Annotated in this window: 46 protein-coding genes, 2 tRNA genes and 2 riboswitches (1 of these 50 only partly in view); of the genes, 19 read left to right on the top strand and 29 right to left on the bottom strand. The window is 66.3% G+C overall.

Annotated elements, in window-relative coordinates:
• Nucleotides 1-745, bottom strand: the 5' portion of a protein-coding gene (locus ACEUEL_RS16835; protein ID WP_405707687.1) for a sarcosine oxidase subunit beta family protein. 506 nt of this gene lie to the left of the window's left edge; 745 of the gene's 1,251 nt are visible here — the first part of the coding sequence; it begins with the start codon at nt 743-745; its stop codon lies off the left edge, out of view.
• A 132-nt stretch (nt 746-877) separates the two neighbouring features.
• On the opposite strand from ACEUEL_RS16835, the gene ACEUEL_RS16830 reads away from it, so the two are divergent.
• On the top strand, nt 878-1,861 hold the full coding sequence (locus ACEUEL_RS16830; RefSeq protein WP_405707684.1) for a LysR family transcriptional regulator: 984 nt from the start codon (nt 878-880) through the stop codon (nt 1,859-1,861).
• Here the strand turns inward: ACEUEL_RS16830 and ACEUEL_RS16825 are convergent.
• From ACEUEL_RS16825 to ACEUEL_RS16815, 3 genes are all read right to left on the bottom strand, one after another.
• Nucleotides 1,849-3,063 carry a beta-ketoacyl-[acyl-carrier-protein] synthase family protein gene (locus tag ACEUEL_RS16825; RefSeq protein ID WP_405707682.1) on the bottom strand — a complete coding sequence of 405 codons (1,215 nt, stop codon included), beginning with the start codon at nt 3,061-3,063 and terminating at the stop codon, nt 1,849-1,851. The two genes, ACEUEL_RS16830 and ACEUEL_RS16825, sit on opposite strands and share 13 nt — an antisense overlap.
• Nucleotides 3,060-3,332 carry an acyl carrier protein gene (locus tag ACEUEL_RS16820; RefSeq protein WP_405707680.1) on the bottom strand — a complete coding sequence of 91 codons (273 nt, stop codon included), beginning with the start codon at nt 3,330-3,332 and terminating at the stop codon, nt 3,060-3,062. Before ACEUEL_RS16820 ends, ACEUEL_RS16825 begins: the two co-directional genes overlap by 4 nt.
• A 93-nt stretch (nt 3,333-3,425) precedes the next feature.
• Entirely contained in the window at nt 3,426-4,745 is a 1,320-nt protein-coding gene (locus ACEUEL_RS16815) for a GntT/GntP/DsdX family permease (RefSeq protein ID WP_405707679.1), read from the bottom strand.
• A 134-nt stretch (nt 4,746-4,879) separates the two neighbouring features.
• Here ACEUEL_RS16815 and ACEUEL_RS16810 point away from each other — a divergent pair, with 134 nt between their 5' ends.
• The gene (locus ACEUEL_RS16810) at nt 4,880-6,148 is read left to right on the top strand and encodes a glycoside hydrolase family 5 protein (protein ID WP_405707677.1); all 1,269 of its coding nucleotides are present in this window, start codon (nt 4,880-4,882) and stop codon (nt 6,146-6,148) included.
• A 142-nt stretch (nt 6,149-6,290) separates the two neighbouring features.
• Nucleotides 6,291-6,683, top strand: a complete 393-nt coding sequence (locus ACEUEL_RS16805) for a hypothetical protein (RefSeq protein WP_405707676.1) — start codon at nt 6,291-6,293, stop codon at nt 6,681-6,683.
• A gap of 7 nt (nt 6,684-6,690) precedes the next feature.
• On the opposite strand, the gene ACEUEL_RS16800 is transcribed toward ACEUEL_RS16805, so the two are convergent.
• Entirely contained in the window at nt 6,691-6,966 is a 276-nt protein-coding gene (locus ACEUEL_RS16800) for a metal-sensitive transcriptional regulator (protein WP_405708432.1), read from the bottom strand.
• Nucleotides 6,967-7,044: 78 nt separating this feature from the next.
• Here ACEUEL_RS16800 and ACEUEL_RS16795 point away from each other — a divergent pair, with 78 nt between their 5' ends.
• The gene (locus ACEUEL_RS16795) at nt 7,045-9,735 is read left to right on the top strand and encodes a heavy metal translocating P-type ATPase (protein WP_405707674.1); all 2,691 of its coding nucleotides are present in this window, start codon (nt 7,045-7,047) and stop codon (nt 9,733-9,735) included.
• A gap of 157 nt (nt 9,736-9,892) precedes the next feature.
• Nucleotides 9,893-11,137, top strand: a complete 1,245-nt coding sequence (locus ACEUEL_RS16790) for a multidrug effflux MFS transporter (RefSeq protein ID WP_405707672.1) — start codon at nt 9,893-9,895, stop codon at nt 11,135-11,137.
• Nucleotides 11,138-11,205: 68 nt separating this feature from the next.
• Here ACEUEL_RS16790 and ACEUEL_RS16785 read toward each other — a convergent pair whose 3' ends face one another.
• A complete protein-coding gene (locus ACEUEL_RS16785) occupies nt 11,206-12,504 on the bottom strand; it encodes a D-amino acid dehydrogenase (protein WP_405707671.1) in 1,299 nt (432 codons plus the stop codon).
• A 60-nt stretch (nt 12,505-12,564) separates the two neighbouring features.
• A riboswitch (glycine riboswitch) is annotated at nt 12,565-12,692 on the bottom strand.
• 1 nt (nt 12,693) lies between these two features.
• Nucleotides 12,694-12,797: riboswitch (glycine riboswitch) on the bottom strand.
• A gap of 352 nt (nt 12,798-13,149) precedes the next feature.
• Between ACEUEL_RS16785 and ACEUEL_RS16780 the strand changes: the two genes are divergently transcribed.
• Together ACEUEL_RS16780 and ACEUEL_RS16775 are read left to right on the top strand one after the other, a co-directional pair.
• On the top strand, nt 13,150-13,623 hold the full coding sequence (locus tag ACEUEL_RS16780; protein WP_405707669.1) for a hypothetical protein: 474 nt from the start codon (nt 13,150-13,152) through the stop codon (nt 13,621-13,623).
• A 9-nt stretch (nt 13,624-13,632) separates the two neighbouring features.
• Nucleotides 13,633-13,980 (top strand): hypothetical protein, encoded by a 348-nt coding sequence (locus ACEUEL_RS16775; RefSeq protein WP_405707668.1) that lies wholly within the window; start codon nt 13,633-13,635, stop codon nt 13,978-13,980.
• A gap of 81 nt (nt 13,981-14,061) precedes the next feature.
• On the opposite strand, the gene nadC is transcribed toward ACEUEL_RS16775, so the two are convergent.
• The 3 genes from nadC to nadA all read right to left on the bottom strand — a co-directional run bounded on the left by nadC (nt 14,062) and on the right by nadA (nt 17,739).
• The gene (gene nadC / locus ACEUEL_RS16770; protein ID WP_405707666.1) at nt 14,062-14,937 is read right to left on the bottom strand and encodes a carboxylating nicotinate-nucleotide diphosphorylase; all 876 of its coding nucleotides are present in this window, start codon (nt 14,935-14,937) and stop codon (nt 14,062-14,064) included.
• Between the two features lie 153 nt (nt 14,938-15,090).
• Nucleotides 15,091-16,692, bottom strand: a complete 1,602-nt coding sequence (locus tag ACEUEL_RS16765) for an L-aspartate oxidase (RefSeq protein WP_405707664.1) — start codon at nt 16,690-16,692, stop codon at nt 15,091-15,093.
• A 15-nt stretch (nt 16,693-16,707) separates the two neighbouring features.
• Nucleotides 16,708-17,739: a quinolinate synthase NadA gene (gene nadA, locus ACEUEL_RS16760; RefSeq protein ID WP_405708429.1), complete on the bottom strand. Its 1,032-nt coding sequence runs from the start codon at nt 17,737-17,739 to the stop codon at nt 16,708-16,710.
• A gap of 454 nt (nt 17,740-18,193) precedes the next feature.
• On the opposite strand from nadA, the gene ACEUEL_RS16755 reads away from it, so the two are divergent.
• Nucleotides 18,194-18,270 (top strand) — tRNA-Arg (locus ACEUEL_RS16755).
• 116 nt (nt 18,271-18,386) lie between these two features.
• Here the strand turns inward: ACEUEL_RS16755 and ACEUEL_RS16750 are convergent.
• The 4 genes from ACEUEL_RS16750 to ACEUEL_RS16735 all read right to left on the bottom strand — a co-directional run bounded on the left by ACEUEL_RS16750 (nt 18,387) and on the right by ACEUEL_RS16735 (nt 21,703).
• On the bottom strand, nt 18,387-19,487 hold the full coding sequence (locus ACEUEL_RS16750; protein ID WP_405707662.1) for a tyrosine-type recombinase/integrase: 1,101 nt from the start codon (nt 19,485-19,487) through the stop codon (nt 18,387-18,389).
• A complete protein-coding gene (locus ACEUEL_RS16745) occupies nt 19,484-19,942 on the bottom strand; it encodes a helix-turn-helix domain-containing protein (RefSeq protein WP_405707661.1) in 459 nt (152 codons plus the stop codon). The genes ACEUEL_RS16750 and ACEUEL_RS16745 overlap by 4 nt, the downstream gene beginning before the upstream one ends.
• Before the next feature lie 33 nt (nt 19,943-19,975).
• Nucleotides 19,976-20,242: a hypothetical protein gene (locus ACEUEL_RS16740; RefSeq protein ID WP_405707660.1), complete on the bottom strand. Its 267-nt coding sequence runs from the start codon at nt 20,240-20,242 to the stop codon at nt 19,976-19,978.
• Between the two features lie 105 nt (nt 20,243-20,347).
• On the bottom strand, nt 20,348-21,703 hold the full coding sequence (locus tag ACEUEL_RS16735) for a hypothetical protein (RefSeq protein WP_405707658.1): 1,356 nt from the start codon (nt 21,701-21,703) through the stop codon (nt 20,348-20,350).
• 131 nt (nt 21,704-21,834) lie between these two features.
• Between ACEUEL_RS16735 and ACEUEL_RS16730 the strand changes: the two genes are divergently transcribed.
• Nucleotides 21,835-25,404, top strand: coding sequence for a type ISP restriction/modification enzyme (locus tag ACEUEL_RS16730; RefSeq protein WP_405707656.1), 3,570 nt, complete (start codon nt 21,835-21,837; stop codon nt 25,402-25,404).
• Nucleotides 25,405-25,453: 49 nt separating this feature from the next.
• Here the strand turns inward: ACEUEL_RS16730 and ACEUEL_RS16725 are convergent, their stop codons facing one another.
• Nucleotides 25,454-26,827 (bottom strand): tyrosine-type recombinase/integrase, encoded by a 1,374-nt coding sequence (locus ACEUEL_RS16725; RefSeq protein ID WP_405707654.1) that lies wholly within the window; start codon nt 26,825-26,827, stop codon nt 25,454-25,456.
• A 143-nt stretch (nt 26,828-26,970) separates the two neighbouring features.
• Between ACEUEL_RS16725 and ACEUEL_RS16720 the strand changes: the two genes are divergently transcribed.
• Nucleotides 26,971-27,057, top strand: a tRNA-Arg gene (locus ACEUEL_RS16720).
• A gap of 418 nt (nt 27,058-27,475) precedes the next feature.
• Here ACEUEL_RS16720 and ACEUEL_RS16715 read toward each other — a convergent pair.
• Genes ACEUEL_RS16715 through ACEUEL_RS16705 form a run of 3 tightly spaced genes read right to left on the bottom strand, consistent with a single transcriptional unit; the run spans nt 27,476 to nt 30,616 of the window.
• Nucleotides 27,476-28,570 (bottom strand): ABC transporter substrate-binding protein, encoded by a 1,095-nt coding sequence (locus ACEUEL_RS16715; protein ID WP_405707652.1) that lies wholly within the window; start codon nt 28,568-28,570, stop codon nt 27,476-27,478.
• Entirely contained in the window at nt 28,567-29,955 is a 1,389-nt protein-coding gene (locus ACEUEL_RS16710) for a sensor histidine kinase (RefSeq protein ID WP_405707650.1), read from the bottom strand. The genes ACEUEL_RS16715 and ACEUEL_RS16710 overlap by 4 nt, the downstream gene beginning before the upstream one ends.
• On the bottom strand, nt 29,942-30,616 hold the full coding sequence (locus ACEUEL_RS16705; RefSeq protein ID WP_405708427.1) for a response regulator transcription factor: 675 nt from the start codon (nt 30,614-30,616) through the stop codon (nt 29,942-29,944). Before ACEUEL_RS16705 ends, ACEUEL_RS16710 begins: the two co-directional genes overlap by 14 nt.
• A gap of 228 nt (nt 30,617-30,844) precedes the next feature.
• On the opposite strand from ACEUEL_RS16705, the gene ACEUEL_RS16700 reads away from it, so the two are divergent.
• The 3 genes from ACEUEL_RS16700 (at nt 30,845) to ACEUEL_RS16690 (ending at nt 33,881) form a co-directional block, all read left to right on the top strand.
• Nucleotides 30,845-31,816, top strand: coding sequence for a Bug family tripartite tricarboxylate transporter substrate binding protein (locus ACEUEL_RS16700; protein WP_405707649.1), 972 nt, complete (start codon nt 30,845-30,847; stop codon nt 31,814-31,816).
• A 69-nt stretch (nt 31,817-31,885) separates the two neighbouring features.
• Nucleotides 31,886-32,365 (top strand): tripartite tricarboxylate transporter TctB family protein, encoded by a 480-nt coding sequence (locus ACEUEL_RS16695; RefSeq protein WP_405707647.1) that lies wholly within the window; start codon nt 31,886-31,888, stop codon nt 32,363-32,365.
• 7 nt (nt 32,366-32,372) lie between these two features.
• Nucleotides 32,373-33,881, top strand: a complete 1,509-nt coding sequence (locus ACEUEL_RS16690; protein ID WP_405707645.1) for a tripartite tricarboxylate transporter permease — start codon at nt 32,373-32,375, stop codon at nt 33,879-33,881.
• A gap of 537 nt (nt 33,882-34,418) precedes the next feature.
• Here ACEUEL_RS16690 and ACEUEL_RS16685 read toward each other — a convergent pair.
• From ACEUEL_RS16685 to ACEUEL_RS16665, 5 genes are all read right to left on the bottom strand, one after another.
• The gene (locus ACEUEL_RS16685) at nt 34,419-34,766 is read right to left on the bottom strand and encodes a hypothetical protein (protein WP_405707643.1); all 348 of its coding nucleotides are present in this window, start codon (nt 34,764-34,766) and stop codon (nt 34,419-34,421) included.
• A complete protein-coding gene (locus ACEUEL_RS16680; protein ID WP_405707642.1) occupies nt 34,763-36,385 on the bottom strand; it encodes a GMC family oxidoreductase in 1,623 nt (540 codons plus the stop codon). Before ACEUEL_RS16680 ends, ACEUEL_RS16685 begins: the two co-directional genes overlap by 4 nt.
• Nucleotides 36,382-37,974 (bottom strand): amino acid ABC transporter permease/ATP-binding protein, encoded by a 1,593-nt coding sequence (locus ACEUEL_RS16675; RefSeq protein WP_405707640.1) that lies wholly within the window; start codon nt 37,972-37,974, stop codon nt 36,382-36,384. The genes ACEUEL_RS16680 and ACEUEL_RS16675 overlap by 4 nt, the downstream gene beginning before the upstream one ends.
• Nucleotides 37,975-38,069: 95 nt before the next feature.
• Complete coding sequence (locus ACEUEL_RS16670; RefSeq protein ID WP_405707639.1) at nt 38,070-38,945, bottom strand: ABC transporter substrate-binding protein; 876 nt, start codon at nt 38,943-38,945, stop codon at nt 38,070-38,072.
• A gap of 75 nt (nt 38,946-39,020) precedes the next feature.
• Nucleotides 39,021-39,677: a helix-turn-helix domain-containing protein gene (locus tag ACEUEL_RS16665; protein ID WP_405707637.1), complete on the bottom strand. Its 657-nt coding sequence runs from the start codon at nt 39,675-39,677 to the stop codon at nt 39,021-39,023.
• 146 nt (nt 39,678-39,823) lie between these two features.
• Between ACEUEL_RS16665 and ACEUEL_RS16660 the strand changes: the two genes are divergently transcribed.
• From ACEUEL_RS16660 to ACEUEL_RS16640, 5 genes are read left to right on the top strand one after another with little or no spacing between them, the layout of a single operon-like run.
• Nucleotides 39,824-40,972, top strand: coding sequence for a mandelate racemase/muconate lactonizing enzyme family protein (locus ACEUEL_RS16660; protein WP_405707635.1), 1,149 nt, complete (start codon nt 39,824-39,826; stop codon nt 40,970-40,972).
• Nucleotides 40,969-43,077: a hydantoinase/oxoprolinase family protein gene (locus tag ACEUEL_RS16655; protein ID WP_405707634.1), complete on the top strand. Its 2,109-nt coding sequence runs from the start codon at nt 40,969-40,971 to the stop codon at nt 43,075-43,077. The genes ACEUEL_RS16660 and ACEUEL_RS16655 overlap by 4 nt, the downstream gene beginning before the upstream one ends.
• Nucleotides 43,074-44,831 (top strand): hydantoinase B/oxoprolinase family protein, encoded by a 1,758-nt coding sequence (locus ACEUEL_RS16650; RefSeq protein ID WP_405707632.1) that lies wholly within the window; start codon nt 43,074-43,076, stop codon nt 44,829-44,831. The genes ACEUEL_RS16655 and ACEUEL_RS16650 overlap by 4 nt, the downstream gene beginning before the upstream one ends.
• Nucleotides 44,828-45,571, top strand: coding sequence for an SDR family NAD(P)-dependent oxidoreductase (locus ACEUEL_RS16645; RefSeq protein WP_405708425.1), 744 nt, complete (start codon nt 44,828-44,830; stop codon nt 45,569-45,571). The genes ACEUEL_RS16650 and ACEUEL_RS16645 overlap by 4 nt, the downstream gene beginning before the upstream one ends.
• Nucleotides 45,572-45,588: 17 nt before the next feature.
• Complete coding sequence (locus ACEUEL_RS16640; RefSeq protein ID WP_405707630.1) at nt 45,589-47,064, top strand: gamma-glutamyltransferase; 1,476 nt, start codon at nt 45,589-45,591, stop codon at nt 47,062-47,064.
• A gap of 263 nt (nt 47,065-47,327) precedes the next feature.
• Here the strand turns inward: ACEUEL_RS16640 and ACEUEL_RS16635 are convergent, their stop codons facing one another.
• From ACEUEL_RS16635 to ACEUEL_RS16620, 4 genes are read right to left on the bottom strand one after another with little or no spacing between them, the layout of a single operon-like run.
• A complete protein-coding gene (locus ACEUEL_RS16635; RefSeq protein ID WP_405707628.1) occupies nt 47,328-48,068 on the bottom strand; it encodes a M48 family metallopeptidase in 741 nt (246 codons plus the stop codon).
• 2 nt (nt 48,069-48,070) lie between these two features.
• Nucleotides 48,071-51,085: a type I restriction endonuclease subunit R gene (locus ACEUEL_RS16630; protein WP_405707626.1), complete on the bottom strand. Its 3,015-nt coding sequence runs from the start codon at nt 51,083-51,085 to the stop codon at nt 48,071-48,073.
• Between the two features lie 9 nt (nt 51,086-51,094).
• Nucleotides 51,095-52,348 (bottom strand): restriction endonuclease subunit S, encoded by a 1,254-nt coding sequence (locus ACEUEL_RS16625; RefSeq protein WP_405707624.1) that lies wholly within the window; start codon nt 52,346-52,348, stop codon nt 51,095-51,097.
• A complete protein-coding gene (locus ACEUEL_RS16620) occupies nt 52,338-53,825 on the bottom strand; it encodes a type I restriction-modification system subunit M (protein WP_405707622.1) in 1,488 nt (495 codons plus the stop codon). Before ACEUEL_RS16620 ends, ACEUEL_RS16625 begins: the two co-directional genes overlap by 11 nt.
• A gap of 188 nt (nt 53,826-54,013) precedes the next feature.
• On the opposite strand from ACEUEL_RS16620, the gene ACEUEL_RS16615 reads away from it, so the two are divergent.
• On the top strand, nt 54,014-55,006 hold the full coding sequence (locus ACEUEL_RS16615) for a restriction endonuclease (protein WP_405707620.1): 993 nt from the start codon (nt 54,014-54,016) through the stop codon (nt 55,004-55,006).
• A gap of 96 nt (nt 55,007-55,102) precedes the next feature.
• On the opposite strand, the gene ACEUEL_RS16610 is transcribed toward ACEUEL_RS16615, so the two are convergent.
• The 3 genes from ACEUEL_RS16610 to ACEUEL_RS16600 form a co-directional block, all read right to left on the bottom strand.
• Complete coding sequence (locus ACEUEL_RS16610; RefSeq protein WP_405708422.1) at nt 55,103-55,342, bottom strand: HGGxSTG domain-containing protein; 240 nt, start codon at nt 55,340-55,342, stop codon at nt 55,103-55,105.
• 30 nt (nt 55,343-55,372) lie between these two features.
• Nucleotides 55,373-55,885 (bottom strand): hypothetical protein, encoded by a 513-nt coding sequence (locus tag ACEUEL_RS16605; RefSeq protein WP_405707619.1) that lies wholly within the window; start codon nt 55,883-55,885, stop codon nt 55,373-55,375.
• A gap of 414 nt (nt 55,886-56,299) precedes the next feature.
• A complete protein-coding gene (locus ACEUEL_RS16600) occupies nt 56,300-56,788 on the bottom strand; it encodes a hypothetical protein (RefSeq protein ID WP_405707617.1) in 489 nt (162 codons plus the stop codon).
• Nucleotides 56,789-56,952 lie beyond the last annotated feature (164 nt).

The following is a 56,952-nucleotide window of genomic DNA, read 5'->3' as shown; positions in this document are numbered from 1 at the left end:
GCAGTCCTGCCATGGCGGCGACGCGCGAGGAATTGCCGGCGACGGCCAGCCCGACCTTGCCGGCGCGGATCGCCCCGCGCGTCGTGGTGACGCCGGTGATGCGCTCGCCCTCGCGGATGAAGCCGGTGACCTCGCAGTTCTGCACGATGTCGACGCCGAGCGAATCCGCCCCGCGCGCATAGCCCCACACCACCGCATCGTGCCGGGCGGTGCCGCCGCGCCGCTGCAACAGGCCGCCCTGGATCGGGAAGCGGGCATTGTCGAAGTCGAGGAACGGGTACATCGCCCGCACGCCTTCGCGGTCGAGCAGTTCGGCGTCGACGCCGAGCAGCCGCATGGCGTTGCCGCGCCGGGCATAGGCGTCGCGCTGGGCGTCGGAATGATAGAGGTTCAGCACGCCGCGCTGGCTGACCATGGCGTTGTAGTTGAAATCCTGCTCCAGCCCTTCCCACAGCTTCATCGACCATTCGTAGAAGCGGTTGTTGCCGGGCAGCAGGTAGTTGGAGCGGATGATGGTGGTGTTCCGCCCGGCATTGCCGGAGCCGATATAGCCTTTCTCGATCACCGCGACGTTGCGGATGCCGTGCACCTTGGCGAGGTAATAGGCGGTGGCCAGCCCGTGCCCGCCGCCGCCGACGATGATCACGTCATAGGCGGGCTTCGGCGCCGCGTCGCGCCAGGCGGGCGTCCAGCCGCGCTGGCCGGTGAGGCCGTTCCGGAGAATGCTGAGCCATGAATAGCGCATGAGTCGCCCGCGAGCTGGTTGAGCGAGCTATAGAACGATCCATTTGCGTTGATAATATAAGTTTTAATTATAGTGCCGGTGAGATGCTGGGGCGCGGCGGCTCTTGGCAGGAAGGCAGGGGGGAGCGGCACGATGGCGGACACGCTTCCGTTCGACCTGCGCGGGCTTGAGATCTTCCTCGCGGTCTGCGATGCCGGCACCATGGCGCTGGCCGCGCGCCGCCTGGGGCTGACCCAGCCGGCGATCTCGCAGGCCGTCGCCGAGCTCGAACGGCGCACCGGCGTCGCCCTGTTCGACCGCCGCGCCCGGCCGATGGTGCTGACCACGGCGGGCGGCGCGCTGCGCCAGCGCGCGAGCGCGCTGTTGTCCGAGGCCCGGCAGATCGTGCCGCTTTTGCGCGAGACCGAAAGCAGCCGACTGCCGCTGCTGCGGGTAGGGCTGGTCGATTCCCTGTCGCGCGTGCTGATGGGCCCGCTTGCCGGGCGGCTCGGCGAGACGGCCGAGCAGGTCTCGATCCTCTCCGGCCTCACCGCCGCCCACGCCAGCGCGCTGCTGACCCGCCAGATCGATCTCCTCGTTGGCGCCGACGCGCTCGAAGAGCTCGAGGGGCTGGAGCGCTGGTCGCTGGTGGCCGAGCCCTATGTGCTGCTGATGCCCGCCGACCGGCCCGCACCGACGCGCCCGCAGGATCTCGCGGCACTCGCGCGCGAGCTCTCCTTCGTGCGCTTTTCCGCCCGCTCGCGCACGGGGATGGAGATCGACCGGCACCTGCGCCGGATTCGCCTCGACATCGGGCGGCGGCTGGAATTCGATACGCCGTTCGGGGTCGCGGCGGCGCTGGCGGGCGGCGGCGCATTCGCCATCACCACGCCGCTGTGCATTGTGGAATCGGCGCTCCCGCTCGAGGGTCTCGCCTGCCGACCGCTGCCCGGGCCGGGCTTCCGCCGCCAGCTGACACTCATCGCAAGGCGCAACGAACTGGGCAGGCTCCCCCGCGAGATCGCCGCGTTCTGCCGGAGCGAGCTTGAGCGACATCGCGCCGGCATCGCCGAACGCCTGGGCGGCTCGGTTGGCGACAGCCTGCAGTTCGGTGGCGAGGCCGCTCAGCTAGGATAACGCCGCAGCGCCAGCACGGCGTTGAGCCCGCCAAAGGCGAAACTTGAGGAGATCGCGACCTCGATCGGCGCCGCGCGCGAGGCGTTCGGCACGCAGTCGATGGCGCATTCCGGGTCCGGCTCGGTGAAGCCCATGGTCGGCGGCAGGAGGCCCTCGCGCAGCGCCAGCGTCGTCGTCACCATGTCGAGCGCGCCGGAGGCGTTCATGGTGTGCCCGTATTGCGATTTCGACGAGGACACCGGCAGCCGGTCGAGATGCGCCCCGAAGACGAGGCGCATCGCACCGGTCTCGGTCTTGTCGTTCAGCGGCGTCGAGGTGCCGTGCGCATTGACATAGCCGACCGCGTCCGGCGGCAGCTCGGCATCCTCCAGCGCCGCCGCGATCGCCCGCGCGCAGCTTCCCATGTCCGGGGCGGTGATGTCGCGTCCGTCGGCGCTCATGCCGAAGCCGACGATCTCGGCATGGATCCTCGCGCCGCGGGCGATGGCGCGGTCCATGTTCTCCAGCACCACGGCGCCCGCGCCCTCGCCAATGACGAGGCCGTTGCGATCCTTCGAGAAGGGACGGCAGCCGTCCGGCGAGAGCACGCGCAGCGCCTCCCAGCTCTTCAGCATGCCGTAGGTGAGCTGCGATTCACCCCCGCCCGCCACCGCGACATCCAGCATGCCGGAGCGGATCATGTGGAACGCCGTGCCGATGGCGTGCGAGGCGGACGAACACGCCGAGGCGATCGAGAAGGAGGGGCCGTGGATGCCGAGGTCCATGGTGACGTGGCTCACCTGGCCGCTCGGCATCGCGCGCGGCACCGTGAAGGGGTGTGGACGCGGTGCCTTCTCGAAATAGAGCTTGTGATAGCTGTCGTCGACGGCGTGGAACCCGACCGAGGCGGCGAAGATGGCGCCCGCGCGCTGCGGAGCCACGCCGTCGAGCGCCGTTCCGGCATCGGCCATCGCCTGCCGGGCCGCGACCACGGCGAATTGTGAGGTGCGGTCGATGAGGCCGAGCTGGCGCGGCTCGAAATGCGCTTCCGGCACGAAGTCCCGCACCTGCGCGGACATCCGTGCCTTCATGGTGGAGACGTCGATGCCCTGCGTCTCGCCGATGCCGACCCGGCCGGCCTTGAGCCCGTCGAGGTGAGTGGCGACGTCCTGGCCGAGCGCGGACAGCGCACCCAGGCCGGTGACCGCAACGCGCGCGCTCATGAAGCGGTCTTCGCGGCCTTGGCGTCGAGCAGCGCGATGACGTGCTCGGTGAGCGTACCCACGGTCACGCCATTGCCGTTCAACGGTCCGTCATTGGGGATTTCGATGTCGAAACGGCTTTCCAGCTTGAATATGGTCTCGATCAGATCGAGCGAGGAGATGCCGAGTTCGGCCACCGGCATGTCCGGCTGGAACAGCGCGCGATCGACGTTGGTTTCGCTGGCGATCACGTCGAGGATCTCGGAAATGCGGGGGTCTTCCGTCTGCATGCGTCTGCCTGAGTTTCGTGCCGGCGGGATTCGGCCAAGTACCCGACCTTTTTTACGGTCGTATCACAAAGCGGCGCCGGGGGCGCGCTTCCTTCACAGGGCAAGCTGGCGCATGAAAAGCAGCACGGCGAGGATGATGCCCGCCTGCACGCCCGTACCGAGGCTGAACCGCAGCAGAGTCCCGGCGGCGGTCCGGCCGGTCGCCGCCGCCACCAGCCAGAAAAGACCGTCATTGACATGGGATACGGCCATGGCGCCGGCACCGATCGCGAGCGCGGCGAGGGCGCGGCCGCTGGCGTCGTCGAGGCCAAGCGTGCCGAGGACCGGCGCAATCATACCCGCGGCGGTGATCGCGGCGACCAGCGACGACCCCTGGAGCGTCTTCACCATCGCGGCCACGGCAAAGGGAATGACCAGCGTGAGCGCCGGGACGGGAAGGAAGTCGAGCAGCCGTTCGGCGTTCATCTCCGGCATGCCGGTTTCCTGCACGATCCGCTGCAGCCCGCCCGCCGCGCCCAGGATGAGGATAAGGCTGGCGGCGTTCGGGATGGCGCGACCCGCCCAGCCGTGCTGCGACAGCCCACCGGTTTCCCAGCGCCAGCTCAGCAGCAGCAGCAGGCCGACCCCCACCGGCAGCAGCACGGCGGGCCGGCCGATACCCAGCAGGAATTCGCGGTTCGGTCCGCCGCCGAAGGGCTCGCTGGCGATGTCGCCGAGCGACTGGGTGACGAGCATCGCCAGCAGCACCGCCGTCGTGACCAGGAGGGCGAGAACGGCCCGCCGCGGCGCCACCGGCTTGTCGCCGATCGGATCAGGGGCGGGCTCGGGGAGCGCCGTCTCCCCGGCGCGGGCGATGAGTAGCGCCGCACCGACACCCGCCAGCGCCGCCACGGCGCCGTACTCCAGCACCATTCGCCAGTCGGCGCCGAGAATGGTCACGCTCGCGAGCATCACCGGCGCCGGCAGCAGCGCCCCATGCGCCGCCGAGAGCCCGAGGCCGAGGTCGAGCGCCGCCCGTTCGGTTCCACCGAGCGCGCGGCGAAGCGGGGCCAGAAGGGCGAACGCGGCGGCCGGCGTTGATCCGAGGCCGCCGATGAGGGACAATCCGCCGATCGGCAGCCAGGGGCGGCGGCACCCACGCGCCGCTGCCATCAAGCGCGCGGTCGCGCCGGTGCTGTCGGCGATCTCGCTCATCATCGCCGCCGCCAGCACGAGAAGGCCGAGCCCGTTGACGGCCTGGGCGAAGCCGGTTCCGAAGGCCTTGCCGAACTGGCTCATGGCCATGCCTGCCGCGACGGCGAAGCCGATGGCCACCACAATGAGGGCGACGAGCGGATGGACGCGCCGTCCGGCCGTCATGACGGCGAGCGCGAGCACGGCGGCGGCGAAATAGAGGGCGAGGATCAGGAACATCGGGAGCAGGGGGATCGGCGGCGGGGTCGTCTCGCTTAGCCCGGCCGGCGGCGGCTGTCACGTGGCGCGACGGTGGCCCGCGCCCCGATGATGCGTGATTGTCGGCGCGGCGCGGAAGCGGCTAGGGTGCGCCGATGATGCGATCCGCTCTCGTCGCCGCCTGCGGTGCGGCCTTCCTCGCCCTCGCCGGCGCCGCCCTGCACGCCGAGGCGCCGGCCGGAATCCCGGTCGCCGTCCCGGGCGAGGCCCGTCCCGTGCACGTGCCGGGCTTCGTGCGCGCCGAGGGCACGCGGTTCGTGAACCCGGACGGATCCACCTTTCATATCAGGGGCATGAGCTTCGGCAACTGGCTGGTGCCGGAAGGCTACATGTTCAAGTTCCACGAGGCGCTGGCGCCGCGGGAGATCGAGGGGGTTATTGAATACCTCGTGGGACCCGAGGACGCCGCGCGGTTCTGGCGGCGCTTCCGTGACAGCTATATCCGCGAGGAGGACATCCGCTTCCTCAAGGCCGCCGGCTTCACCACCGTCCGGCTTCCGCTGCACTGGAAGTTCTTCGTGGATTCCGATGGGGCGGAGGGCGAGGGCTGGGCGCTGCTGGACCGTGTGATCGGCTGGTGCCGGGAGGCGGGGATCAAGGCGATCATCGACCTTCACGCCGCGCCGGGCGGGCAGACCGGCGTCAACCACGACGACGGCATCGGCTACCCGCTGATGTTCTATGTTCCTGAATATCAACGGCAAACTGTCGACCTCTGGCGCCGCATCGCCGCCCGCTACAAGGACGAGACGGCGGTGCTGGGGTACGATCTTCTGAACGAGCCGATCTCGCCCTATCACGACAACGACTATCTCAATCCCCGGCTGGAGCCCTTTTATGCGCGGATCATCGAGGCCATCCGCGCCGAGGACCGCAACCACCCGGTGATCCTCGCCGCGGCGCAGTGGAGCACGAATTTCGACGTGTTCAGCCGCCCGCTCGACAGTAATTCGGGCTACACCTACCACAAGTTCTGGGCCAGCCCGGAGCGGCGCGAAGTCCAGTCCTACCTGAATTTCAGCAACCGCTGGGGCGTGCCGCTGTTTCTCGGCGAGACCGGCGAGTTGACCGACGAGTGGAACGAGAAGTTTCGTACCATGAACGAGAGTTTCGGCATCGGCTGGAGCTTCTGGACTTACAAGAATCTCGATTCCCGCTCCACCGTCGTCTCGATCGCGCGGCCGCCGGGCTGGGATGCGATTGCCCGGTTCGGCGACGTGCCGCCCGAACTCTGGCCCTCGCTGGAAAAACCCCCGCGCGATCAGGTGCTTGCGACGCTGGAGGCCTATCTCGAGGGCACCCGCCTCGCCCGGGCCCGCATCAACGCCTCCTACATCGCCTCGCTCGGGCTGACACCGCCCTGAGCGGCATCGAGGAGAATTTCTGGGGGTATATTGTCGTCGTGCGATACCGGTAACCGCAAGGCGGGGTACTCTTCGCCTTGCAGCTGACATCGCACCAGCAATCGAATCGCGCCGATTGGTGAGGAACCGTGGAACTAAGGCGATGAACCAGCGAATCTCGCCACCTCCGGCCCAGAAGGGCGGGCCGGTCAACTCGCGCTACCTCCACCCCTATGCCTGCTTCCGGTGCCGCAAGAGCTTCAAGCGCGCAGACCGGGAGGCGGCGGTGTTGCCCTGCCCGGAATGCGGCGGCCCGAGCATCGGCTTGACACGGAAGTTCAAGCCGCCGAAGCGTTCCGACGAGAAGCAATGGAGAAAGGTGGAAGCTCTGGTCCGGCATGGCTTCCTGTTCTGGAGTCTTGGCGAGCCCTATCCTGAGACGCTGCAGGGAGTGGCGGCTTTCGCCCAGCGCCACGCTGCTTCCATCGCTCGGGCGCGTGCCAACAACCCGGATGCCTTTCGCGAGATCGAGGTCGCCTTGTCGCGCGCCGATTGATCGCCGCTTAGCCGGTCACGCGTCCGAGCACATTCATCAGCTCGTCGATCTTCTGGCGCTGCTCGTCGGCGTCGCCGGCGCGCATGGCATGGGCGACGCAATGGCCGACATGGTCGCGCAGCACCTCTTCCTCGACGCGCTTGAGGGCGGCCCGCACGGCGGCGATTTGCGTCAGAATATCAATGCAATAGCGATCCTGATCGAGCATCCGGCCGATGCCGCGCACCTGCCCCTCGATGCGGTTGAGACGTTTGCGGCACTGGTCGCGCGTTTTGTCCTGCATCATGGACATATACCGTGGGTGGGTATATAACGCAAGTCAAAATACCCCATTAGGGTATCTCGCAACGGGAGAGAAGAGATGGCGGATCAAGAGCTTGACCGGCACGGGCCGGCGCCGGCCTGCGGCTGCGGCGGCTCCGGGCATCCGCCGGAAAACGCCCCGGATCGTGTGACCAGTCAGTGCAGTGAGGTGGACGATCAGGCCGATCGGACCGATCGCAACGACCCGTCCGGCGCGGGGGCTTCATGTTGCTCCGGTACCGCGGCGGCACCCGCGCGCGCGGCCACGACGCCCGCTCCCGCCGGTGGCTGCTGCGGCGGTCACGAGCATGCGGCCCACGATCATGCGGCCGACGAGCATGCGCACCACGATCATGCCGGTCATGCGCACCCCGGCCACGCGGGGCACGCTCACGACCCCGCCGCCCACGACCACGCCGCCCACTCGCACGCCCACCCCGCGTCGCCGTCTCCCGCGGCAAGCCACCTCGTCAAGGACCCGGTCTGCGGCATGGATGTCGATCCGCACACGACGACGCTGCGGGCCGAGCATCAGGGGCACAGCTATTATTTCTGCAATCCCGGCTGCCGCACCAAGTTCATCGCCGACCCCGCCCGCTATCTCGGCGAGCGCCCGCCGGCGCCGGTGATCGAGGGCGCCGAATACACCTGCCCGATGCACCCGGAAATCCGGCAGATCGGCCCCGGCTCCTGCCCGATCTGCGGCATGGCGCTGGAGCCGGTGGAATTCTCCGCCGAGCAAGGGCCGAACCCCGAACTCGACGACATGACGCGCCGGTTCTGGATCGGCCTCGCGCTGGCCGTGCCGGTGTTCGCGCTGGAGATGGGCGCCCATCTCGTGCCGGCGCTGCACCATCTCGTGCCGCCGGCGGTCTCGGGCTGGATCCAGCTGGCGCTGGCGACGCCCGTGGTGCTGTGGGCGGGATGGCCGTTCTTCGAGCGCGGCTGGGCCTCGCTGGTCTCGCGCCACTTCAACATGTTCACGCTGATCGCGCTCGGCACCGGCGTCGCGTACCTTTACAGCCTCATTGCGGTGCTGGCGCCCGGCCTGTTCCCCGCCGCCTTCCGCGCGGCCGACGGCACGGTCGCGGTCTATTTCGAATCGGCCGCCGTCATCACCGTGCTGGTGCTGCTCGGGCAGGTGCTGGAACTGCGCGCCCGCGAGGCGACCTCAGGCGCCATCCGCGCTTTGCTCGACCTCGCCCCCAAGACGGCGCGGCGGCTGAACGCCGACGGCAGCGAGGAGGAGGTGGCGCTCGATCAGGTCGCGGTCGGCGAGCGGCTGCGCGTGCGCCCCGGCGAGAAGGTGCCGGTCGACGGCACGGTGGAGGAGGGGCGCTCGGCGCTCGACGAATCCATGGTCACCGGCGAATCGCTGCCGGTGACGCGGCAGGCGGGCGACAGGGTGATCGGCGGCACGCTGAACCGCTCCGGCGCGCTGGTCATCCGCGCCGGCAAGGTCGGGCGCGACACCGTGCTCGCCCGCATCGTGCAGATGGTGAGCGAGGCGCAGCGCTCGCGCGCGCCGATCCAGCGCCTCGCCGACCAGGTGGCCGGCTGGTTCGTGCCGCTGGTGGTGGCGAGCGCGGCGCTCGCCTTCGCCGCCTGGGCGGCTTTCGGGCCGGAGCCCCGCCTCGCCCATGCGCTGATCGCGGCGGTGGCGGTGCTGATCATCGCCTGCCCCTGCGCGCTCGGCCTCGCCACGCCGATGTCGATCATGGTCGGGGTCGGGCGCGGCGCGCAGATGGGCGTGCTGATCCGGAACGCCGAGGCGCTGGAGCGGCTGGAGAAGGTCGACACGCTGGTCGTCGACAAGACCGGCACACTCACCGAAGGCAAGCCCTCGGTGGTGGCGATCGAGACCGCGGAAGGGATCGATGAAGCGGCGCTGCTGCGCCTCGCCGCGGCGGTGGAGCGCCCCTCCGAGCACCCGCTGGCGCAGGCCGTCGTGCAGGCGGCGCAGGCGCGCGGCCTCGATGTGCCGAAGGTGCGCGGCTTCGATTCCCCCGTCGGCAAGGGCGCCTACGGGATGGTCGAGGGCAAGCGGGTGATGCTCGGCAGCGCCGGCTTCCTGACCGAGCTCGGCATCGACCCTGGGCCGCTGGGGCCCCGCGCCGATGCGCTGCGCGCCGATGGGGCGAGCGCGATCTTCGCCGCGATCAACGGCAAGGTCGCCGGCGTCATCGCCATCGCCGACGCGGTGAAGGCGACCACGCCGCAGGCGCTGAAGGATCTCGCCGCCGAGGGCATCCGCGTCGTCATGCTCACCGGCGACAACCGGGTGACGGCGAACGCGGTGGCGCGCCGGCTCGGCATCGCCGAGGTGGAGGCCGAGGTGCCGCCCGAGGGCAAGGCGGCGGTGGTCGAACGGCTGAAGCGCGAGGGCCGCGTCGTCGCCATGGCCGGCGACGGCGTCAACGACGCGCCCGCGCTGGCGCTCGCCGATGTCGGCATCGCCATGGGCTCGGGCACGGATGTGGCGATGGAGAGCGCCGGCGTGACGCTGGTGAAGGGCGATCTCGGCGGCATCGTGCGGGCGCGCCACCTCTCGCGCGCGACCATGGCCAATATCCGCCAGAACCTGTTCTTCGCCTTCGTCTACAACGGCGCCGGCGTGCCGATCGCGGCGGGCGTGCTCTATCCGGCGCTGGGCCTCCTGCTCTCGCCGATGGTGGCGGCGCTCGCCATGTCGCTGTCCTCGGTCAGCGTCATCGGCAACGCGCTGCGGCTGCGGGCCGTAAAGCTGTGAGCGGCGGTCCGGCCGGTGCGCCATGCGCCGGCCGCGCATCACCTCTGCGCGACGCCGGGCGGAATCGGCGCCGTTGTGGCGGTGCCGCACTTGCCAGACGGCGCCGGCTCGGCACTGTGGCGGGCTCGTTTGTACGCCTGCATCGTCTGAAAGTCCCATGACCACCGCCTCAACCGCGCCCGGCCCGCATCGCGGCATGGGCTTCCGCCAGTTCGTGGCCTTCATCGCCGCGCTGATGGCGACCAATGCCATGGCGATCGACATCATGCTGCCGGCGCTGCCCGAGATCGGCGCCTCGCTCGGCATCCCCCACGGCAATTACGCGCAATGGGTGATCACCGCCTATCTGCTCGGCTTCGGCGGCGCGCAGATCGTCTATGGCACGCTGTCCGACCGCTTCGGCCGCCGGCCGGTGCTGCTGTTCGGCATCGTGCTCTACACGCTGGCCGGGGCGGCGGCGGCCTTCGCCTCGTCCTTCGAGGTGATGATGGTCGCCCGCGTGGTGCAGGGCATCGGCGCCGCCGCGACGCGCGTGCTGGCGACCTCGATCGTGCGCGACTGCTATTCCGGCCGGCAGATGGCGCGGGTGATGTCGCTGGTGTTCATCGTCTTCCTCGCCGTGCCGATCCTCGCCCCCTCGATCGGCCAGCTGATCATGCTGGCGGCGCCGTGGCGCGCCATCTTCGGCGGGCTCACCGTGTTCGGCGCGGTGCTGGTGGTGTGGATGCTGGCGCGGCTGCCGGAGACGCTGCACCCCGAGGACCGGGTGCCGATCACGCTTGCCGGCGTCACCCACGCCTTCGGCCGGGTGTTCGCGAGCCGCACCACCATGGGCTACATGCTGGCCATGACCATGGTGATGGGCGGGCTGTTCGGCTACATCAACTCGGCGCAGCAGATCTTCGCCGACGCCTTCGGCGCGCCGCACCTGCTCACCACCGTCTTCGCTGCCGTCGCCGCCTTCATGGCGCTGGCCTCGCTGCTCAACGCGCGCATCGTCGGCCGGCTCGGCATGCACCGGGTCTCGCACGCGGCGCTGATCGGCTTCATCGCCATCAGCCTCCTCCATGCCGGGCTGGTGCTGGCCGGGCATGAGAGCCTGCTGGCCTTCTCGATCGCGCAGGCCGGGCTGATGTTCTGCTTCGGGCTGGTCGCCTCGAACTTCAACGCCATCGCGATGGAGCCGGTCGGCCACATCGCCGGCACGGCGTCCTCGCTGCTGGGCTTCGTCTCGACGGTGGGCGGCGCGCTGCTGGGCTTCCTGATCGGCCAGAACTTCGACGGCACCACGCTGCCGCTCGCGCTCGGCTTCGCGCTGCTCGGCACCGCCGCGCTGGCGATCGTGCTGATCGTCGAGCGCGGCCGGCTGTTTCGCGGGGGTCGGGTCACCCCCGCCGAATAGCGGCGGGCGGCGGGTTCATCGGGGCGGGGTCCGCCAAAGGGGCGCGCCCGGCGGGATCGGGCTGCCGATCAGGCCGCCCGGCGCAGCTCCACCGCGGCCTCGAAGGGCAGGTCGGCGGCGACCTTCTCGGCCACCATCTGCGCGGTGGCGCAGGAGAGCGTCCAGCCCAGATGCCCGTGGCCGGTGTTGTAGAACACGCCCGGCCGCGCGCCCGCGCCCACCTTCGGCATCATCGAGGGCAGCATGGGCCTGAGGCCCGCCCAGGGCTGCACCTTGTCGGTGTCGACCTCCGGGAACAGGTGGCGCACCCAGTCCACCAGCGGGCGGATGCGGTCGGCGCGGATGTCGCGGTTCTCGCCGTTGAACTCGGCGGTGCCGGCGACGCGGAAGCGGTCGGCGCCGAGGCGCGAGGTGACGATCTTGGTCTTGTCGTCGAGCAGGCTGACCCAGGGCGCACCGTTGCGGCTGGCCTCGTCCTCGAGCGACACGGTGATCGAATAGCCCTTCACCGGATAGACGTTCACCCGGTCGCCGAGCTGGGCGGCAATGTCGCGCGAGCCGACGCCGGCGCAGACCACCACGCCATCGGCATGCAGGCTCTCGCGGGTGACGACGCCCGCCTCGCCCTCGCCCGGCACGGTCCAGCTGATGTCGACGCCCGTCGCCGCGTGGGTGAGGGTTTCGACGTTCGCCTCGTGCACGAAGCGCACGCCGCGCCGCACGCAGGCGGCCGCGAGGCCGCGGGTGAACTTGTGGATGTCGCCGGTGGAATCGGAGGGGGTGTAGTAGCCGCCGTAATAGCTGCCGTGCAGGGTCGGCTCGATCGCCGTCATCTCGGCCGGCGTGACGGCGCGGCGCTCGAGCCCGCCGGCGCGGTAGAGCTCGGATACGCGGCCGGCCGCCTCGAAGCTCGCCTTGTCGCGGTAGATGTGGAGGATGCCGCGGGTCTCGTGGTTGAAGTCGATGCCCTCGCGCTCGGCGACCTTGAACATGTAGTCGCGCGCCAGGATCGCGAGGCGGGTGGTCTCGATGGTGTTGGCCTTGTAGTTCGGGATGTTGGCGAGGAACTCGGCCATCCAGGAATATTTGTGCCAGGAGGGCTTGGGGTTCATCAGCAGCGGCGCGTCGGGGGTGAGCATCCACTTGATGCCCTTCAGCACCGTGGCCCAGGAGTTCCACACCTCGGCGTTGGAGGCGGAAAGCTGGCCGCCATTGGCGAAGGAGGTCTCCATCGCCGCATAGCGCTGGCGGTCGAGCACGGTGACCGTATAGCCCTTCTCGGCGAGGGCATAGGCGGTGGTCACGCCGGTGATGCCGGCGCCGATGACGGCGATATGGGGGACGGGGCTGCTGGCAATGGCGGACATGGGGCTCTCCCGCGCGCATGAGGACGTGTCAGGGCGGATATCGGCCGCCCCGGCTGTCCCCAATCTGTCGCGGTACCTGAGAGCGTGACCCGCGAAGACCGGCAGCACAGCCGCCGAACGCCTCGGGCTTCCCCTTCGGTGGAGGCCTTGCGGTGCTCCGAGCGCCGCCGACCCCTCTCTCCAGATTGTCCAAACCATGCGGTCCCTGGTGCCTGAGAGTTTCCTGGGGGGTTGCTCCGTCGGCGCCGGCAGGTTCCCGCGAGGAACCTTCCGGTCTCTCCCGCATGGTCTTGTGCAGACACGTATTGCTTCGCACAAAGGCGTGCTTGTTTCAAGAGCATTCGCCATGCGCGCCGCGCGTGGGTGGAACCCCCGGCGGTAACAGTCGCGGGAGAGCGGCTCTCCTATCGGGTGCAGGCTGACATGAACGCGACTATTGCGTGCATTACCGCGCAGTGCCATCATACCCTCGGCCGATGGGGCAGGAGGGCCGCCCGGCCGCAGTCGCGTGGGGGCGCGATGCCGATGGGTGGGATGGCGGCGCGGCTATCGGGGGCAGCCGGAGGCGTGACGGCGGGCTCGTTCGGGGGGACGCCGCCCACGACGCATCGGCTCCTGGCACGTCTGCTCGTGGTGCGCCTGCTCGTGGCGCACCTGCTTGTGGCACGTCTGCTGGTGGCGGTCGCGCTGCTCGCCGCGCTCGGCCTCGGCGGCTGCGCGGTCCGCCTCGCCCCCGATTACGACGCCGCCCTGGTGACCGGCATCCAGAAGGCCAACGAGGAGGCGATGGTGCTGTTCGCCGGCGTCGGGGCGGGGACCAAGCCGGCCACCTTCCCCAAACGGGCGGACGCCTACGCCAATGTGATCGGCAAGCTCGACGCGCTGCGGGTCTCCGCGCTGGCGCGGCTTGCCCCCTCCGCCCCGGGCTTCCTCGGCTCCGGCAAGCTGCCGGATGCGCCGACGCCGCAGGTGCTCGAGGAGGCCTCCACCGTGATGATCAAGATGCGCGACACCGACGCGGCACGCGGCCTCAGCCCGATGCTGGTTGGCGGGTTCCGCGAGGCCTTCGGGCTCTCGATCCAGCAGGCGCTCGTCTATGAGCGCGCTCTCCAGAGATGAGGTGACGTCATGGCCGGCATCGACCTCGGCAAGCTGATGGCGGATATCGTCGCCGCCGCATCGGGCATCGCCAAGAAGGACATCACGGCGCTGGCCGGCTTCTCCCGGACCCAGCTTCAGGGAATGGCGAAGCAGGCGGGATGGATCACCGCCGCCCGCGCGGCCGGCGAACTGGACGACGACCTGTTCACCTTCTTCACCGGCAACCTGGCGCGCACGGCGAAGAATTTCGTGACCGTCATTACCGGCCTCGCCACCGTGCTGATGGAGAAGGTGTGGAACGCCGTGATCGGCGTGCTGTGGGGAGCGATCGAGGGAGCCGTCGGGGGCGTGATACCGCTGCCGAAATGGAAGTGAGCCCCCGCCGGGCGCCGTTCCGCCCGGCCTGACTGTCCCGGCGGCGCCGACCGCGCGAGCGCGGGAGCCCTCCCCGCCGCCTCAGGCCGCCGCCGCGTCGAGCCCGAGGTCGAGGATCGCCGCGCTGTGGGTGATCCAGCCGACCGAGATCAGGTCCACCCCGCTCGCCGCCACCGCGCCGATGGTCGCGGCGGAGATGCGCCCCGACGCCTCGGTGATCGCCCGGCCGCCGACGATGCCCACCGCGCGGGCCAGCGTCGCCGGGTCCATGTTGTCGAGCAGCACCGCGTCGACGCCCGCGATCATCGCCTCCTCGAGCTGATCGAGCGTGTCGACCTCGACCTCGATCTTGACGAGGTGCCCGGCATGCGCCCTGGCGCGGGCGATCGCGGCGGTGACGCCGCCGGCGACCGCGATGTGGTTGTCCTTGATCAGCACCGCGTCGTCGAGCCCGAAGCGATGGTTCGAGCCGCCGCCCGCCTTCACCGCGTGCTTCTCCACCGCGCGCAGGCCCGGCGTGGTCTTGCGCGTGCACACCACCTGCGCCGGCCCGTGCGCCCGCGCCACCGCGACCAGCGTGGCGGTGGCGGTGGCGATGCCGGACAGCCGGCTCATGAAGTTGAGCGCCACCCGCTCGGCGGTGAGGATCGCCCGCGCCGGGCCGTCCAGCCGCAGCACCACGTCGCCGGGCGCGACCGGCGTCCCGTCGCCCCGCTCCACCGTGACGGCTAGGGTGGGATCGACCAGCCCGAAGGCGATGACGCCGAGATCGGTGCCCGCCACCACGCCCGCCTGCCGGCTGGCGATCACCGCCGAAAAGCGCGCATCCGCCGGCACCACCGCATCGGTGGTGATGTCGCCGGCGCGGCCGAGATCCTCGATCAGCGCGGCGCGCACCAGCGGCTCGGTGAGCAGGCGGGGCAGGGGGGAAAGCGGGAAGGGCGAAGGCGGGGTCATGGCATGCTCGTCATCGGGTTCGGGTGGTGCCCGGCCGCGCGCGCCGGGTGGTCGGGGCCGTCGGGACGGATCCGCCGTCCGTGCGGCGCGCTGCCGGCCCGGCCGGATGCCGCCGTCGATCCCGACGGCGCTTAGTGCGGCCTGCGAGGCGCGCTAGGCGACGCGCCGGTCGGCGTCGGCACCGGCGAGGGCTTCGAGCGTGTCGCCGAGCGTGGTGTCGGCATGGCGGCCCACGGCGGCGGTGAGCGGGAAATCGGCGCGGAAATGCCCGCCCCGGCTCTCCCGCCGCGCCAGCGCCCCGGCGGCGACCATCAGCGCCACCAGCGCCGCGTCGTCCGCCGCCGCGAAGGCGCCCGCCGCGGCATCGAACTGCGCCCCGGCCAGCGCCGCCAGCCGTCGCGCCGCGCCCGCGAGCCCGGCGCCCTCGCGCACCACGCCGACCTGCCGCTCCATCAGCGCCCGGATCTCCGCCCGCTGCGCGGCATCGGCCACCGGCGATGCCGTCACCGGCAGGGTCGCGGCGGCGGCCGGCGCGGACGCGCCGGCGATGTCCGCCGCGATCCACCGCGCGTAGGCGAGCGCCTCCAGCAGCGAGTTCGAGGCGAGGCGGTTGGCGCCGTGCAACCCGGTCGAGGCGACCTCGCCGCAGGCCCACAGCCCGTCCAGCGAGGCACGCCCGCGCGCATCCACCGCGATGCCGCCCATGTGGTAATGCGCCGCCGGCCGCACCGGGATCGGCGCGCGCAGCGGATCGATGCCGGCCTGCCGGCACAGCGCGACGACGCCGGGAAAGCGCGTCTCCAGCCCCTCCATCCGCGCGTCGAGGAACACCCGCCGTCCCGCGGCGATCTCGGCGAAGATGGCGCGGGCGACGACGTCGCGCGGGGCGAGCTCGGCGCCCGGTACGCCGGCCATGAAGCGCTCGCCGCGGTCGTTGAGGAGGATCGCGCCTTCCCCGCGCAGCGCCTCGGTGGCGAGAGGCATGGAGGCCGGCCCGCCGGCGCCGGGCGCGATGTCCGCCGCGACGATGGCGGTGGGGTGGAACTGCACGAATTCCATGTCGCGCATCACCGCCCCCGCCCTCGCGGCGAGGGCGAGGCCCGAGCCGACCGCGCCGAGCGGGTTGGTGGTGGCGCCATAGAGCCCGCCGAGCCCGCCGGTGGCGAGCACGACCGCGCGCGCGGCGATCTGCGCGCGCTGGCCGGTCGGCCCGGTGGCGGCGATGCCGCGCACCGCACTATTGGCGTCGCGCAGCAGGTGGGTGGCGCGCAGGCGCTCCACCAGCGTGATCGAGGGGGTGGCGTGGACGGCGGCCGCGAGCGTTTCCAGCACCGCGCGCCCCGTCGAATCGCCGCCGGCATGGGCGATGCGCCGGCGCGCATGCGCGGCTTCCATGCCGAGCGCCAGCGCGCCTTCCGGGGTGCGGTCGAACGGCGTGCCGAGCCCGACCAGCCAGTCGATGGCGGCCGGGGCGGCGCCCGCCACGGCGCGCGCCACCTCCGGCTCGGTGAGGCCGGCGCCGGCCTTCACCGTGTCCTGCGCGTGCAGCTCCGGCGCGTCGTCGGCCCCGATCGCGGCGGCGATGCCGCCCTGCGCCCACGGCGTCGCGGCGCCCTCGCCGAGCGGATCGCGCGCCAGCAGCAGCACCGGCAGCGGCGCGAGCCGCAGCGCCGTGGCGAGGCCGGCGACGCCGCCGCCCACCACCACCACATGATCCGGGCGTTCGGCAGCGCCGGTCTCGACGGGGATATTCACCGGTTCGGGTCCTTCTCAGCGGATGGCGAGCATGCGCTCGACGGCAAGGCGCGCGCGATCGGCGACGGCGGGGTCGATCTCGACCGGCGTCGTCATCGTCTCGAGCGACCGGCGGATGGCACCCAGCGTGATGCGCCGCATGTGCGGGCACAGATTGCAGGGCCGCACGAACTCGACCTCGGGGTTGGAGACGGCGACATTGTCGGCCATCGAGCACTCGGTGATCAGCACCACCCGGCCGGGCTTCTCGTCGCGCACATAATCCGCCATCCCGGCGGTGGAGCCCGCATAGTCGGCCTCCGCCACCACCTCCGGCGGGCATTCGGGATGCGCCAGCACGACGAGGCCGGGATGCGCCTCGCGCAGGTCGCGGATGTCCTGCGGGGTGAAGCGCTCATGCACCTCGCAATGGCCCTTCCAGGCGATCAGCTCGAGTTCCGGAACCTCCTTCTGGACGTTCTGGGCGAGATACTCGTCCGGCAGCATCAGGATGCGGGTGACTCCCCATTCCTTCGCCACCGCGCGCACCACCTTCACCGCGTTGCCGGAGGTGCAGCAATAATCGCTCTCGGCCTTCACCTCGGCGGAGGTGTTCACATAGGTGACCACCGGCACGCCGGGATAGCGCTGGCGCAGCAGGCGGATATCGGCCGCCGTGATGGATTCGGCCAGCGAGCAGCCGGCCCGCAGGTCCGGCATCAGCACGGTCTTGGCGGGGTTGAGCAGCTTCGCCGTCTCGGCCATGAAATGCACGCCGGCCATGACGATGACGTCGGCGTCGACCGTCACCGCCTCGCGGGCGAGGGCGAGACTGTCGCCGACGATGTCCGCCACCGTGTTGAAGATCTCGGGCGCCTGGTAGTTGTGGCCGAGGATGACGGCGTTGCGCTCGCGCTTCAGCCGCTCGATCGCCTCGACCTCGCGCGCGATCAGCGGCCATTCCGCCGGGGTGATGTGCTTGGCGACCCGCGCATAGAGATGTGGCAGCGGCAGCGCTTCGGGCGCCGGGGCGAGCGCGTCCGGCGCGGCGCCGGCGCGCGCGGGCATGTCGCGGGCCGGGATCTCGCGGGCGGGCATGGCGTCGAGCATGGCATCCTCCCTTATGCTCCAACTGAGCATAATATGGGCAAGAAAGAACCGGGCGAAAGGCCCGGGGATCAGGCTTATGCTAAGGCTGAGTATAAGTCGCTGTCAACGGTCTGTCACACGGGAGCGAGGGGAGGGGACGCGGCGCGGCGCCGGCACAATGCGCGGCGGGAAACGCCGGGACGCGGCGCGCCGGAGGCGATGGGGCACGACGCGCCGCCCGGATGAACGGGCGCGCCGGAGCAACCGACGCGGATCGACCGTGCCCGCAGGCCCAGGCCCTCGGTGCGAGCACCGCCGCCATGCAGGTCGATCGGGCCAAAGGGCGGCGCGCGACGTGCCGAGGAGGCGCCGCCCCGGTTGCCCGCGCCCGGGACATCGATTAAGAAGCTTCTCACGCGCCGACAGGCCATCGGCACCCGTAGCTCAGCTGGATAGAGCGTTGCCCTCCGAAGGCAAAGGTCGCACGTTCGAATCGTGCCGGGTGCGCCAAATAAACCTCTGAAAAATAACGGATATTTTCGCAGCGCCCGACGCATGGCGGCGGCTTGCTTCCGCCGAATAGCCACCGAATAGCCACCGCGCGGGATTTCGCGCGATAGCGCGGTTCAGCTGGCCGGCCGGGCGCCCACCACATCCAGTGCCTGCCGCAACAGGTCCTGCAGGGTCGGCGCCGTTGATGGCGTGCGCGATCCGGCGAGCGAGCGGATGATGTCGTGCTGGCGCTCGCGGGCGACTTGCCCATAGGACGTGAACGTCGTCAGCACCTTCTCGTGGCCGAGGTTCTGGCTCCACGCCTTGAACTCCTCCGGCGTGCGGCAGACCTGCTCGCCGAGCCGGGCCAGCGTCTTGCGGAATGAATGCGGGTTGAAATAGGGGAGCCCGGCGGCGGCGAAGGCGTCACGGAAGATGGCGCGGATCGGTGCGGCCGTGCTCCAGCCTTTCCGGTCAAGCCCGGCCGGCTCGAACCGCCGGCTCGCGCCAACGGCAATGCGGGTCGCCGGAAAGAGAGGATCGCCCAGACCCCATTGCCGTTCGTGGATCAGGAACGCGATCCACGCAGCGACGATCTCATGCAGGTCCTCGCCAACCGGAAAGAATGCCGTCACGATTGTCTTCGACGCCTTGGTGCGGACGTCGCGTGCGTCCTGCACCAGTTCACGCCTCGCCATGTCGACATGCTTCAACTGCAGGGACGCCAGAGCGTCGTCGCGGGCGCCGGTAAGGAGCGCGAAGGCGATGAGCGCGCGATTACGCTTCTCAATGTCCGTCCCGGCTGGCATCGTCTCGACGACATGGCGGACCTGCTCGATCGTCGGCCCCTCAATGTCGCGCTCGGCCTTGGCGATCGAGGCGTCCTTCAGGGACAGGCTGAAATAATCGGCGTCGGAATATCGGATTCGCCTGCGATAGCCCGGCTGCCCCGCAAGCCAGAGCACGAAGCCTCGCAGCGCCGCGAGGGTGTGCAGTTGCGTGGCCTTGCTCAGTGGCTTCCCGCTCCTCCCGCTCAACTGTGCGGCCAGATGATCTTTGAAGCCGATCGCCTGCTCGATATGGAACGCTGCGAAATCGCGGCGCTTCGTATAGACTTCGAAGCGTTCGAGCGCCGCGGCCACGGCGTCGACCGATGAGGTCGACTGGCGTTTCTCTTCCTTCAGATAGCGCAGATACGCCCTCTTGATCCGCTCATTCTTGCCGTTGCATTTCATGGCCATCGTCCTCCGCCCTCCAAATCACATTTCACGGGGTGTTTGTGGCATTCCCCTAGGCGTGGTTCGGCTTTCGGAAACTGGACGTCGAGATCGGCCGCGACGGCGGCGAGACGAGCGCGACCGACACGTCGGAACATGCAGCGCTGGCAGTCCGGGCAGAGCCCGCACAGCACACCCGCGCCCGCATTCGAGGGAATGAAGTCGACCATGCCGCCGGCCGGGCGCTGCGGCTTTCGGCAGGGCAGGCAATAGAGCCGGCTGGGGCCGCAGGGCTGTTTCCCGACGGCGCGCCGGTTCTTCAGGAACTCGGCGAGGGCACTGCCCTTGAACAGGATCGGGCGCCCGCCATCGACCGGCGGAAGCCCGGCCTTCTGCCAACCGCGCACCGTGTTCTTGTGCAGCCCGAACAGCCGCGCGACCTCCTCGATCGAGTAGGTGCGATGCAGCTTCACGCGGCGGTGGTTCGGATGCCGGGTGCCCACCGTTCACCCCTCGGCCCTGGCCGAAGGCCGATCCGACGTCGAGCGTTGCGGCGCGCCGATGCGGGCCAGCGCCCAGGCGTCGAGATCGGCGGGCGCGTAGATCGGCGTGCGGCCGGCCTTGTGGAACACCGGGCCGCCTCCGATGACGGCCAGCTTGGCAAGCCATTGCCGCGAGCAGGGAAAGCCGTAAGCCGCCTGCACATATGCCGCTGCTTCGTGGCGCCGGAAGAAATGCGGGACGGCCGACGCGGGTGAAGGTGGGTCTTGCATGGTCCATCTCCTCGAATCTCGCCGGGCATTTCCGGCAATGACGGGAGATGTCTTCGGCGCCATGGCGCGCCCGATATAGATGCCCGCTATTCGCCCGATATTATATTATCGGGACGCTTGGTAACGCCGGAAGCGATCGGCGATCCTTGTCTTGATGGTCTTGGCGGTCAGATTTGGCGAATACGGATGCTGGGCAATTCGCCATGCACACAACGCCTCGGCTTCACGCCCGACACTCGCTTCGACCTCGCCACGCGCGCAGCGTGCCTCAAACTCTTCTACGACAAGATACATCGAGGACGGCTTGCCGGCCGCCCCGCTACGATAGCTCGCCCGGATCGCCGCCACGTCCGGAACGGTGGCCGGCCCGCCAAACGGCCAGAGCCGCGCGATGTCCGCCTTGCGCACCATGAGCTGCGTCCAGCGCTTCTCCGAACGGTTCTCGAAGGTATCGTCGAAGCCGTCCCGCCAGCTTTCCTCGTCGAAATAGGGATTTGATCGCAGATGGAAATCTCCGCTCAACATCAGTTCCAGCGAGGGCCGTATGAATGGATAGCTCACCCGGCAGCCGGCGAACGCCACCCCGTCGACCGTCTCGCGCACGCCGCGCGCCACGCCGGATGTGCTCACCTCGCCACCGGAGATGGCATCGACCAGCGTCGCATAGGCCGGGCGCCACGCCTCGGCGTCCTCCGGATCGAAATCGAGCACCCCGCCCTCGGCGGCAATCCATTGGGCGGCGCAATAGAGCGGCATGTAGCCCGGCCCTTCCGGTGCCATCAGCGGCGGCAGGCTCGGCTTCAGGCACTCACGGCGGAAAGGCCAGAGTCTGGTAATCGCGCCGCTCGGCACCGTAACTTGCGTGAAGAGGGGACCCGGCGCGGCGTGGCCCCGGCCCTCCGCCGTGTCGACATCGAAATGCTGCCCGAAGCTGAGGTCCTGCCAGAGCATGTCGGGTATCTCTTGCCGGGTTCCGTTGTCCGTCGAGATGCCCGTCGCGGTGAAGCAGCCCGTCCGCAGCGCGACGTGCAAGGCCTCGATCGCCTCGATGACGGGCACGGAATAATCCGGATCACGTGCCGTGCGATCCTGGATCGCGTCGGCCAGCTTCAACCGGGCGAGGGTTGCGCTTGGGCGCTGTTCGAGGAAATGCCCGTCCATGACCGGCCCGTCGAACCCGATCCGAGACCGCCGGAACTGCCAGTCCCGGCACTCGGCGCGATAGGGGTCCCACCATTCGCGAACAACACTCGGCGTGCGGTAAGCGATCCACGCCACTGCCATCGGCAGCGTCCAGAACTCCTCACCCATAGGATTGAAGTCGCCCGGCAACGGTTCATGAGCGAGCGGCCCGCACGACAGCCCCTCGGCCTCGCGCTCGGCCTGCCCCGGTGAGAGCTCTCCGGATTGAACCTTGTCGATCAATGCGTCGCGAAGTGCGTGTCGAACCGCGTGCGCCATTAGCTGATTCCGAGCCGAATCGGGCATGAAATAGTGCGCCTCGATTTCCGGATTTTGCTACCATCAGCGATCAGGCGCGAACTGACTGCGTAACAATAATATTTCGGTGGGCGACTCAGGCAGGGACGGCTTTGACTGACAGAATAGAGACTATTGTTGAACATTATTTTGCACGCCTGCGGGACGAGCGCGGCCTGGGCGCTGGTACGAAGGAGCGGTCCTATTATCCTGCTCTGGCCGATCTTCTAAACGCCCTTGGGCAGGATCTGAAGCCGAGGGTCCTCTGCCTTTCCGATCTTGCCAACACCGGTGCGGGGCATCCGGATTTCGGGCTCTATGCTGCCAATCAGGTGCAGAAGGGCGAGCCGCGCAAAGGGCAGTTGCCGGAACGCGGCGTCATCGAAATGAAGGGCGTCGCGGACGAGACGTGGCTCACCGCCGACACCAAGCAGGTCAGCAAGTATTTCGGCGCCTACCGGCTCGTCATAGTCTCGAACCTGCGCGATTTTCTCATTATCGGCGAAGGGCCGAATGGCGAGGCAACCAAGCTGGAAGGCTTCCGCCTCGCGCCGAACGCCAAGGCGTTTTGGGACATGGTGGCAACCCCGCGCAAATCGGCCGAGCACGTTGGCCGGGCTTTCGGCGAATATCTGAAGCGGGCGCTCACCCAGTCCGTGGCGTTGCGCGAACCGAAGGATGTCGCGTGGTTCCTTGCCTCCTATGCGCGCGATGCCTTGCAGCGGGTGGACCAGGCTGGAAACCTCCCGGCGCTCGCCAATATCCGCGCCTCGCTCGAACAGGCGCTGGGTGTCACCTTCGAGGCGGAGAAGGGCGACCATTTCTTCCGCTCGACGCTGGTGCAGACGCTGTTCTACGGCGTGTTTTCCGCGTGGGTGCTGTGGGCGCGGGAGGTCCCCCGCACGTCGCCCAAATTCGACTGGAAACTGGCGACATGGCACCTCAAAGTGCCGTTCATTCGTACCTTGTTCCAACAAATTGCCAGCCCGGCGCATTTGCAGCCGCTGCACCTTGTCGATGTGCTGGACTGGACCGCAGCGACGTTGAACCGGGTCGATACCGTCGAATTCTTCAAGCGCTTCAACGATGCGGACGCGGTGCAGTTCTTCTACGAGCCATTCCTTGAAGCCTTCGACCCGGAACTGCGCAAGGAACTCGGCGTCTGGTACACGCCGAACGAGGTGGTGACCTACATGGTCGCCCGCGTCGACAAGGCGTTACGCGACGATCTCGGCATCGAGGATGGCCTCGCCTCCGAGCGGGTCTATGTCCTCGATCCCTGCTGCGGCACCGGCGCGTTTCTCGGCGCGGTGCTGAAGCGTATTGAGGCAAGCCTCGAAGCGAAGGGGCTCGGCGGGCTCAAGGGCCAGATGGTCAAGCAGGCAGCGCTCAAGCGCATCTTCGGCTTCGAGATCATGCCCGCGCCATTCGTGGTGGCGCACCTTCAGGTCGGTCTGACCTTGCAGGCCATGGGCGCGACGTTCGACGATGCGACCGATGAGCGCGCCGGCATTTTCCTCACCAATGCGCTCACCGGCTGGGAACCGCATGTGATGAAGCCGCTGCCCTTCCCCGAACTGGAAGAGGAGCGCTCGCGCGCCGACAAGGTGAAGCAGGGCGCGCCGATCCTCGTGGTCATCGGCAACCCGCCCTATAACGGCTTTGCCGGCGTCAATGAGGGCAAGGAGGAGCGCGCGCTAACCGACGCCTACAAGCGCCCAAAGAAGGTGCGAAAGCCCGAGGGACAGGGGCTGAACGATCTGTATGTCCGCTTCTTCCGCATGGCCGAGCGCCGCATCGTGCAGAAGCTCACCATAGAAGAGAAGGACCTGTTCTCCGGCGGAGTGGAGTTTCATTATGAAGATGGCGGCGAGGGCATCGTCTGCTTTATCTCGAACTATTCCTGGCTCGATGGCCTCTCCTTCACCGCCATGCGCGAGCGCTATCTGGAAGCCTATGACGCCATCCGCATTGATTGCCTGAACGGCGACAAATACAAGACCGGCAAGACGATGCCGGACGGCGCGCCCGATCCGTCGATTTTCTCCACCGAGCACAACCGCGAAGGCATTCAGGTTGGCACCGCCATCGCCACACTGATCCGCAAACAGGAGCACGCGCCCGCCGCTACCGTTGAGTTTCGCCACCTCTGGGGTACGGGCAAGCGGCAGGCACTGCTGGACACGGCGGAGGCCGACCCCGCGACGCTCTATCAGCCGGTGACGCCACCGCTGGAACTGGGGCTGCCGTTCGTCAGCGCGCAGGTGGGCGCGGGCTATTTCGAGTGGCCAAAGCTGCCTGATCTCTTTCCGGCCTCGTTTCCGGGCGTACAGACCAAACGCGACCAGTTTCTCGTTGATATTGAACGTGAGAGCCTCGAAAAGAGGATTGATGATTTCTTCAACGGCAACATGGATTTTGACGAATTCGCGCAGAAATATCCAGAGGTTACCCAACCAACTGCACGATATAACCCGAGAGAGGCGCGCGCGTACTTGATCGATCGCGGCAAGAAAGCAAATCATATCGTAAGATATACTTATAGGCCATTCGATGTCAGATGGTGCTACTGGGAACCTGAGACAAAGCTTCTTGGCGAAAAAAGCCCGGACTTGTTTGCGGCTCGGGTTGCCAAAGTGCCAGACCTCGTTATCCCGCGCGCCCAGCGAAAAACTTGGTCGCCACCACTGCTTATTTCGAGCCTTAGCGACCTTAACGCCATGGATGGTGGAGCTTCGGTAGTTCCCAACCGGGTTGGGGCGTCTGACACGAATCCAACTGGAAACATCAATCTTCCCGCGTCGATGCTCAAGCTCTTACAATCTATAGGCATTGGCGAAAGTGTTATATTTTACCATTGCTTAGCTCTTCTTCACAGCCCCGCATACTTCGCAGAAAACAGCGGCGCTATGCGGATCGAGGCACCTTGCGTGCCGATCTCAGGCGATGCCGGCATCCTCGCGCATTCCGCCGGGCTCGGCGAAGCGCTGAGCCTGCTGCTCAATCCCGAGACACCCGCGCCGGGCGTCTCCACCGGCGCGCTGCGGCCGGGCCTGCGCATCACGGGCCTGCCAGCCAAGCGTGGCGGTGGGTCGCTCGATGCCGCCGATCTCGCGCTGACCGCCGGCTGGGGCTCCAGCCAGAATGCCGGCGGCGGCACCATCGTCATGCCCGGTCGCGGCCTGACGCGGACGCGCGATTACACGCCTGCCGAACGCGCAGCGCTGGAAGCGGAAGCCCAGGCCCACGGCATGACGCTCGACGCCCTGCTGGCGCTGATCGGCACCCGGACCCTCGATGTGCACCTGAACGCCGACACCTTCTGGTCGAATGTGCCCGAAAAAGTCTGGGACTATGCGCTCGGTGGCTATCAGGTGATCAAGAAATGGCTGAGCTACCGCGACAGGAGCGTGCTCGGCCGCCCTCTGAAGCTCGACGAGGCGCTTTATGTCTCGCAGATGGTCCGCCGCATTGCCGCGATCCTGATGATGGGACCGGCGCTGGATGCGAACTATCACGCCTGCGCTACGGAGACCTTGACCTATGAACAGCTTGGCCTCTCCCGCGATGCAGCCCGCGAGCGCAAGGGCGCAAAGGAGGTCAAGCGGGGCCTATCCAACCGCCTTACGCCAGCCACGCTGGAAAACCGCGAGAAGGCCCGCAAAGCAAAGCGTGCCCCGTAGCCGTCGGCGGTAACGCCCTCGCACGGAGCCGCAACCGATTGCAGTGGCCTCAGGCATCACGGCGCAGGGCTACGACATTCCCCGATGTCTCTGCCTTCTTCCCATCCAGCGCCGCCGACAGCGCGCTACCCACCGCATTCGCAGCGCGGCGCAGCGGGTCGGCGTCGAAATGGCTGTAGCGGTTCGTCGTCTTCACATCGGCATGCCCGAGGAGGCGCCCGACGATGGTCAGGCCCATGCCTACCGCCGCGCCATGGCTCGCGTAGGTATGGCGCAGGTCGTGAAGCCGGACGCCTTCCAGTTCCGCTGCGCGCGTCACCAGTTCCCACGGTCGTTTGAGGTCGCTGCGCGGACGATCCAGCTTGTCGCCGGCGACCACGTAAGGACAACCTTCGATAACCGGAACGGTTGCAAGCACTTCGAGTGCGGGAGCGGCGAGCACAATGGCCTTTGCGCCCGTCTTCGAATCCGGGAGGTGCAGAAGGCCACGCTCAAGGTCGACATGATGCCATTTCAGGTCAAGAATTTCCCGAAGCCGGCATCCCGTCAGAATGAGGAGGCGGATTGCCGCCGCCGCATGCGGGCCTAGGATCGATCGGCGATTGCCCGCGTCCTTCGGCAGATGCTTGGAGCCCGGTGCGGCGGCGTTGGTGTTCCAGGGCAATCCGACCGTTTCCGCCTCGCGCAGGGCCACGCCGAGCCGTTCGAGTTCCACCGTGCTCAGGAAGCGTGCGCCCTGCCCGTCCGCGTATTTGGCGACGCCATGGGTGGGATTGTCGGCACGCAGGCCGAGCCGGACCGCGTAGCTGAAGATGCCGCCGAGCAGCCGCACGGTGCGGGTGGCCGTGCCCTTGCCGCCGGTGACGATCGCCCGGCCGTGCTTCCCGGTCTTGACGTCGGCGGCCGTCTTGCCGTTGGCGACGTCACGCAGGAAGCGCTCAATGTCCCCGCGCGAGACGTCGCGCACCAGCTTCTTGCCGAGAAGAGGCTTGATGTGCCGCTCGATCCGCCCGCGGTCCGTGATGAGCGTCGAGGCCTTCTTGGGGGTGCCGCGCCGGCTGATGACGTTGCCCTCGCCCGCCTCCTTCAGGTAGTCGTCGCAGAGGCCGGCGATCGTCTTGGCGGTCTTTGCCTCGGCCCGCACGGCCGCCGGGTCCTCCCCGGCGTGGACCCGGGCAAGCACGTCCTTGGCGAGGGCGCGGGCCTGCTCGGCCGTCAGCGCGCCGCGCTTGCCCAGCGTGACGCGGCGCTTGGCCGTCCCCCGGCCGCCCGCGCCCGGGCGGTACTCGACGATCCAGGTCATCACGCCAGAGGGTTCGACCTTCAGGCCGAAGCCCTTCAACTCGGCATCGAACCAGAGCGCCCGTGCCCCGTCCGGCTGGATGGCGTCCACCGCCCGCTTCGTCAGCTTGACCGTCGGCATTTCCGGCTGGCTCCCGTTCGCCCTATTGGTGGCTATTCAGAAGATCCTGAATAGCCACCGAATAGCCACGGGAACGACAATACCGGGCATGCCAGACCATCGCTAGAAATTAAGATTCAATAAAATCAATTGGTTATAAGAGGGCAGGAATGGCGAGAAATCATCAGAAACACCAGACCGCAGCCCTCCGAAGGCAAAGGTCGCACGTTCGAATCGTGCCGGGTGCGCCAATCTTTTCAATGACTTAGATGAATTCGCTGGGACGTTGAAGATTGCTGCGGGAGCATGGCGGGAGCAGCCGAACGGATTTCGGCGGTTTAGCGAAAATGCTTCTGCCATGTGATTGGGTTCGCAGCAGCGACACGCGCTACACAAGCCGGGTGGCCGCTGGCGCGCTTGGGAGTAGCCTCACTCGAGAGCAGGCCCTACACCTCAGGGTTCGTCAGATGGGCAGTTTGACCCTTTGCTGACCCTCGAGGCCGTTTCAGCGACGTCCGCTTTGCGCCGCGATCTCGGTCATTGCCGTGGTGCCTCACTCTACCCAGAAGCGGACACACATCCAACCTCGCGCGGAGATTCCTTGCGCCAGGAATGGAAGTCGAATTTGCCCTATCCGAGAGCGAGTTGATCTGGCATCTGCGGGAGTGCCTAAGGCGCGTTCTGGATCATCGATTGGGACCATTCTTCAAGGAACCGCTTCCGGCGGGCCGCGTCCTGGACGGCGAGGAGGGTTGGGCCGACGGTGATCGGGCGGGCAATGCCTGATGTCAGGACATCAGGCCCCTCGATGCCCGGCGGCGTCGAGCCGTCCAATCCGAAAAAGAAGGACTGGCTCCGGCCAACCGACTGGCCTCGCTCCGACAGCAGATAGTTCACGAAGCGGGCGGCCAGGTTCGGGTTGGGCGCGCGGATCGGCACCATGGCGCCCCGGCTCAGTACGAGCGTGTAGTCCGAGGGCATGACGATGCCGATCGGCTGGCCGCGCCGCACGCGCTCATAAGCGTAGGAGCCCAGCATGTTGTAGCCGATCAGCAGCCGGCCTGTCGCGACCTCGTCCAGTATCTGCGATGTGCAGCAACGAACGACCACCTGCGCACGGCCGAGGCTTTCCAGCAGGCGGCCATATGTGGTTGTCGTCTGCCGGGCATCGTTGAACGCCAGCAGATAGCCGATGCCGGACAGCCGCACGTCGTACGTGCCGACCCTGCCGCGATAGCGGTCGGCGTGGTGCCGCAGCAGTTCAGCCAGTTCCAGATGCGTGCGCGGAACGTCCGTCGCGGAAACGCTATCGCGGTTGTAGACCATGACGATCGGCTCAAAGGTGAAGCCGAACACCTCGTCGCGCCAGTTCGCCCAACGCGGGGCGCGTGCGAGATCTTGTCCCTCGATGCGCTGGGCGCAGCCGTCATTCGCGAGTTTCACCAACTGGTCCACCGACGACGACAGGAAGACATCGCCGAGCGCGCCGCCGGCATGACAGACCCGCGCTGCGGCCGCGAACAGATCGTTGGTCACATATTCCACGATCTCGACCATGGTGCCGGGCGAGAGCTGCTGGAAGTCTCGGATAAGCGGCTCCAGGGCATAAAGGTCGGTGGCGGCGTGGATCGACAGCGTGTCGACCTGACCTACGATCGCCGGGAACAGCGTTTTGTCCTGGGCCAGCGCGACAGGGTTGGCCAGAAGCAGGGCGGCAAGCGCGGAGCCAAGGCGCAGGGCAAGACGCAGTGCACCACCTATCATGCGACCTCCCGCTCGTGCTTTGCCAGCGACATCAACACGACGAAGCCAAAGGCGCCTTTCTCGATGAAGGACAGGGTACCGCCATGGGCAGCCAGCACTTCTGCCGTGATTGAAAGACCCAGCCCCGATCCCTTGCCATCGGACGAGGGGGCGCCAAAACGTTGAACAACCCGTGACCATTGTCCCTTCGGTATTCCGGGTCCGTCATCCTCGACCTCCACCACCGCCCGATCCGAGCGCCTGAGGAGCCGCACGGTAATCCGGGATGGAGCCCCATGACGGACGGCGTTGTCGAGGATGTTCTTGACTGCTTCCGCGAGATTGACCGGATCGCCGCTGACGATCAGCGGTTCGGGAGGCGCGTGCAGGGTGACCAGAATGTCCCGTTCCAGCGTGTCGGGAATCGCCTCGTCGAGCGCCCGCCGCGTCAGCTCGGTGAGATCGACCGGGGAATTCGCGACCGCGCGTTCACGGTGCGCCACCATGGCGTGGCTAAGCAACTGATTGGCAAGGCGCGATAATTGCCGGGTGCGGACCCGGATGCGATCGAGGTGCTTGCGCGCGGAGGGCGGCACCTCGTCGTTCGAGAGCAGATCGACCTGGGCCTCCAGCGCGGCGAGCGGCGTGCGCAGCTGATGCGCGGCGTCGGCGATGAACTGCTGCATCAACTCGACGCGGCCCCGCAACCGCTCGATGAAGCCGTTGATCTCGGCGACGAAGGGCGCGAGTTCCCGCGGCGTGGAGACGTCGACAAGCGTCAGGTCCAGCGGGTCGCGCTGACGGATCGCGGTCTCCAGCCGGCCGATCGGCGCCAGCGCACGGCGCACCGCGAAAATCGTTCCCCCGGTGGCGATGGCCCCCATGGCGCCGACCAGGATAAAGGAACGCAGGGTCAGTTCGCGCGCGAGCGCGCGACGGGCCTCGACGGTCTGGGCGACGATGACAACCGCGTCGCCGCGCATCTGGGGGTCGTCGAAGCGGCGTGACACCCGCGCCACCCGCACGATTTCGCCGTCGAACTCCGCATTCTCGACAATCGCTCGGCTCGGTCCCGCGATTTCCTCAGCCGGATCGTCGAGGCCCTCATAGCCGGTCATCGTGTGCCCGGCAGGATCCAGCACGCGATAGAAGATGCGGTCGCGATCCGACAGGGCCAGAAGTTCAAAGGCGGAGACGGGAAGCTCGATCTCGGCTTGGCCGTCCTGGATCTGGATCGCATCCGCGATCTGATAGGCGGCGCCAAGCAGCAGCCGGTCATAGGCCTCGTCCGCCGCCTGGCGGGCCGAGTACCACGCGGCGGTCATCAGCACCGCCGCGCCGAACGCCAGCACCAGCGACATGAGCGCGAACAGGCGGATGAACAGCGAAGGCTCACGCCGGCCCATCGATCACCATCTGATAGCCGAAGCCCCGCACGGTGACGATCTGGGCCCGCGCACCGTCGATCTTGCGGCGCAGGCGGCCGATATAAAGCTCGACCGCATTCGGCGCTGGGGCTTCGTCATGACCGAACATGCGGTCGAGCAGTTCGTCCTTGCCGAAAACGCGCCCGGGTCGGGAGGACAGGATTTCGAGCAGCGTGAGCTCGCGCCGCTTGAGATGCACCTCGCAGTCGCCCACCCGGACCATCCGCGTCAGGCGGTCGATGCTGATGTCACCACAACGCAGCACATTGGTTGCCTCGCCGCTGTTGCGGCGCATGAGCGCGCGGACACGGGCTTCGAGCTCTCGGAAGTCGAACGGCTTCACCAGATAGTCGTCGGCCCCGATGTCGAGCGCATCCACGCGATCTTCAACGCGCGATCGAGCGGTGAGGATCAGCACGGGCGTGGTCGATCCCCGCGCCCGCAATCGTGAGAGGATGCTGAAACCGTCCATGCCGGGCAGCATGACGTCGAGAATGACGAGGTCATAGCTCGTGGCGCCCAGCACATCCATGCCAGCGGAGCCGTCCAGTTCCCAGTCGACGGCGTGGCCGATCCGGCTGAGGCGACCGACAATCGCTTCGCCGACGTCCTTCGTGTCCTCGACCAGCAAAATTCTCATTCGACTCCCGAGGCTGCGCGCCTGCCGCCAAGACAGCTGTATGACAGGAATGCCCTCTAGCAAAGCATCCTCAAGCACTGCGCAGACGGTGCGGAAACAGATGGAGAAACGCCCGGCAGAAAGCCCGCCTTTGTCGGCCGGCCGCCGCTCAGCTCCGCACGTCTATCCATCTGCGCCCGACCGTGGCGCAGGCGCGATGCTGCAAGCAATTACCGGAGGGACAAGCCTATGAACGCCATTTTCAAGAAATTCGCTTTGGTCGGCGTGGTCAGCGCCATGCTAACCGGCGGCGCGTCCGCGCTCCCGCAGAAGACAGAATGCCTTGCGGGCGCCAAGCCCGGCGGCGGCTTCGACGTGACCTGCCGCCTCGCCGCCAACTCGCTGCTGGCCGCCAAGCTGATCGAAACGCCGATGGTCGTCACCTATATGGAAGGTGGTGTCGGTGCCATCGCCTATAACCACGTCGTGGGCAAGAGAGCCGCCGATCCCAGCCTGATCGTCGCGGCTTCGACGGGTTCGGCGCTGTTGCTGGCTCAGGGCAAGTTCGGCAGCTACGACGAAAACGCCGTGCGCTGGATCGGGGCGCTGGGCGCGGATTACGGCGTCATCGTCGTCGGCGCCGACTCGCCCTACAAGACGCTGAAGGAACTGTCGGACGCGTATGCCGCCAATCCGGCTCAGTTTCCGATCGGCGGCGGCGGCGCTGTCGGCAGCCAGGACTGGATGAAGGCCGCCCTCATCGCCAAGGGCGCGGGGCAGGACCCCAAGAAGATGCGCTATGTGGCGCTTGAAGGCGGCGGCGCCGTGCTGACCTCGCTGGAAGGCGGCCACATCAAGATTGGCGCTGGCGATGCCTCGGAAATGGTGAAGCACCATCTGGCCGGCAAGGTCCGCATCCTCGCCGTCATGTCGCCCGAGCGTCTCACCGGCGATCTCGCCAATATCCCGACCGCCCGCGAGCAGGGCTATGATTTCGACTGGGTGATCTGGCGCGGCTACTACACCGGCGCCAAAGTCAGCGACGCGGACTATGCCGCGTGGGTGGACACCTTCAAGAAGCTGGTCGAGACGCCCGAATTCAAGGCGGAGCTCGCGGCTCGCGGCCTGTTCCCCTACACGCTCATCGGCGCCGATTTCGACGCCAAGGTGAAGGGCGACGTGCAGCGCTTCAAGACGCTCGCCAAGGAAGCCGGCCTCTGATCCCCACAGACCGGCCCGCGGCCTCGCTTCGCGCGGGGCCGCTCGGGTTCGCTCGTCAGGAAACGCCCCATGGACGCCCATCGACATCCTGCTCAGGACAGTCTGAGCAATCGGATCGCCGCGATCATCCTGCTGCTGTTCAGTCTGCTGTATGGCTACGCCGGCAGCGTGATCGAATTCTCCTTCTCGTCGGATCCGCTGGGCCCACGGGTGTTCCCGGTCATGCTCGCGGCGATCCTGGGGCTATTGTCGCTGATTTACCTCTTCATGCCGGGCGAGGGCGAAGCTTGGCCGCAGGGCACGGTGCTGATGCGCTGCATCGCGCTCCCCGCGCTCGTGCTCATCGCCGCGCTGCTGTTCGAGCCGATCGGCTTCGCCGGCGCGATGTTCGTCATGACGACGGGGATCGCCCGCATCTTCGGCGCCTCGTGGAAGACCTCCCTCATCGGCGGGTTCCTCCAGGCTGCGGTTTGGTACGTCATCTTCGGCTACCTGCTGGAGGTCTATCTGCCGGTTGGCGAACTCTTCGCCACATCGCGCCGGGGCTAGGACAATCATGAATTTCGATTATCTATGGACCGGGTTCGCCGTCGCGCTCAGCTGGCAGAACCTGCTCATCGGCCTTATCGGCTGCTTCCTTGGCACGATCATCGGTGCGCTCCCGGCCATCGGCCCGATCAACGGCATCGCGCTGCTGCTGCCGATCGCCTACACGCTCGGCCTGCCGCCGGAGAGCACGATGATCCTGCTCGCAGCGATCTATTCCGGCTCGGAATATGGCGGGCGCATCTCCTCGATCCTGCTCAATGTTCCAGGCGACGCGGGCGCCGTGATGACGGCGCTGGACGGCAACCCGCTGGCCCGTCAGGGCCGGGCGGGCGAGGCGCTGATGATCAGCGGCCTGTCCTCCTTCGTCGGCGGCATCATCGGCGTGGTCGGCCTGACGCTGTTCGCGCCGTTCCTCGCCAGCCTCGCCATCGGCTTCGGGCCAGCGGAATATTTCGTGCTGATGGTGTTCGCCTTCGCCACGCTCGGCTCCATGGTCGGCAGCCAGCCGGTGAAGACGCTGATCGGCTGCGTGCTCGGTCTCGTGCTGGCGACGATCGGTCTCGACCCGACGTCCGGCGCCTACCGCTTCACCTTCGACAGCCCCGAGCTTGGCGACGGCATCGACTTCGTGGTGCTGGTGATCGGGCTGTTCTCGATCTCCGAAGCCATGCTGATGCTGGAGAGCCACGCCATGGGCGCCGCGGTCATCGGTAAGGTCGGGCGCACCTTTGTACGGTGGAAAGACGTGGTCTTCTCCACCGGCGCGACCCTGCGCGGCTCGATCATCGGCTTCGTCGTCGGCGTGCTGCCCGGCACCGGCGCCTCGGTCGCCAGCGCCGTGTCCTATACGCTGGAGAAGCGAATGTCGGATAGTGAGGGCACCTTCGGCAAGGGCGACATGCGCGGCCTTGCCTCGCCCGAGGCGGCGAACAATTCCTGCGCGGCCGGCGCCTTCGTGCCGATGCTGACGCTCGGCGTGCCCGGCAGCGGCACCACCGCGGTCATGCTCGGCGCGCTGATGCTCTACAACATCCAGCCCGGCCCGCAGCTCTTTGCGGAGCGGCCGGAGATCGTCGGCGGCCTGATCGCCTCGCTCTATATCGGCAACGTGCTGCTGCTGCTGCTCAACATCCCGTTCGTCGGCATCTTCTCCCGCCTGCTGCTGCTGCCGAACTGGATCCTCGTTCCCGGCATCCTCGTGCTCTCGGTGGTAGGCGTCTATTCGACCCATGCCAGCGTGGAATCGATCATTCTCATGCTCGGTATCGGCTGCCTTGGCTGGGTGCTTCGCAAGCTTGGCTTCGACATGGCGCCGATCATCCTCGGCTTTGTGCTCGGCAAGGTGATGGAAGTGAACCTGCGCAACGCACTCGCCATCAGCGGCGGTGAGCTCAGCATCCTGTTCCAGAGCTACATCTCGCTCATTCTGTGGGTGCTGGCCCTCTTTGTCGCGGTGGGGCCGTGGGCGCTGCAGCGCTGGTCACGCCGCGGCAGGTCCCCGGGCATGGTCGAATAGAAGATTCGCGCTCTGCCAAACGGCGGATGGACCAAACTCGCCCTCGAAGTGTTAGTCGACTGAATTGGTTTCTCGGTTTTTTCAGTCGACCAACACTCTGCTAGCAGAGTTCCGCACTGCTGATACGGGCGTATTGCCGGCCCGCAGGCATCCCTCGCTCACACGGCCGCGGACATCGAGGTTACGTCGCAATCATCCGCACCGCGCGCTCGCGCACCTCAGGCGAAAACTTGTTCGTCGTCTTGTTGCTCATAATGGCCCCTATCTCTCAGGAGTGGGGGCCTCCGGCAAACCCAGGGCGGTTCAAACTGCTCCGCTTCGCCGCCGTACCGCCTGTCTTCACCCTCATCCGATGATGACGGGGAACGCTCGCTCGGCCATCGGACCTACCATCCTGACCGCCACACCGCCCGCCGCGGCAAGCCGACAAAGTATTTCAATTCAAAAAGGGCGATTCGGGGGCAACATCGGTACTCTTCTATTTATACGAAAATACTTCACCATAAAATGCCGAGAACAAACAAATACTGGATGCGTCTATAGCAGATGGCGCGCCTGTCCGTCATAGCCGAGGATCGCGCGCACTTCCGGTAGCATGAAGTACGCGCCCGCCATCAGCTGCAGTATATTGTTCAGCGCCTTCGGATCATTCTTCTCGATGTCCCGGACGACGTCTTCGGCTCGGTGGCCGCGTGCGTGTCGGGCGAGCAGGCTCGCTGTCGCCAGAAGATCCGGCCTAGCGTCGAGCGCCCGGTCGATCGGAGCTCCGCACAATCCAACGTCGGAACTCGATGGCATCCGTGCGGTGCGCGGAATCAGCACATCGGCGACAGCCGACAACACCTGCCGCTCGTCGGCCGTCAACGCATGGGGTTTCGCGTTCATTGGAGCTGACCGCGCGCGTCGATCAGATGCTCGGCGGCGCGTAGCGCGAGCGCTGCGATCGTCGCGGCTGGATTGGCGCAGGAGCCTGTCACCAATGTGCTGCCATCCACGATGTGAAGCCCCGGCACGTCATGAGAGGCACCGAAGCGGTCGACCACCGATTTCGCCGGGTCGTCGCCCATGCGGCATGTGCCCAGCGGGTGCCATCCATAGTCCGGCAGCAGCGGCACGGTGAGGGTGCGGATCGCCCCCGACGCCTGCAGCGATTCCTCGGCCTTAGCGAGGTTGAAGGCCAGCATTGTCTTGGAATTCTCGGAGAGCCTGTAGTGCAGGACCGGGATCGGATTGCCGTCGGTATCAAGCTTTGCGGGATCGATTTCCACCCGGTTCGCGTCTTCCGGCAAATCCTCGCAGATGATACCCCACACGCCGCTTCGGCCCAGCCAGGCGTCGACATGCCGGTGCAACGCTTCGCCCCAGAGCGGTTCATTCGGCCACGGGAAAAGCGTCGCACCCATCGGGCCGCCGGAAGGGCCGAGATTCCACTTGGCACCCCGGACGAAGCCGACGTCAGACCGGGTCGTGGCGAATTCCAGCGAGTAGACGGTCTGACCCCAATGGCCCTGCCAACTGTCCATCGGCTCGTCGAACAGGCCGACCGCTCGGCTGAACGGGTGCAGCATCAGCCTTTTTCCGACCAGGCCGGAATGATTGGCCAGGCCGTCAGGAAATAGCGCCGAGCGCGAGGCCAGGAGCAGGCGCGCTGTGCCGATTGCGTTGCCGGCAATGACGACGGTTCGGGCCCGCGCCTTGCGCTCGATCCCGTCCGCAGCCTTGAATACGACGCCGTCTGCGCGCCCATGCGCGTCGTGCGTCACGAGGCAGACGCGCGCGCCGGTGATCAGCCTTGCGCCGCGCGCCTCCGCAGCCGGCCAGTGGGTTATGTCAACGCTGGTCTTGGCTCCGACCGGGCAGCCTTGCCCGCAGACGCCAAGTTGAACGCAGGGCTGGCGTCCTTGGTAGGGGCGACTGGTGATCGCGTTGGAGCCCGGCCAACAGTGCCAGCCCAGCCTGGCGTGCCCCGCCATGATCTTGTGGCCGATCGGAGAGAGCGGCAGCGCCTCCATTGGATAGTCAGGCTGCGGCGGCATCAGGGGATCGCCATTGCGGCCGGACACGCCGAAATCGATGTCGATGCGGTCGTAGAACGGCGCGAGTTCGTCATAGGAAATCGGCCAGTCGTCGCCGACGCCATCGGTCGAGTAGGTGCGGAAATCCGACGGCATGAAGCGCATCCACTGCGCGCCGTAGAGCACGGTGCCGCCACCGACCCCGTTGTACATCATCGGCTTTATGTCGGAACGGCTATCGTCGATGAGATAATCGCCGGGACCGCGGCGGGTATTCGGGCTGGCACTCCACGGACCGAGGGATGTAAGCTCCCAATCGTCGTGCTCGCCGCGATAGGAGGCAGGGTCGGGACGCGGTCCCTGTTCCAGACACAGCACATCCACCCCGGCTTCCGCCAGCCGCCGCGCCACCACGCCACCCGACAGTCCGGCGCCGACGATCACCACCTCGGCCGTGAGGATGTCGCGGTCGAGCGGATCGGCGGTCATGTCGCTTCCTCTTCCGCATTCTCATTGCCGATTACGCTCAGGAAGCGGCGGGTGCGCTCCTTGGTGGGGTTATCGAGCACATCGGCTGGCGCGCCCTCTTCGACAATATTGCCTTCGTCGAAGAACACGACGCGGTCCGCGACCTCACGCGCGAAGCGTATCTCATGGGTGACGATGATCATCGTCATCCCGGCCTCGGCAAGCGCGCGCATGACGTTCAACACCTCGCCGACCAGCTCGGGATCGAGCGCGGAAGTCGGCTCATCGAACAGCATGAGGCGCGGCTTGACCGCGAGTGCCCGGGCGATTGCGACGCGCTGCTGTTGGCCGCCAGACAGATGCTGCGGCAGATGATCGGCATGGCTCGACAGCCCGACCGCAGCCAGCAGCCGGCGCGCCATCGTCTCCGCCTCAGCACGCGGCACGCCATGGACGCGGACGGGCGCCTCCATGATGTTTTCAAGCGCGGTCAGGTTGGCGAACAGATTGAAGGACTGAAACACCATGCTGACGCCGACTTCCGCGCGTGCCCTGGCGCGACCGGAGGTCGGCTTGAGACGGCCGTTCTCCTTGGCATAGCCGACGTAGCGACCGCCGACGCGGATCTCACCCTGATCGATGGATTCGAGGTGATTGACGAGGCGCAGCAGCGTCGACTTGCCCGATCCGCTCGGCCCGATGACGGCCACGACTTCACCAGGCTTTACGTCGAAACTGATGCCCTTCAGGACGTCGCGGTCGCCATAAGCCTTCCAAACATTGGCGCATCGCAGGAATGGCTCGTTCGACAGGGCTGCCGAGGTGGCCGGAATGAGTTCGCGCACGGCATCGACGCGCGAGGCCTTCTTGGCTGGGGCGGCGACCGACGCAGCAGCGCGGGCGGCCGTCTTCGGCCCGAAGCCGAGCCATCCGCGCCCGCTGCTCTGCTGACGGCGATCTGGGTCGAGCGATCGCTCAAGCATCATCTGGGCGATCGAGATGATGCTGGTGAGCAGCAGGTAGATCAGGCCGGCACCGGCGAAAACCGTGAAGAACTTGAAGTTCTCGCCGACGATCTGCTGGGCCCGGAAGGTGAGCTCGTTGACGAAGATGACGGAGGCCACCGACGTCATCTTGAGCATGCCGATGGTGTCGTTGGCGAGCGCCGGGAGAATGGCGCGCATGGCCTGCGGCAGCACGATGCGCCGCAAGGTCAGCATATGACCCATGCCGAGCGAGGAAGCCGCAACCGCTTGCTGGGGATTCACCGACAGGATGCCGCCGCGGATGATCTCGGCGGCAAAGGCAGCCTGATTGAGCGAAAAGCCAATGACGGCGGTGGTGAAGCTGTCGAATTTGAGCCCGATCAGCGGCAGGGCATCGAAGACGAACACCAGTTGCAGCAGCAGCGGCGTGCCGCGCATCACCCAGATATAGACCCAGGCGATGCCGGCGATCAGGCGATATTCGCTCATGCGCATCAGGGCAAGGACAAGCCCGAGCGCAAGCCCGATGGCCATCGAAACGACGGTGATCTTCACGGCAAGGACAGCACCAGCCCAGAGAAAATCGGATGTGAAATAACTGAGGACTTCGGTCGCCCACTCCACCGGATCACTCCCAGGAGAAACAAGGTGGCGCGTCGCGGGCCGGCGACCTCGATGAGGCCGCCGGACGATCGCGCATGTCGATCAGTTTTGGCCGATCACTTGGTCTTCAGTTCGGCCGGCAGCTCGAGTGCCGGGTCGACGCCGTACTTCTTGAACACCTCTTGCTGACCGCCGGAGGCCTGCACGGCCTGCAGCCCGTCGAGAAGCGCCTGAGCGAGGGCGGTGTTGCCCTTCTTCACGGCGGTGCCGATCTGGAAGCCGCTGATGATCCCATAGGCGCGCTCATACACCGCCGGATTGTCGGCCACCGTCCGGTCGACCAACGCGAGGTCGGTCAGCATGATGTCGGCGCGGTTGTTGGCGACGAGACGGAAGCCGGCGGCATGATCGGGATAGGTCATCACCGTCACGGTTTCCTTGCCGCCTGCGACGCACTTGCCGCCAAGCTCCTTCATCTGCGCTTCTTCAACCGTGCCGAGGCCCACGGCAACCGTCTTGCCGCACAGATCGTCGTTCGACTTGATGTTCTTGGGGTTGCCCTTCTGGGTGATCGCCCCGGTGCCGGCCTTCATGTAGACGACGAAGTCGGCCTGCTGCACGCGCTTGGCATTGTAGTAGATGTAGAACATCAGGTCCATCTGGCCGGCGACAACAGCCGGAAAGATACCGGACCAGGCCGCGGGGCGGATCTCATATTTCACGCCGATGCAGTCAAAGACCTTCTTGGCAAGGTCGATGTCTGAGCCGACCAGCGTGTTGGTCTTGGGATCGAGGTAGGCATAGGGCGGGGTCTGGCCATCGGCGCCCATCAGGAGCGTCTTGCCGGCGAGTGCGGGATACTTCTGTGCGACCTTTTCAGGTTCGCATTTGGGGGCATCGGCAAGAACCGGCGCGCTGGCCAGCGCAAACGATGCAACCATAGCAAGGCGTAGCAAAGACGAACGCATGGCTGTTCTCCATGAATAATACATGCTGGAAGTTGTGGTTGTCGCGGCGTTAGCTTGCCGTCGTACCGGTCTTCGCCGGCCTGTAGGGCGATTTCCCGCCTATTTTTCCGTTCGGCCGGGCCGGGCCGAGGGATGCATGAAGCGCTCGACCGGTGCCGATGCGCCGTGCGGATTGTAGGAGACGGACAAGATGTGGGCGTCCGCCTTGCTCACGCAGACGTAGACATGCCTCATGCCGCTATCGAAATAGGTGCTTTCGCCCGGACCGACACGAAATGGCGTGTACTGATCCGTGTGAATCTCGATTTCTCCCGAGATGACATAGACGAACTCTTCCCCCTCATGCTGACCCCAGTCGGCGAACTCGTCCGGCGAGCGCGCCGTCACCCACATCTCCAGAGGGATCATGTTCTTGCGCGAGATCTCGGTGGAATGGGCGAGATAGGCATATTGCGCGGTCGAGAACGGCACCCCCTGGCCCCGCGCGGTCTGGGTCTTGCGGCCGCTGACCGTCGGCTTCAGCCCGGGCGTGACGAACTGCTCGATGGCGATCCCGAGCCCCTCGCACAGCCGGATCACCACGTCGAAGGAAGGCGACACCTCGCCCCGCTCGATCTTCGACAGGTTGGATACCGAAACGCCGGTGCGCTGGGCCACCTCGGCCAGCGTCAGCTCGGCTTCCTGCCGCACCAGCTTCAGCCGGTCGCCCACCGCGTTCGAGCCCACGGAAGTCCTCTGCAGCTGCGGCTTTATCATCGATCTGCCCGCGCTCCTTCAGCGTTCCTGCTATTCGTGTCGAGAAGATAATTTCACCAGGAGGAAAAAATCAACTTGATTCTCTCATATGAAATAATTTTCATATCAAGGAACAGTCGCGTCATCCTAGGCAGGAGAGTGCCCTCGTGAAGATCAAGGCCGTGGAAGCCATTCCGTTCGCATTGCCCATCAGGCGGCGCTTTCGTTGGAACGGCCTCGATCAAGAGCTCGGGAAATTCGTGCTCGTCCGCGTCGTTTCCGATACGGGAATCGTCGGGTACGGGGAGGCGACTCCGCTGGCCACCTGGGGCGGCGAATTCGGCCGGCATGGCGGCGAAACGCTGGTGACCGTAAGCCATATGGTCGGCTCGGTCATCGGCCCGCACCTCGTCGGGCGGGATCCGACAGCCATCGGGGCGCTCGTCCCGCTCATGGACGAACTCGCCATCGGTCACACCTATGCCAAATGCGCGATCGAGATGGCGCTGCACGATCTCTGGGGCAAGTCGGTCGGCCTGCCGGTGCATCGCCTGCTTGGCGGTGCCGTACGGCCGGGCGTCGTCGTTGCCCACATGGTCGGGCTGATGGACGTCGCCGAGGCGATCGAGGAAGCGCAGGGCGCGAGCGCGGATGGCATCAGGGCCTTGCAGATCAAGGGCGGCGAGGATGCCGACCGCGACGTCGAACTGATGCGCGAACTGCGCCGCCGGCTGCCGCAGACGCGCCTGCGTCTCGACGCCAATCAGGGCTATCGCCCGCTGAAGGTGGCCTTTGATGTGGCGCGACGTCTGGAGCACACGAACCTCGACTATATCGAGCAGCCGGTCTCGGGGCTGCCGGACATGTCCCGCATGACCGCCGAGAGCCGCGTCGCGATAATCGCGGATGAAAGCTGCTGGTCGCCGCGCGATGCCCTCGACCTTGTCGCCGCGCGTGGAGCCGACGCGATCTCGATCTATCTCGCGAAAGCCGGCGGCATGCGCCGGGCGGGTGACGTCGCGGCGATTGCCGAGGCCGCGGGTCTGCCCTGCGACGTCAACGGCTCCATCGAATCCGCGATCGGCAATGCGGCAAATCTTGCCTTTGCCGTGTCATCCCGCGCTGTCAGCCTGCCGTCGGTCATCCCGATCTCGGCTCCGACCGGCACACATCCGTGCAAGATCGGCGGGCACTATTTTGAAGATGACGTGATCTCGGTTCCGTTTCCGTTTGCCGACGGCATGCTGCTGCCGCTGGAAGCGCCGGGTCTGGGCATCGAGGTCGATGAGGCCAAGGTTCGGAAGTACGCGCTGTGAGCACGCCTGTCGCATCGAGCGCCGCCCGCGCTTTTCGACTTGCCGTCGATATTGGCGGCACGTTCACCGATGTGGTGCTGATGGCGCCGGACGGACGCCTCGCCACGACCAAGGTTCCCTCGACGCCCGACGACTACGCCCGCGGCGTGATTGAGGGCTGCCGACAGATTCTCATACGTGAGAATATCGCCGCCTCCGCCGTCGCGGAGATGCTGCACGCCTCGACGGTCGCCACCAATGCCATCCTCGAGGGCAAGGGTGCGAAGACGGCGCTCGTCACGACGGAAGGCTTCCGTGATGTGCTGGAATTGCGGCGCATCCGTGTGCCACGGCTCTACGAGCCGCTCTATCGCAAGCCGCCACCGCTGGTACCGCGCCGCCATCGCTTCGAGGTCGCCGAGCGCGTGGGGCCACGCGGTGAGGTGCTGCGTCCGCTGGACGAGACGGCGCTGCACGCTATCGCCCGCGAGATCCATGCCGCCGGCATCGAGGCGGTCGCGGTCTGCTTCCTTCATTCCTATGCCAATCCGGATCATGAGCGCCGCGCCGGCGAGGTGCTGCGTGCGCTGTTGCCGGGCCGCTTCGTAACGCTCTCGGTCGATGTGCTGCCGGAAATCCGGGAATATGAGCGCACCAGCACCACGGCCATCAACGCCTATGTCGCCCCGCCGGTCAGCCGCTATCTGACCTCGCTGCGTGCCGGGCTGGACCAGGAAGGCATCACCGCGCCGCTGTTCATGATGCAGTCGTCCGGCGGCATTCTCGATCTCGAAACCGTGCTGCAGCGGCCGGCGCTGGTCGTGGAAAGTGGTCCGGCGGCGGGTGTGATCGGCGCCGGCTGTGTCGGGCGCCGAGCGGGCTTCGAGAACATAATTGCGCTCGATGTCGGCGGCACTACCGCCAAGGCCTCGGTGGTCGAGCGCGGGCGATACCTCACCACCGACGAGTATGAGGTGGGCGGCGGAATCTCCCTGTCGAGCCGGCTGGTGAAGGGCGGCGGCTATGCGCTGCGGCTTCCGGTGATCGACGTCTCGGAGGTCGGCACCGGCGGCGGTAGCCTTGTGCGGCTCAATGCCGCCGGCAACATCAGTGTCGGCCCGCAGAGTGCCGGCGCGATGCCGGGGCCTGTTGCCTATGGCCGGGGTGGCGTGGATCCGACGGTTACCGACGCTAACGTGGCACTTGGCTATCTCAACCCGATAGCCATCGCCGACGGCACGGTCGCGATCGATCTCACCGGGGCGCGTGCCTCGGTCGAGCGCGACGTGGCATCTCCGCTCGGCCGCTCGGTCGAAGAGGCATCCTACGGTGTGCTTGCCATCGCCAACGCGCTCATGGCCCGCTCGGTCCGCTCCGTCACCACGTCGCGCGGCCGCGATCCGCGTGACTTCGCCTTGCTCGCCTTCGGTGGTGGCGGTGGACTGCACGCGGTGGGGCTCGCCGCTTCGCTCGGCATGCGCCGGGTAATCATCCCTCCGGCCGCCGGCGTGTTCAGCGCCTTTGGTCTGCTCTATTCGGAGATCGAGTTTGCACAGTCCCAAGGCTTTCTGACGCAACTGGACGGGGTCGATCCGATAAAGCTGGACGAAGCCTTCTCCGCACTGGAAGCCAGCGTGCTGCACCATCTCGGGCGTCCGGCTGAGGTGATCCGCCTGCGCCGGCGCGTCGATCTGCGCTATGCCGGTCAGGCATTCGAACTCGCCGTCGATATGCCCGATGGCGCCTTTGATGCCTCGATGCGCGACGCTCTCGCGGCCGCTTTCGACGAGGAGCATGCCCGCACCTATGGCCATAGCCTGCCGCGCGCGCATCCCCGCGAAATCGTGACATTGCGCGTGATCGGCACGGTCATTGCCGAGCGGCCGGAGAGCCACCTTCCGGCGCGTCCGCGACAAGGCACAGTGTCGACCCGCCCGGCCTATTTCGGCGACGCGGGTTGGCTCGATACACGCATCGTGGAGCGCCATGACCTCTCGACGCCGCTGACCGGTCCGCTCATCGTCGAAGAGCCGGACGCAACCACCATCGTTCCGCCGGGTTGGACCGCGAGCCTCGACGACCGGCTTAATATACTGATCGACCAGACTGTGGAGGTGCCGGCATGAATGACGCGGCTACCAAGAGCGCCAGCGGAATCACTGATCCGCTGCTGCTGGAAGTCATCCGCAACGGCCTCGACACGGTCGCTGACGAGATGGCGCTGATCCTGATGCGCACCGCCTATTCGGCGATTATCCGCGATTCCATGGACTATTCCACGGCGGTCTGCGACGCCGAGGGCGAGATCGTCGGTCAGGGCCTCACCACGCCGATGCATCTCGGCAGCTTCCACGACGCCATGCGCCATCTGATCCGCGAATATGATGGCGATATCCGCGATGGCGACATCTTCATTGGCAATGACCCCTATCTCGCCAGCGGCCAGCATCTGCCGGACATCTACATCATCAAGCCGTTCTTCCATAAGGAACGCCTCGAGGGCTGGGCGACGACCATCGCTCATCATGTCGATGTCGGCGGGCTGGTGCCGGGCTCCAATTCAATCGGCGCCACCGAGATCTATCAGGAGGGGCTGCGCCTGCCGTTCCTCAAGCTGCGCGAGGAGAGTGTCGACGATCCCAAGATCTGGCGCATCGTCGAGGCCAATGTGCGTGTGCCCCATCTCGTGCTCGGCGATCTGCGCGCACAGGTCGCCGCGGCGGAGGCCGGCGTGCGGGGGCTCGACGAGCTGTACAGCCGCTTCGGTGCCGACCGTACGCGGCAGGCGCTCGCCGATCTGCACGACCTCGCCGAGCGCATGGCGCGCCACCACATCGCGGCCATTCCCGATGGTGTCTATCGCTTTACCGATCACATTGACGGCCTTGGCGACACCCCTGTGCCGATCGTGCTCAACGTCGCCCTGACGGTGAGCGGTGACACCATCATTGCCGATTGGGAAGGTACCGCGGCGCAGGTGAAGGGCGGCATCAATGCGCCGCTGTCCTTCACCAAGTCGAACGTCTATGCCGCCTTGCGCTCCGTGATGCCGCAGGAAATGCCGAACTGCCACGGCTACACAAGGCCGATCACCGTGCGGGCGCCGGAGGGGACGCTGGTCAACTGCACGCTGCCGGCGCCCTGCGGGGCGCGCGGCATTACCGGCTACCGCATCATCGACTGCATTTTCGGTGCTCTCGCGCCGGCTCTGCCCGACCGGGTGACGGCGGATGGGGCCGGCGGCTCGACACTGCCGACCTTCGCCGGGCGCCATAATGGAAAGCCTTTCGTGTTCTCCGAGTGCATCATGGGCACATGGGGCGCGAGCCAGGAAGCGGATGGACAGGATGGCGTGCCCCATATGGGCTCCAATCAGTCCAACGTGCCGATCGAGATGATCGAGGCCGACTATCCGCTGCGCATCGAATATTACGGGCTGGTGCCGGACACGGGCGGCATCGGCCGCCGCCGCGGCGGGCTGGCTCTGCGACGCGACTACCGCGTCCTGACCGATGACTGCTTCCTCGGCGTACGCTCCGACAAGCGAGCCTTTGCGCCGCACGGCCTGTTCGGCGGCGGCGAGGGAACACCCTCGATGAATGTGGTCGAGGACGGCAATACGAGCACCGTGCTCCCCGTCCTGCCGACTTCGCCGCTGACGCTGCGCAAGGGAGCATTGTTCAGCCACGTCATGGCCGGTGGCGGCGGCTTCGGCGACCCGCTCGACCGCGAGCCGGAGCGCGTGCGCGACGACGTTCTGGACGGGCGTCTTTCGCCCGAGGCGGCGCTGCACGACTACGCGGTGGTGCTGGACGCGGAGAGTGACATTGACCGCGAGGCCACACGGGTCGCCCGCGCGGCACGGGAGCGCGTGTCATAGCAAACATTCTCATCGCCGGCGGCGCCACCGGCATCGGGCGCCAGAGCATGCGCGCCTTCCGTGCTCAGGGGGATAATGTGTTTCTGGTCGATGTAAATCGGGCGGAAGCCGAGACCGCATGTCTCGAACTCGGCCGGGGCGAAGCGCGGGCGCTGGTGGGCGACCTCACCGATCCTGCCTTGCCGAAAGCGGCAATCGCGGCCGCTATGGAGGCTTTTGGCAGTCTCGACACGGTATTCGTGAACGCCGGCCTCCTGCATGCGGTGCCGCTTGCCGACTGGACGCTCGCCGACTGGCAGGCGAGCCTGGCGGTCAATCTTACCGCGCCGTTCCTCTTCGCGCAGGCGGCGGCACCAGCGCTGCGAAGCTCGACGAACCCGAGCCTGCTGTTCACATCGTCGACCGGCGCGCTGCGTGGCCATGCCGGCATGCCGGCCTATCATGCCACCAAAGCGGGACTAATCGGCCTCGCCCGCAGCCTTGCCGACGAACTCTCCCCACACGGAATTCGCGTGAACTGCCTGCTGCCCGGTTGGGTCGACACACCGTTCAACGGTCCGTTCTGGTCGCACCAGCCGGACAAGCAGGCAGCGGAACGCGACCTCGTCGGCGCGATCCCGCTGCGCCGGCAGGGCACACCGGAAGAGCTCGCCGCAACCGTACTTTTCCTCTCCTCGCCCGCCGCCGCCTATATCACTGGTGCCTCGCTGGTGGTCGATGGCGGCTACACCGCGGTCTGAACCACCGAGAGCCGTTCATGCGTATCGCCAACCCGTTCTCCTCGTCACAGCGCCCGGTCCTGTTCGGAAATCGTGGCGCCGTTGCCGCAGCGCATCCGCTAGCCGTCAGCGCGGCGACCGAGATGCTGACGGCCGGCGGCTCGGCCATTGATGCCACCATTGCGGCGCAGGCGGTTCTGTGCGTGCTGTCACCAGACAATTGCGGCCTCGGCGGCGACCAGCTCTGTCTGGTGCGGAGCGGTGTTGGCGAGGTTATCGCTGTTAACGGCACGGGGGCGGCCCCTGCCGCGATGAACCGGGCCGACACCGATGGAGGCAACAGCGTCAGCGTGCCAGGTATCGTCGACGCCTGGGTGGAAATGGGCCGCCGATGGGGGCGGCTGCCATTGGCCAACATTCTCGCGCCGGCCATTCGCCTGGGGGAGGACGGCGTTCTCGTCAGCGAGGATCTCGCCGGGACCTTTGCCCAATATGAGACGCGATTGCTGCGCGGCGGCGCGCAGGGCTGGGCCCTGCGTACCGCAAAGGCCGGCCGGCGCCAGCCCCAGCCCGAGCTGGCACGCCTGCTCACGGACATCGGTGAACGCGGACGCGCGGCCTTTTATGCGGGTCCGATGGCCGACGCCATCTGCGGCGCGATCCGCCGGAACGGCGGCGTGATGTCCCTAGCCGACTTGATCGGGAATACGAGCGTTGTCTCCCCGCCGCTGACCACGAAGTGGCGCGGCATGCGGCTGCACGTCCAACCGCCAATCTCGCAAGGGGTGCTGCTTTCCATGGTGCTCGCCGCCGAAGAAAAGCTCCCTCCGTCCGCGCCGGCGCTGCGCGACCATATCGGCGTAGAGCTGACAGCGAGCAGCTTCACTTTTCGCGATCGATCCGGCGAAGGCAGCGCGCTGCTGTCGGAGCCGCTGACCGTCGACCTGGAAAAGGCCAGCGGAAGGACCGGACCCCGCGCCTATCTCCACACGGCGGGGGTGGCCGTCGCCGACCGCAACGGCCTCGTCGTCTCTTCGCTCATAAGCGTGTTCGACAGTTTCGGCTCGGCGGTGTTCGTGCCCGAAGGCGGCTTCACGTTAAACAATCGGGCCGCCGGTTTCACCATGGCGCCAAACGATTGTGCCGGTGGAAAGCGTCCCGTCCATACATTGGCGCCGGTGCTGCTGGAGACTGAAAGCGGGTGTCTCGCGCTGGCGACGCCGGGGGCCGACGGGCAGGTGCAGACGCTGACGCAGGTGCTCAGCAACATGTTCGTCGGCGGCGACGATCTGGCTACCGCCATTGCCCGCCCTCGATGGCGGAGCCAGGACGGTAAGCTGCTGGTCGAAAGCGCTCATCCCCATGGTGCCGCGCTCGCGGCGAAAGAGCACGAGGTCGAGCTGCTGCAGGACGGCGATCTGCGTTTCGGCGCCATCGTCAGCGCCGGGCTGTGCGGCGACCAGCCGATCAGCTGTGCCGACTGGCGGCGTGAGACATGGGCCGGCGTTTCGTGACGTATGCCTTTGAGGCCGATTTACCGCGCTCCAATGCAAAGTCGAACCGATCCTAAGCGGACACTCCGAACCGCTGCTTTAGGTCAGTTCCGGCCTCGGGCATTCATCGGCGATATGTCCGCTCCTCGTATAAAGTCCCCCTTAGCGGACAGTCTGCCACCGGCCACACCGGACGCTCATACACGCACTTGGCAAGGTCTTCTCCTAGTGCGAAAGCACCTGCAAGCTCCGTTGGATGCGTGTAAACATCCTGACTTGCACCATCAAGCCGGCTCTACTTTTTTCCAGCCTAGCAGGTGTTCGTTATTGTCCAGCCAACTCTTTCTAGTCTCCCAGTCCGGCAACATCGATCCCACCAGGGTCCAGAACTCCCCCGCGTGGTTGCGATAGCGAAGGTGGCAGAGTTCGTGAACGATAGCGTATTCGAGCACTGGCCGCGGGGCGAAGATCAGGTGCCAGTTGAGATGGATCTGGCGATCCTGCCCGCAGGCGCCCCACATGTGCTTCTGGTCCTTGATCTGGATACCCCTCGGCTGTAGCCCGTTGCGCGCGCCATGACGGCGAATAAACTCCTTGGCATCATCACGAATGCGTCGCCTCAGCCAGAGACGCAGTGAACTCTCGATCACAGCATCGGCCGCGTCGTCGGTCAGATCGCGCGGTGTCCGGATCAGGAAACCATTCCGGAAACTGATCTCGACGAGCGACCCGTCAAAGGGCTCCACAGTCATCCGGTTCATGCGGCCGCGATAGGGAATCTTGGCGCCCGTCACGAAGCGGTAGACTCTGGGCTGAGCCTTTGCGCGCTCCTGTATGGCGGAGACGGTTTCGAGAATCCAGGCGCGGCGCCTATGGAGGACAGCCTCGATTTGCTCGTCCGTCGTCCGATCTGGCACGAGAAGCTCGAAGGAGTTCGGCGTCACGGTGATATTGGCGCGCTTGGCTGTTGCCGAACGCCGCAGGCTGTAGTCGATTTGCCGCTCGCCTATCCGGAATACAGGCATGGTCAGGGTTCCGCGAAGTGCTTCAGGGCGTAGGCCTCGACCTGGTCGGGAATATCCTTCAGCTGGGTCAGCCCGGCCAAATGCGCCATGGAGCGGACCTTCTGGCGAAGATCCTTGCGCAGCCCGTCTTTTTCCCACCAGCCTTTCGGGGCCGTGCCCGGGTCGGTGTAGAGCCCCTCGACTTGGATCGCGAGTTCCTCGGCCCGCTGCTCGGCACCGAAATTGGCGAGGATCTGCATCACACCGAAGGCGCCGGGTGACAGCCCCGCCTCGACATGCGCTTTGTCTTCGGCGGCAATGTCCTTGGCGAGTTCCTCCGCGGCGCGCAGCTTGTCGGCCCAGCTGAGCTGGGCGCTTTCCATGCGCTCCAGCAACTGGCGAAGCCGTTCGGAGAACTTGCCATATTGGTGCGGGCCGTCGTCGATCCGCTCGCTCACCGTCTTGCGCAGCTCGGTGGTCTTGCGGATCGCGGCGGTCATCAACTCCTCGTCCGTCTTGCCCTCGGCGTCGAAGTCCTCCCAGAAGCCCGGATCGGTGATATGGCGCAGCTTCACCGTCACGCTGAGGCCGGTGGCGTCGAGATGGGTGTCGAGCATCTCGCGGATCTTCTCGCTGTAGCTCATCTGGTCGAAGGCCTGGCGCTTCTCGAAGCGCTGGGTGCCGAAGAGCAGGAAGGACGCGACCCATTTGAGGTCGGCGGTGAAGTCCAGCACGCTCGGATCAGGGCTGAGCGTTTCATAGAGCGCGATGAATCTGCGCGCCCGGCCCTTGAACTCGAACCACTTGTCCTCGGTGCCGAGCACATTGGCGAAGGCGTTGAACTCCTTCTCCCAGCCGGCCCGGCTCTGCGCCTCGCGCTTGACCGGCCTCAGCATCACCGCCACGGCGGCATGGGCGGTGCGCAGCTGGCTGCGCAGATCGTCGAGATCGCGCATGGCATTCTTCACGTCGTCGGCGCGGTAGCTGGCGAGCGCGGTCTCGAGGTTCGCGGAGACGCCGATATAGTCGACGATCAGGCCGTTGCGCTTCTTGGCATCGGAAACGCGGTTGGTGCGGGCGATGGCCTGGAGAAGGCCGTGCTCCTTGAGCGGCTTGTCGAGATACATCACGCTCTCGATCGGGCAGTCGAAGCCGGTGAGCAGCTTGTCACAGACGATGAGGAACTGCGGGTCCTCGCTCTTGCGACCGAACGCCTTCTTCGCCTGCTTTTCCGCCTCGGCGTCGAGATAGTTTGCCACCAGCGCCGCGCGGATATCCTGCGTGCGCGGGTCCTCGCTCGGCTTGGAATCCTCCTGATTGATGGAATAGACGCAGGCCGACATGGCGTCGGCGCGCGCCAGCGCCGCGTCGGGCGCCAGGCCCTCCGCTTCGAGATCTGAAGCGATCACGCGGGTCAGCGCGCGCTCGTAGAGGATCACCGCCTCGCGATCGATGGCGACGATCTGCGCCTTGAAGCCGTCCGGGCGGGCATAGGCCTTGAAGTGCGTCCAGATATCGTAGGCGATCAGCTCGATCCGGCGCGGGTGCTTCACCAGGTCCTCGATGCGCACGCCGCGCTTCTTGATCTCGTTCAGCTTGTCGTCGTCGAGTTCGGCGAACCAGGTGTCGAACAGGATGTCGATGCGCGCCTCGTCCACCTGCCAGTCCGTTTTGCGGCCGGTGTAGTAGATCGGCACGGTCGCGCCGTCGGCGACCGCATCGTCAATGCCGTACTTGTCGAGATAGCCCTCGCCCGGCACGCCAAAATTGGCGTAGGTGTCCTTGTCGTCCTTTTTCACCGGGGTGCCGGTGAAGCCGAAGAAGCGGGCGCGCGGCAGCGTGGCGCGCAGGGCGGCGCCGAGGTCCTTCTCCTGGGTGCGGTGGGCCTCGTCCACCATGACGATCCAGTTAGCGGAGTTCGCGACCGGCTGGTTCGAGCCCTGGAACTTGAAGATGGTGGAGAGCGCGGTGAGGCCGTCCTTGCCGCTGCCGATCAGCGCATGCAAGTCCTTGATGCTGTCGATCGTCGTCGGGTTCGGCAGGCCGCAGGCATTGAAGGTGCCGCTGATCTGGCTGTGCAGGTCGACGCGGTCGGTCAGCACCAGAATGTTGGGGTTGGTCAGCGCGTCGGAGGCAAAGGTGCGGTGGGTTTTCAGCTTCAGCGCGGCGAACACCATGGTGAGCGACTTGCCGCTGCCCTGGGTGTGCCAGATCAAGCCCTGCCGGTGCCTTCCCTCCAGCACGCGGTCGACGATGCGGTTGACCGCGCGGAACTGCTGGTAGCGACACATTTTCTTGACGGTGCCGGTATCGGTCTTCTCGAACACGATGAAATGGGCAAGAATATCGAGCAGCCGCGCGGGTTCAAGCAGGCACCACAGTCCCTTGGCGAGCGGATCGGCGAAGTCGGCGTCCGTCTTCGGCCACGGATCGCGCCACTCGGCATAGTATTTCGAACTGGAACCGGTGGCGCCATACAGCACCAGCGTGCCGTCGGTGACGATGTTGAAGGCGTTGGAGGCGAACAGGCGGGGAATGTCCTGCTCATACTGCTTGATCTGCTCGAACGCCTCGCCGGTCTTGTCGCTCGCGTTGAGCGGGCTCTTGGCCTCGATCACCACCACCGGGATACCATTCACATGAATGACGAGATCGGGCCGCCGGGTCCGTTCCGAGCGCACGCGCAACTGACTGGTCAGTGTGATGAGGTTGGTGGTCGGTGCAGTGAGATCAATCACGCGCAGGGTCTGGCGGGTGTCGAAACCCTCGACCTTGCGGGAGTAATCCCCGCGCAGAATCCGCAGCCATGTCTCGTTGTCGGTGATGCCGGCGAGCTCGGCATAGGCGGCCTCCGCCGAGGCCTCGTCGATGCCGTTGATGCGCATCAGGGCGGCGACGAGATGCGGGCGGAACAGCACCTGGTTGTCGCCGTCGCGCAGGCGCGCGTGGTCCGCCGGCGGCACCACGACATAGCCCATGGCCTCCAGCCGCTCGATGGCCGGGCGCTCGGCAAAGTGCCATTCGGGGCCCTGGGGCATGCCGCTCCCCTATTCCGCCGCCAGAGGCAGGGCATCCGTCACCCGCCTGCGGCCGGTCAGGAGGTCGGACATGAGGGCGGACTTGGTCGACGCAAGTCCCAACAGTTCCTGCTCGCCCGCGCGGTGGGCGGCGTCCAGTTGATGAATGACGTCCGCTATCTCTTTCTGCTCTCGCTTAGGCGGGATTGCGAAATGTAGTTCGAGCAGTTTTGCTTTGGAAATGTTCTTCATTGAACCGCTCGTGCCCGTAGCTATATCGCTCAAACGCGACCGGGTTTTATCAGCGGCAAGAACAGCGCCTAGCCAGCGCGTATGTTGGCTTGTCTTCAACTGCCAAAGCCGGTCAGGCAGGAATATGTCGTCCAATTCATGCTCAACGTAACCATTGGCACCAACCAAATTTGGCGTATTCATTCGGCTAATAATAATCCTGTCCGCCTTAACAGGAACCTTGACCCTGGTCCGCTCCGCCGAAAGGACGGCCTTGTTTTCGCTAGGATCGAAGAAGCCTCCGGAAACACAGCTCGTTTTCAGGATGCCATACTCGCCGGTCCTGGCCGGGCGGCTTTCAGAATTGACGCTTACGCCAGCTTCCAACTCCACGGTAATGGACCCAAGTGTTGCCACCTCCCACCCCTCCGGAATCTCTCCGATTTCCGTCTGCTTGAAGCGGGTGTGGCCGATGCCTTTGGTCAGCAGGCGTTCCAGCACGGCCTGCTTGACCTTGCGCGTCTGCGCGATCACCGCCCGCGTCGCCGCGATGGCCTCATCGACGCTGGATAGGATCTCCGCGATCCGCCGCTGTTCGTGGAGGGGAGGGAGGGCGATTTCGATTTCATCAAACACATTATTTGGAACTCGGGCTCGCCCTGTCGTTCCAACCATTTGCGCGATTGCTGGACAACGCACAATCTCGCTGCGAGCCAGATGATAAACGTAGGCCGGATCGGTTAGCCCTTCTCTTGGGCCGAATACGATCAATTCCGTTGATCCCAAACCTGTTTCGTTTGCGCGAAGGCAATCCACGAAGGCGGTCTTTCCATTCTCCGCGCATGGCGTAATTCGCGCAAAGAGAGTGTCGCCATTCCGAAATTTGGCGCCACCGCCTCCAGCTTGCCGCTGGAGTAGATACTCAATGGACGAGCCGGCGGATGGCACAGCCGCCATTTCGACGTACGGGACCGTTGCGCCAGCGACGACGGAGCGCCGCGGATTGATCTCTACGGCCTCCGCAAAAGCCATCTGCCGCCAGTCACCCGACATAGCCGAGCTCCCGCAGAAAGCCCATCATCCGCGCCTCGGCGGTGTCGCGCTCGGCCTGCAGCGCCACCAGCTTTTCCACTTCCTCGCCCACATCCACCACTTCCGCCTCTTCGCCCAGATGCACATAGCGGGAGATGTTGAGGTTGAAATCATTGGCCTCGATCTCGCCCACCGGCACCACCCGCGCCAGCTGCTCCACATCGGCGAAACCCGCATAGGCGCCGGCCAGCGCCGCGACATTGGCCTCGGAAAGATGGTTCTGGTTCTTGCCGTCCACGAACTGTGCGGCGCCGTTGACGATGAGGATCCTCCCCCGCCGTGCCGCCGGCTTGGTTTTGCGCAGGATGAGGATGCAGGCGGGAATGCCGGCGCCGTAGAACAGGTTCGGCGCCAGCCCGATGACGGCTTCCACCAGATCGGCGCGGATCATCCCCTCGCGGATGCGCCCTTCCGCTCCGCCGCGAAACAGCACGCCATGCGGCAACACCACGCCGCACATGCCGTCCTCTTTCAGGCTCGCCACCATGTGCTGCACGAAGGCGAGGTCGCCATAGGATTTCGGCGGGCAGCCATAGACATCGCGGCCATAGGCATCGCCCTTGGCCCAGACATCGTGGCCCCAGCTCTTCAGCGAGAAGGGCGGGTTGGCCAGCACCCGATCAAAGGTGCGGATCGCCTTCACCCCCTCGCCGGTGAGGTGCTTGGGCTCCAGCAACGTATCGCCGCGCGCCACCTTGGCGTCGTCGATATCGTGCAGGAACAGGTTCATCTGGCAGATCGCCCAGGTGTTGAGGTTCTTCTCCTGGCCGAACAGCGACAGGCTCTTCGGGTTTAGACCCTGCCGCTGCAGATGATGCACCGCCTCCAGCAGCATGCCGCCCGAACCGCAGGTGGGATCGTAGATCGACATGCCCGCCTCCGGCCTGAGGCACTCGACGATGAGCCGCACCACCATCTTCGGGGTGTAGAACTCGCCGCCCTTCTTGCCGGCATCGTCGGCGAACTTTTCGATCAGATACTCATAGGCTTGGCCGAGCATGTCCGGCTCGACATCGGCCTTGCGCAGCCGGTAAGTCTCGAAATGCTGGAGCAGCTTCTCCAGCATGGCGTCCGGGAAGCGCTCCTTGTTGTTGAAGTCGACATCCTGGAACACGCCCTTGAGGCGCAGGTTCGCGTCCTCGATGGCGCCGAAGGCCGCGTTCAGATGCGTGCCGATGTCGGTGGTGCGGCGGCGGACATCCCGCCAGAAATGGCCCTTTGGAATGTCGAAGCGGTGCTCGTCGGGATCGGCCGCCAGCGCGGCATCGTGATAGCGCGCGAGGCGGTCCTCATACTCCTCCTCCCACACATCCGAGAGGCGCTTGAAGAACAAGAGGCCGAAGATGTAGTGCTTGTAGTCCCCGGAATCGATCGATCCGCGCAGGATATCCGCCGCCCGCCACAGGTGGGTTTCGAGTTGCGACAGCGTCAGCGCCATTCTTTTTTCCCCGTCGTCTCCGGACCGCGGCGGGTGCTATGCCCGCGTCGCGCGCTGCCGGAGCGCCCCTTTTCGTCATTGGTTGATTTATGGCGCGGGACGCGGCCGGATGAAAGCAGGGATGCGGCGTCCTTGCACCCAGCGACGGCGCGCTCCTACGATGACGGCGAATGACGAGGTCGGGTGGTATGAGGCAAGGCTGGGTTGTACGCGCCGAGCGCGGCGGGCGGCTCTACGACGCCTTCAAGGACAATGGCGTCATCGCCATCGGCTGGGGTGCCATTGGCTCGCTCGCCGAGCTGAAGACGCGCGAGAAGATCGCCGCCAAAGTCGCCGCGACGAGGCCGGAGTGGAAACCTCAGGCGGTGGCCATGTCGGCCGGCCAACTCCATCGCTTCCGCAGCGAGATGAAGATGGGCGATCGTGTCGTCACCTACGATCCGGGCCGCCGGGTCTATCTGGTCGGCGAAATCGCCGGCGACTATCGCTGGGATCCCAGCGTCGACGCCGAGGATCCGAACGTGCGACCGGTGACGTGGCAGGGCGAAGTCTCGCGCGATCTGCTCTCCGTGCGCAGCCGCAACAGCCTCGGCGCCATCTCGACGCTGTTCCAGCTGTCACCGGACGTGCTCGACGACCTCCTCCGGGCACTCAAATCCCACCAGCCGGCAAAGGCCGACCTCGCGGCCTCTGTGGAGATCGCCGAGGAGGATGTGTTCAAGAACATCCAGGAGAAGGCGATCGAGTTCACCAAGGACCGTGTCCACGCGCTGGACTGGTCTGACCTGCAGGAACTCGTCGCCGGCCTGCTGCGTGCCATGGGTTACAAGACACGCGTCTCCCCAGCCGGGGCCGATCGCGGCAAGGACATCGTCGCGTCACCTGACGGCTTCGGATTCGAAGCGCCACGCATCGTCGTCGAGGTGAAGCACCGGCACGGTGCGATCGGCTCGCAGGCGATCCGCAGCTTTCTCGGCGGCCGACATCCGCAGGACAAGGGGCTGTATGTCTCGACCGGCGGCTTCTCGAAGGATGCCCTTTACGAGGCCGAGCGCGCGAGCATTCCGCTCTCGCTGATGACCATCGACGATCTCGTGGAGGCGGTGATCCAGAATTACGACCATCTCGACATCGAGACGCAGCAACTGTTGCCGCTGAAGCGCATCTATTGGCCGGCGTGACTACTGAGATTCGCGGCGGATCGCCGATTGTGCAGCACTTGGATGAGGCGGATATCCATTGTGCTCTTGGACTCGGGAAGCGAACGCGAGACTAGGTTACCCGTCGTCATCCACCCGCCTAAGCAAGTCCCTTGCCGCGCGTACGAGTGCCGCAACCCCGCGCCGCTCGGCGACGGCGTCCGCCGCGTAGCGGGCATGCTTGCGAGCATTAGTGTTTCCCTTCGGGGCGCCGGGCGCCTTTCCGCCGTGCATCCGGCAGCGGCCGTTCTCCATCGACGGGGATTGGCACGGCGTCCCTTGGCGCGTTCGCGCGCCGCATCGGGGACTGAGGTGCATGGGCAATTTGCTTTGCATGGGCTTGATCCTCTAGTTTTTCCAACCCCCACCCCTCGGCCCTTCGATCGCTCCGACCACGGCCTGTCCGCCGGCATGAACGTGCACATGCTCTACCGTGACCCTCTGCTGGCCCTTGCCACGGTGGCGATTGAGCGCTTCGAGCAAGGTCGCGAAGGTGCGGCAGAGCTTGTTGGCCTGGGAGAGGTATTGCTCGCGCCCCGCGAGGGTCTGATTCTCGATCATGGTGCGCCGGTAGCATTCCATCGCCGCGTTGTGAGTGGCGATCAACTGCGAGGCCATCATGCCTTCCAGTTCATCTTGAGGATGAATGCCAATCAGCGCGGAAACTGTGGCCGCGTACTGTTTTGTCAGCGTCTCGGTATTGGAATGAGCTCGCCACAACGCCTGTATTGCCTGATTAGCGAGCAGGTTGTTCCAGTCGTCCGACTGCGAACCACCGATGTGCTTCAACTCACCCTTGCCATCATTGGGATCGGATATGAGCAGCGTCTTTTCATCCGACGCGGGTTTCCGGGTGCTCATGAGGACCTCCATGATGATTGCGAGTGCCAGGGCCGTGGGCCGGGCAGCGATATTTCGCCCAACCACCCGACGGCTCGGCCGGGGCTCATCAAGCCCAGGCCGACTGGCCGGACGGGCCCAACGAAATGCCCCCCAGAGAGCGGGTGGAGCATCCGACGCGAGCGCCGGTAACTCCCTTAGGTTGGACGAGGTGGACTCGCGTGGGGCAGGCGATAATGCCCCAAACGCGGGTTCCACCGCGTAGGGGGTATAAGGGGGGTGGAAGCACGACCTGGTGGAAGGTGGTGGAAGGCTCGCAGCCGTTTGGTGGAAGTCGTTTTCTCGCTGGTAGAAGACTGGTGAAAGGGGGGTGGAAGGCAACTTTTTCGAGCTGGAAGGCTGGTAGAAGCGCATGCACTGGCGGCGAGGGTTCCATCAATGCACCTCGTCGTCATAGTCGACCTTGTCGTCCAAATCTGGCACATCGCTTGAAGTGCAGATGACAAGGTGGGTACGCCGCCGCGACGGCGGGCCGGTCTCCTCGACCCTGATGCGGTCGGATCCCAGAAGGCGGTTCATAGCGCGCTCCAAGCTGGAACGTGTCACGCCCTGGGCGTTCTGGTGCTTGGAAAAGACGGACGGCGCATAGGTCAGTCCCCGATTCGCGCAGACGTTGCGGCTTTCCTTGGTGAACTGCTCCAGCAGGGCGAGAAACACGCGCTCGGCATGATGCGCCGCGTCGCGGGCGTTGATCGTGCTTTCCTGTTCGCAGACGAAAAGGCCGGCTTCATAGCGAAGGACGATCTGGCTGCCGGAAGCAGCCCTGTTCGCCTTCATCGTGCGAAGGATCCGGATGTTGCCGTCAGATTCGACTGATCGGCTACCGTCGACCCAATTATAAAGCTCAAGGCGTGTCACCTGCATAGCGAATGTCTGAATTCCCTCACTATCGATATCGCATTGCAGGTACACGCATTGACGCCGTCTTTTGAGGGGAATTCTGTCCCTTTCTAGAGCGGTAGCCGATCATTATGAATCGGATGTCCTTTCCAAATCAGGCCCGAACTGATTCAAGCTGCCTGCCGGAG

The sequence above is a fragment of the Ancylobacter terrae genome (assembly GCF_045108345.1).
Classification (GTDB): domain Bacteria; phylum Pseudomonadota; class Alphaproteobacteria; order Rhizobiales; family Xanthobacteraceae; genus Ancylobacter.
The sequence above is the reverse complement of the archived record's forward strand: the minus strand, read 5'-3'. Positions and strand labels throughout refer to the sequence as shown.

Excerpts from the sequence above, each read along its gene's own strand:
- ACEUEL_RS16830 (WP_405707684.1), top strand. The coding sequence starts at position 878 with ATGGCGGACACGCTTCCGTTCGACCTGCGCGGGCTTGAGATCTTCCTC.
- ACEUEL_RS16825 (WP_405707682.1), bottom strand. The coding sequence starts at position 3,063 with ATGAGCGCGCGCGTTGCGGTCACCGGCCTGGGTGCGCTGTCCGCGCTC.
- ACEUEL_RS16820 (WP_405707680.1), bottom strand. The coding sequence starts at position 3,332 with ATGCAGACGGAAGACCCCCGCATTTCCGAGATCCTCGACGTGATCGCC.
- ACEUEL_RS16815 (WP_405707679.1), bottom strand. The coding sequence starts at position 4,745 with ATGTTCCTGATCCTCGCCCTCTATTTCGCCGCCGCCGTGCTCGCGCTC.
- ACEUEL_RS16810 (WP_405707677.1), top strand. The coding sequence starts at position 4,880 with ATGATGCGATCCGCTCTCGTCGCCGCCTGCGGTGCGGCCTTCCTCGCC.
- ACEUEL_RS16805 (WP_405707676.1), top strand. The coding sequence starts at position 6,291 with ATGAACCAGCGAATCTCGCCACCTCCGGCCCAGAAGGGCGGGCCGGTC.
- ACEUEL_RS16800 (WP_405708432.1), bottom strand. The coding sequence starts at position 6,966 with ATGCAGGACAAAACGCGCGACCAGTGCCGCAAACGTCTCAACCGCATC.
- ACEUEL_RS16795 (WP_405707674.1), top strand. The coding sequence starts at position 7,045 with ATGGCGGATCAAGAGCTTGACCGGCACGGGCCGGCGCCGGCCTGCGGC.
- ACEUEL_RS16790 (WP_405707672.1), top strand. The coding sequence starts at position 9,893 with ATGACCACCGCCTCAACCGCGCCCGGCCCGCATCGCGGCATGGGCTTC.
- ACEUEL_RS16785 (WP_405707671.1), bottom strand. The coding sequence starts at position 12,504 with ATGTCCGCCATTGCCAGCAGCCCCGTCCCCCATATCGCCGTCATCGGC.
- ACEUEL_RS16775 (WP_405707668.1), top strand. The coding sequence starts at position 13,633 with ATGGCCGGCATCGACCTCGGCAAGCTGATGGCGGATATCGTCGCCGCC.
- nadC (WP_405707666.1), bottom strand. The coding sequence starts at position 14,937 with ATGACCCCGCCTTCGCCCTTCCCGCTTTCCCCCCTGCCCCGCCTGCTC.
- nadA (WP_405708429.1), bottom strand. The coding sequence starts at position 17,739 with ATGCCCGCGCGCGCCGGCGCCGCGCCGGACGCGCTCGCCCCGGCGCCC.
- ACEUEL_RS16750 (WP_405707662.1), bottom strand. The coding sequence starts at position 19,487 with ATGAAATGCAACGGCAAGAATGAGCGGATCAAGAGGGCGTATCTGCGC.
- ACEUEL_RS16740 (WP_405707660.1), bottom strand. The coding sequence starts at position 20,242 with ATGCAAGACCCACCTTCACCCGCGTCGGCCGTCCCGCATTTCTTCCGG.
- ACEUEL_RS16735 (WP_405707658.1), bottom strand. The coding sequence starts at position 21,703 with ATGGCGCACGCGGTTCGACACGCACTTCGCGACGCATTGATCGACAAG.
- ACEUEL_RS16725 (WP_405707654.1), bottom strand. The coding sequence starts at position 26,827 with ATGCCGACGGTCAAGCTGACGAAGCGGGCGGTGGACGCCATCCAGCCG.
- ACEUEL_RS16715 (WP_405707652.1), bottom strand. The coding sequence starts at position 28,570 with ATGATAGGTGGTGCACTGCGTCTTGCCCTGCGCCTTGGCTCCGCGCTT.
- ACEUEL_RS16710 (WP_405707650.1), bottom strand. The coding sequence starts at position 29,955 with ATGGGCCGGCGTGAGCCTTCGCTGTTCATCCGCCTGTTCGCGCTCATG.
- ACEUEL_RS16705 (WP_405708427.1), bottom strand. The coding sequence starts at position 30,616 with ATGAGAATTTTGCTGGTCGAGGACACGAAGGACGTCGGCGAAGCGATT.
- ACEUEL_RS16700 (WP_405707649.1), top strand. The coding sequence starts at position 30,845 with ATGAACGCCATTTTCAAGAAATTCGCTTTGGTCGGCGTGGTCAGCGCC.
- ACEUEL_RS16695 (WP_405707647.1), top strand. The coding sequence starts at position 31,886 with ATGGACGCCCATCGACATCCTGCTCAGGACAGTCTGAGCAATCGGATC.
- ACEUEL_RS16690 (WP_405707645.1), top strand. The coding sequence starts at position 32,373 with ATGAATTTCGATTATCTATGGACCGGGTTCGCCGTCGCGCTCAGCTGG.
- ACEUEL_RS16685 (WP_405707643.1), bottom strand. The coding sequence starts at position 34,766 with ATGAACGCGAAACCCCATGCGTTGACGGCCGACGAGCGGCAGGTGTTG.
- ACEUEL_RS16680 (WP_405707642.1), bottom strand. The coding sequence starts at position 36,385 with ATGACCGCCGATCCGCTCGACCGCGACATCCTCACGGCCGAGGTGGTG.
- ACEUEL_RS16670 (WP_405707639.1), bottom strand. The coding sequence starts at position 38,945 with ATGTATTATTCATGGAGAACAGCCATGCGTTCGTCTTTGCTACGCCTT.
- ACEUEL_RS16665 (WP_405707637.1), bottom strand. The coding sequence starts at position 39,677 with ATGATAAAGCCGCAGCTGCAGAGGACTTCCGTGGGCTCGAACGCGGTG.
- ACEUEL_RS16650 (WP_405707632.1), top strand. The coding sequence starts at position 43,074 with ATGAATGACGCGGCTACCAAGAGCGCCAGCGGAATCACTGATCCGCTG.
- ACEUEL_RS16640 (WP_405707630.1), top strand. The coding sequence starts at position 45,589 with ATGCGTATCGCCAACCCGTTCTCCTCGTCACAGCGCCCGGTCCTGTTC.
- ACEUEL_RS16635 (WP_405707628.1), bottom strand. The coding sequence starts at position 48,068 with ATGCCTGTATTCCGGATAGGCGAGCGGCAAATCGACTACAGCCTGCGG.
- ACEUEL_RS16630 (WP_405707626.1), bottom strand. The coding sequence starts at position 51,085 with ATGCCCCAGGGCCCCGAATGGCACTTTGCCGAGCGCCCGGCCATCGAG.
- ACEUEL_RS16625 (WP_405707624.1), bottom strand. The coding sequence starts at position 52,348 with ATGTCGGGTGACTGGCGGCAGATGGCTTTTGCGGAGGCCGTAGAGATC.
- ACEUEL_RS16620 (WP_405707622.1), bottom strand. The coding sequence starts at position 53,825 with ATGGCGCTGACGCTGTCGCAACTCGAAACCCACCTGTGGCGGGCGGCG.
- ACEUEL_RS16615 (WP_405707620.1), top strand. The coding sequence starts at position 54,014 with ATGAGGCAAGGCTGGGTTGTACGCGCCGAGCGCGGCGGGCGGCTCTAC.
- ACEUEL_RS16610 (WP_405708422.1), bottom strand. The coding sequence starts at position 55,342 with ATGCACCTCAGTCCCCGATGCGGCGCGCGAACGCGCCAAGGGACGCCG.
- ACEUEL_RS16605 (WP_405707619.1), bottom strand. The coding sequence starts at position 55,885 with ATGAGCACCCGGAAACCCGCGTCGGATGAAAAGACGCTGCTCATATCC.
- ACEUEL_RS16600 (WP_405707617.1), bottom strand. The coding sequence starts at position 56,788 with ATGCAGGTGACACGCCTTGAGCTTTATAATTGGGTCGACGGTAGCCGA.